The following is a 57,671-nucleotide window of genomic DNA, read 5'->3' as shown; positions in this document are numbered from 1 at the left end:
CATTGATCGGTTGGGTTTCTATCTCGATCTGAGATTCAAATTTTTGAATGAAGTGGCAGTGCCAGTGCAGACGAGATCGAAACGCTCTAAGAGATTTCTCCCACTGACTTCTGACGCAAGAGGGTTTGGATTGTTGGTAAACCTCAGCCAGGCTGATATTTCCCCACGCAAGGTAGGGGGACAGTCGACTGCAGTGCTTGCGAGAGGCGGAGGGTTTCGAGATCGCTTTGGAATAGAGCTGACCACGCTCCTTGAAAAAGCTCTCTATTACAGATGCTGCTGCAGTTGGGCCGCCGTATTGCACCAGGGAGTCAGCCTCTAACCAATCAGGTTGAGGTTTGAAGTAGGTTAGTGGGTTTGAGTTACCAAGCCTAGCAGGGATCAGTTGGCTTAGGTCCGGTTGATGCAGTGGACCTTTGATCCGTGCATCCCAATTATCCAGCCAGTTATCGCGACTGCGAGCGCCTCTAATAACGGCTCCGTAGGGTGACTCATTCCACTGAATGCCCTGCTTCATGCATAACCTCTTTACCCGTTTATCACGGGCAAAGGTTTTGGCCATGCCGATCTCTTCGTGGCTATAGATTGAGTGAACATTCGTGATCGAGAGTATTTTAGAGAGCACCTCGGTTGGCTCACCGTTGAGCATGACTATTTCAGAATTAAATGCCGCAAGCTGATGATTGATATCGTTGATGCTCTGATAGATAAACCGCCAGTGACGTTCACTGTAGTGGCTATCTTCCATGAGCTCAGGTTCGAAAATGTAGATAAGCAGTAGAGGTAAGCCTGATTCAATCGCCTCTTTTAGAGGTCGGTGATCGGTCAGGCGAAGATCGCGTTTGAACCAGACAATATTGATGGGGGTTGGCATGTGTACCTCTGTTGATGCAGAGGTATAGGTTGAGGGGAATGAATCGGATCACTGCCGGCTGATAAAGCCGATGACAGGTTGAAGCCAGTCACTTTATAGTTTGTTCGGTGACTGGCATTAGCCTGTCAGCCGCTCTAAATGGGGGATTTGATCTTTAATATCTTGCCCAACCCCATGTTCACCCAATAAACCGCCCAGAGTGCAAAGACAGTATCGGATAGGAAGTGCCCACCTTGGACAATCCGTGTGATACCAACAATCACGCCAATTCCTAAACCAATGTAGAACCAGCGCTTAGATTGCATTAACCAGCCCAAGCCGATAAAGAAGAATCCCATCGACGCGTGACCGCTGACAAACGAGCAGTTGCTGTCACAGGCGCCTGAATATTCAAAGGCACGAGTAAAGTCTGCTTGCCCGCCAAACTCGGTGATTTGTGACGGGCGAGCACGGCCGATCGAGTTGTTTTTCAACAGGGCGTTAACCAATATGCCCGGGCCTAAAATCAAAGAGAGTGACAAAAAGGTATAGATCCTTTTTTGAAAAGGGTCACTTTTATCAGTGGTCGTCATCCAGAAATAGATCGCAAGAATAATAAGAATCGGCAAGATTGCAAAATGAAGATAAGCAAATAGCCAGTAGATTGAGCCAAAGAAGAGAGATGATTTTGAGAAAAACGTACCATCATAAAAAAGTGAAGAGACCCAAAGATCTAAATTTGGCAGTGTAGTAAATAGGATCACTGATAAGATGGTTAGTAAGAGGTCACTCCTAATTGTCATCTTTAAAACCTCTGACTAGTGTGACATAGACCTGTCGCTCAAGCCCCTTCATGACAGTCACTTTTTTGTAATCTAAATGTACTGCTTGATTGAAATAACGCTCCAGTGATTTTGCATCCATTCGCTCACTTAAAAATAAAAAGCTCGCTTCCGGTTCATTTGAGACAGGGTAGAGGAGTTCGTAGTGACTCTTAATGTGATTGTCTAAATCTAACGCTCTTGCATTTAAATTTTTTGGATCACGGTAGAAACCAAAATAGGCGGCAACTTTGCGAGATTCACTAGCAACAATTAATTCAGGGTACTGAGCTAATGATGGGGCAATCTCTTCAGAGAGTTCATACCAACCCTGGATTCTGGAGTAAGGATTGTTTTTCGGGGTTGGTTCGAACCCTAGACCCTTTTGAATTGATGTGTAGTGATAAAAGCCAATCATTAATAATAGATTGATGCTCACAGCCAAGGTGAGTATTTTGTGGCTGTTTCTGAGTGATAAAAGAATCGCTACCAGTAATACACCGGTTATGTAAGCCGGTGCACCCCAGTTAATATTGGCTCGTGCTGAGAGTGCTTGAAAACTGATAACCAAAAAGATGGGTATGAATATTGCCCATAGAAGCTTTGTACCTTTCACTCTTTTTAGCATGAAAGTTGATGCGAAAAGCGCTAGTGCACTCACGGGGCCAACTACGGCAAGTTGAGTAGCCAAAAATTCGATTAAACGAACAATGCTGAAACTGGATTCAGATTGTTGAGAGATCTCAGCCGTGTGCTGAAAACTGATGAAGTCGTGTTGATAGTTCCACCACAGGTTCGGTAGTAGCAATAGAATAGCAATGCCACAGGCGACCCAAAATCTGGGGTTAGCTAGGAGTTCGCGACCCTCTTTTGAAATCGCAGCGTAGACTAGAAAGCCTGCCGGAAAGAGTATGAAGGTGTATTTAGAGAGCAACCCCAGTCCACCTACGATACCAGCAGCCATCCATACTACCCATTGATTGGACTGCTGTGCCTTCAAAAAGAGCAAAAGAGCTAATGTCCAGAAAAAGAGCAGAGGTGCGTCAGTGGTAATGAACAACGAATTGAAACTAACCAGCGGCATGGTAAGAAACAGTAAGCCGGCATAAAGTCCTGCTCTAGTCGAGTGCAGACGTTGACCAATCGAGAACAGGATAAGCGAAGTGATTGAGTAGAGAAGCGGGGAGGCCAGTTTGATTGCCCACTCGCTGCTACCGAATAGATCCGTGGTGAGTCGAATCAGCCATGCCACCATTGGTGGCTTAGAGTAATAGCCCCAGTCTAGGCTCTGCGACCAGCCATAGTAGTAGGCTTCATCAAAAAAGAGGTGAATCGGTGCTGACTGCGTAATCCATTCACGGTAAGCAAATAGAATCGCAGCCGCAAATAACAGAAATTGAAAACTGCGATCTCTAAACAGCGTTAGCATTACTCGTGATCAGCTCTTTTCCAGCACTCATCATCAGCAATGGGAGCTGATGGACGAACAACAAAACTGGCGCTTCGATTATCTTGGAAAAAGATACGACTCAACATCTCTGCGATAACGCCAGTGGTTACAAACTGCAAAGCCATCAAGATCAAAAAGATGGCGATCATCAACATTGGACGGCTGCCGATGTCTTCGCCTAAGAAAAATTTCACGGCAAATAGCCAGCTCAGCATAGCACCGCCGATGGCACCGGATGCCAGACCAATCGACCCAAAGAAGTGTCCAGGACGTGCTTTGTAACGAAGAAAGAAGAAAACGGAGATGATGTCGATAATCACTCGAAAGGTTCGGCTAATGCCATATTTAGACTCACCGAATTCACGAGCGTGATGTGTTACAGGTGTTTCACCGATCCGTCTTGGTGAGGTGACACCAGCAACCCAGACGGGGATAAAGCGATGCATTTCACCGAACAGACGCACCTGTTTAAGCACGGACGCGCGATACACTTTAAGACTGCAGCCGTAATCGTGAAGTTTTACCCCGGTGATTTTTGCAATCAAACGGTTGGCAATTTTTGACGGCAGTTTGCGTTTGATGGCGGCATCTTGACGATTGACTCGCCAGCCTTGGAGTAGGTCGAGGTCACGTTCAATGAGCTCATCGACCATTCTAGGGATGTCTTTAGGATCGTTTTGTAGATCCCCATCCATCGTCACGATCAGTTCACCACGTGCTGCATCAATACCCGCTTGCATGGCAGCTGTCTGACCAAAGTTACGTTGCAGCTCAATGACTCTAACCTGATTACCAAACTGTTCTGCGGCGGCCTTTAAGCGGTCTACCGTCTGATCGGGTGATCCATCGTCCACACAGACAAGTTCCCAGTTACCTTGGTAATCAGAAAGACCATCATGAACCCGCTCGACAAGCAGTTGTGCGACATCTTCCTCTTTATACATAGGAACTACAACGGAGAGGGTGGGTCTGTTTGACATGGTGATCTCGTGTCTGGATTTGAGTGGTGAATCATACCTTATGGCTGACTCTTAACAAAGTTTGTCGTCTCTTTTTAAAAGCTAGTTTTCCTGCTAGGGCTGGGCAGAAGTAGCGCAATAGGGACAGATAGCAGTGACGCGCCCAAAAGGTAGATGTGCACATTAATGGCCGCTTTTACTGCCTCTATGGTTTCAAATCCCATCGGGTATAAAGCAGCTAACATTGCAGCCTCATAAGTGCCAGAACCTGCTAGTCCATGAATCGGCAAAACGCCTGAAATGTCGGCCAATATGACAGCCAGTGCACCATTGAAAAAGTCGATATTAAGGAAGCTCATTAGGATTAGAATAAGTGCTACCAACTTCACAATCCATATCAGTAAAGTCATAAGGTAGGTTTTGCCTAACAGCCTGTAGTCTTTTGGCCATAGGTGTTCAACTTTATTGAGTAAGTTCCTAATTTTTTCTGGAAATAGACGGATTAGTGACTCTCCTCCAACTCTCATTAACAGTGGTAACAAGATAAGGGCTGTACAAGCTATGCCTCCCAGCAGGGGTGTTACTGAGAAGAGGGTAAACGAAGCAAGAAGTAGTAAAACATGAAGGTCCATCAAGCGAATCACCAGCAACCCCGCCGATGTGGTCAGCATGGATTCTGAAAATTCACGTTTCATCAGCAGTGGGAAGGCGGCTTCGCCGAGTCGCATCGGTAAAAAGTTATTCAGCGCGTTATGTAAAAAGCTGATCTTTATGTAGCTAACGCGGGAGTGTGATTCAGAGGCAAAGTAGTTAAAGACACGCTCAGCTCTTAGGAGGTATGAGATAAAGGTGAGCAGGGTTAAAAAGAGTAGATTGGTTATAGAGAGAGTCTGCCAATCTTCGAGAATGGATCTCCACCCGATTGTTAACTCAACTCCAATCGCTAGGGCTAAAAATAGAGTGGTCGCGATAAACCAACGAAGCGTTTTACTCATAAAACCATACACACTTAAAGTTAGCCTTCAGTGTGCCATTAAACCACTCTAATGTCTGTCTTTAGTCGGACAAAGCCGCTTTGGCGCATTTGCTCATGCGCGTATCGGACTCGTTGTGAAGAGTGCACCAGGCTTGGTATTGGCTGAGGAATACTTGGCCAGTCAGTTCGTTTAGGAAATGACTCTTCTTAAGCTGATCCATCACCGGGCCTTTTACCTCTGACAGGTGGAAGCAGACTCCAAAGTCTTTAAGACGCTGATTAATCGCTTCAAGAGACTCTAGGGCTGATGCATCGATCAGGTTGACGGCTGGGCACATCAGAACAAAGTGCTGGACCCCTTTCTGTTGGGCAATCAGATCGTAGACACGATCTTCTAAATAACGTGCGTTAACGAAGTAGAGGCTCATATCGATACGCAGTGTGATGATCTTCTCATCGTACTCCACTTCAAAACGATCGACGTTACGGAAGTGCTCTGTACCGGGAATTCGGCCGACAATCGCATCGTGTGGCTTACTCGTGCGCTGCAGAAACAGTGCGATCGATAAGGTCACACCGGCGATGATGCCTGCTTCTACACCGACTAACAGCGTCAGCAGTATGGTTGCCAGCATTGCCATGAAGTCAGGCTTCGAGTAGCTCCAAGTGCGTTTTAGGGCGCCGAGGTCGACCAATGACAGAACGGCAACAATAATGGTTGCGGCCAGTGTCGCTTTGGGTAAGAAGAATAGAAGCGGTGTTAGGAAGAGGGTAGCGACTGCAATACCCACTGCTGTGAATGCGCCCGCTGCCGGTGTCTCTGCGCCGGCATCAAAGTTGACAACGGAGCGAGAGAATCCACCTGTCACTGGGAAGCCGCCAGATACCGCTGAACCTACGTTGGATGCGCCTAGGCCAATCAACTCTTGGCTGGGATCAATTCTTTGACGACGCTTTGCTGCCAGTGTTTGTGCAACAGAGACTGACTCAACAAAACCGACAATACTGATCAGCATGGCTGAAATGAGCAGTTGTTGCCAAAGTTCTGCATCAAAATGTGGCAGTGCAAACTCGGGTAGTCCTGTTGGAACGATACCAACGACTTTGACCCCCTCAAGCTCTAGGCGGTAGTAGTAGGTCGCAAAGGCTGTGGCGGCTACAGCCAAAACAGGTCCCGCTTTGGCAATGACATCAGCCAGTTTTGAGTTCATCCCGGTTTTAAGCAGAAGTGGCTTTAAGCTCTTACGGGTCCAGAACAAGAAGGCTGTCGCAGAGACGCCGATAATCAGAGTCGGGATGTTGGTGTCTTCTAGGTGAATGATGATTGAAGAGAGAATGTCATATAGGTTGTGGCCAGACGCGTTGATGCCAAGAATGTGTTTTAGCTGACTGGCGGCGATGATCAGTCCAGAGGCGGTAATAAAGCCGGATATCACCGGGTGGCTGAGCAGATTGGCCATCGCGCCCAATTTGAAAAAGCCCATCAGTATTAGCAGGGTGCCCGAAATGAGCGCCAAAGCACCGGCAGCAGCAATATAATCGGTGGTGTTGGCAAGTCCGAGGCTACCTAAAGCGGTTGCGGTCATCAGTGAAACAACAGCAACAGGGCCAACGGCTAGAGTACGACTGGTTCCGAAAATAGCGTAAGCGATCAGCGGCAATATACTTGCATATAGACCCACCTCTGGCGGTAATCCAGCAAGCAGAGCATAGGCCAGTGATTGAGGAATCAACATGATCGTTACAATCACTGCCGCGATAAGATCGTTGGTCAGCGTCAGCTTATTGTACGATTTTGCCCAGTCTAAAATCGGAAAATAGTTCTTCAAAGTATTAATCCTGAAAAGCAGAAAACGCTGCTTTATTACTGACGTGCCTCGATTCGCGCTCTAATTCCGTTAAGGTCATACCCAGCATTAGCGGCCTTATCGATAATCGCTTGGGCTTCCTGTCTTGACCCTTCTGCCATTCCCCATAGCATGGTGCAGCGAGTGCCGGTGCGACAAAAAGCGAAGATTGGGGTTTGCGCAGAAGCTAAGAATTGATCAAATGCCTCAACATCTTGGTCGCTGATGTTGCCAGAGATAACGGGCTGAGAGACGTAGGTTAACCCTAGCTTCTGACACTCCGCTTCAATCAGTGCTAAATCAGGTTGATCCTCACTCTCGCCGTTTGGTCGGTTGCAAATGACGGTTTTAAAGCCTGCATCAGCAATGGACTTAATATCTTCAATCGCTACTTGAGGTGACACGCTGATTGAATCGGTGAGTTTTCTTACATCCATGAAATGTTTCCTTAATCAGAAAAGGTCTACCGGAATTTTTAGGTAGCGCTGCCCGTTATCTTCAGCCGGTGGCAGGTGACCAGCACGCATATTGACTTGAACCGACGGCAGAATCAGGCGAGGCATATCAAGTGTTGCATCACGTGATTCACGCATTTGAATAAAGTCAGCCTGATCATGCTCTACGCTGACGTGAATATTGTGCTGGCGCTCTTCACCGATGGTGGTTTCAAATTGGTACTCATCACGACCAGGTGCCTTGTAGTCATGACACATAAAGACACGGGTCTCATCCGGTAGGGTGAATAGCTTCTGAATTGATTGATAGAGTGTTGTTGCATCGCCCCCAGGAAAATCGCAACGCGCGGTTCCGTAGTCAGGCATGAATAAGGTGTCACCCACAAACAGAGCGTCACCGATTAAATAGCTCATACAAGCAGGGGTGTGTCCGGGTGTGTGGATCGCTTTTGCAGCGATTGAGCCGATATTAAATGACTCATCATCTTTGAATAGATGATCAAACTGGCTGCCATCACGTTCGAATTCTGTACCGGCATTAAACGCTTTGCCGAAAACATCTTGTACTACAGTGATGTGATCACCAATGGCTAAGGTGCCGCCCAGTTGATCCTTTAAATAGGGTGCTGCAGATAGGTGATCGGCATGAACGTGAGTTTCAAGAATCCATTTGGTCTGCAGTCCCTCTTCTTTTATGTAGGTGATGATTTGATCGGCTGATACTCGATCAGTTTTACCTGACGCGTAATCGAAATCGAGAACGGAATCGATAATTGCACACTCTTTCGTTTCAGAGTCTGAAACAACGTGGCTGAAGGTAAAGGTGGGTTCATCAAAGAAGGTTTTAACGATAGGCTGCATTGGATGCTCCATCTAGCTTTTAAGGTGCAATTAACGGTCTGTCTAGACTTTAGTTATATGCTTATAGCTTAAGGTAAGTATCCTACTCTTAATTTGCGAATTGTCAATTACGACGGGGGATGTAAAGGGGATTTATTCGAAGGTGTAGAGTCTAAGAATTAAAATGAATTCAACAGCTCTAAAACAAGTGATTGATCGGTTGCTGACATCTTGTCGACCTTGAATGATTCGGTAATCTCAGTGATCAATTGAGCTAGATTCAGTTTTGCATCTTGGCTATGAAGTAGATCGATATGCCCCCTGATATAGGAGATCGCAAACAGCTGATCAGGGTTGTCCAGTGAGACGGTTTCAAGCTCTAACAGTTGATCCGATAGGGTCTTTAAATCAATCATAAAATTCCACGGATTTTAAGTTAAGAAGGTGCTCTTTGCCGTCTGCATCGATTCGGATTAAACGTATGGTGAGGTAGTCGAGCTCTTTTGCCATCCAGATAAGAGTCGTATGCTGTTGGCCGGCCCTAACCAGTTGCAATTTTTCACATAGAAAAGTTCCTGCAGGGGTTCTCAGTAACTCCTCGCCAAGCCGATTAAACTGATAGCTCTTGATCTGCCCACCATCAGCGATTCTATAGTCAAGTTGTTGCCGCCCTGACTTTAAATCTTCTCTGAGTTGAAGCTGGTAACTGAGCCTATCTTGAACTGCACTCTCCCAAGGTTGATTCCAGGGGTCCCCATTGACCAGTGTTGTAATTCGGCCTCCAGCCTCATCAAAGTCAACTGAGATAGAGCGTGAGCGACCAAACAGACTGCGCTCGTAGTTGTATAAGAGCGGTGACCACTCACCATGACTGAATTTGAGCTCGCTGGTTTCGCTCTGCTTGGCCATAAACGCTGAGGCTCTGTTGGTAAATCGCCAGGTTCCTGTGGAGGTTTTAACGAGCTCTCGTGTCGCAGTCACTGGAACATCAATTAAAAGATCGATGTTGGCACTGTAAGAGGCTTTAAAAGGGGTAGGTTGAGCAAAGGATGGGCCGATAAGAAGTATCGATAACAGTGCTACCCAACTTCTCATCTTCCCATTAATCCTCATTTACACTCGGTAAAGGTAGCCTGTTTCACCCAAAGGTGATCCGTCTAGGAAGACTCGGTTGTTCTCTAGAGTGATGCGTTCAGAGGCAAACCAAGAGACTGCAAGTGGGTAGATTTGATGCTCTAGCTGATGCACTTTTTGGATCAATGAATCAACAGTGTCGCCTTGCTCGATGTCGGTAGCAGCCTGAATGATGGCAGCTCCGCCGTCCAGCTCTTCTGAGACAAAGTGCACAGTACAGCCATGCTCTGTATCGCCAGCCTCCAATGCTCTCTGATGGGTGTTGGTGCCTTTATATTTAGGCAGAAGAGAGGGGTGGATGTTGAGAAGTCGACCGCTGAAGTGCTGAACAAATTCGTCGGTCAAGATCCGCATGAAGCCAGCTAATACCACGAGGTCCGCTTGCCATGCATCGATCTGCTCCATCAGTGCACTATCAAACGCAAGGCGTGAATCGAAATGGGTATGATCAACCACAGCTGTCTCTATACCGGCTTTTTTAGCGCGCTCTAAACCATAGGCACTCTCTCTGTTTGAGAGAACGCCAACAACTCGGCAATGCTGGTCGTTGGCAGTAGCATCTATGATGGCTTGTAGATTCGATCCCGACCCTGAGATTAGAACTACAATTTTCTTCATCGTTAGTGGCTCATACCTGCCAGCTCAACTTGCTCGTCGCCCGCGGCAGCTTTTGCGATTGAGCCGATCAGCCAAGCCTCTTCGCCAGCGGCTGATAGGATCTCAATGGCATTATCAGCTTCGCTGCCAGGAACACAGATCACCATGCCAACGCCACAGTTTAGGGTGCGGTACATCTCTGTTTGATCAACGTTGCCGCCGGCTTGAATCCAACGGAATACTTCTGGAATCTCCCAGCTATTGGTATCGATCACCGCTTTTGCGCTCTCAGGAAGTACGCGTGGGATGTTCTCTAGAAGGCCGCCGCCGGTGATGTGAGACAGCGCATTAACCTGTACCTTCGAGATTAGCTCAAGAACCGATTTAACGTAGATGCGTGTAGGTTCCATCAGTGCATCTGCGAGCGTACCCTTGCCCATTGGTTGGTTTAGGTCAGCGTTAGACACTTCAAGAATCTTACGAATCAGTGAGTAACCGTTTGAGTGAGGGCCCGATGAGCCCAGTGCGATTAGAGCATCACCGGCTTGTACTTTAGAACCGTCAATGATCTCTGATTTTTCGACAACGCCAGTACAGAAGCCGGCTAGATCGTAATCGTCGCCTTCGTACATACCTGGCATTTCGGCTGTTTCACCACCGACCAGTGCGGCACCGGCCAGTTCACACCCTTTACCAATACCGGATACAACGTCTGCCGCCATATCGACATTCAGTTTGCCTGTAGCGTAGTAGTCAAGGAAGAATAGTGGCTCTGCACCAGCAACGACTAGGTCATTAACACACATAGCCACCAAGTCGATACCGATGGTGTCATGACGGCCAAGATCCATGGCCAACTTCAGTTTAGTACCGACACCGTCGGTGCCGGAGACCAGTACTGGCTGGCGGTAACCCTCCGGGATTTCACACAGAGCACCAAAGCCACCCAAACCACCCATCACTTCTGGACGGGCTGTGCGTTTAGCAACACCTTTTATTTTCTCGACAAGGGCGTTACCTGCATCGATATCGACTCCAGCATCTTTGTAGCTGATTGAAGGGGTATTGGTATTGCTAGACATCTGTGTTTAACCTCAGGGGTGAAAGCGAATTTAATAGGTTGTGAATTCTATCAGTTTGCGCACCGCTGAGCTATTGTGTGTTACAGTTCTTAGCAAATTTAGCGATGATTTTTTCTTAGGTTTTTTGATGTCTCGCCATTTAATGAAAATCAAGGTTCTAGCTCTAGCTTCAGCTCTACTGACTTGCTCAGTGAGTGCGGTGGCTAAAGATCTACTATTGTGGCCAGTTGATGGGCGCGAATCGCCGGTCAAAGCTGAGCAAGAGAGTGCTCGTTGGGTGCAATTCTTGGTCGAAAAAGGTCGATCTGAATCCATCTCAGTCGCACTGCCCAGTGAATTTGGCGTCGGGCCACTGTTCTACCCTCAACTGGTTAAGGGACAATCCATTGATGAAACACTTCAGCGCAGTGCAGCTGGCACCGGTAATGGTGCGGCAGTGCTCGTGCAATTGAACGAGGGTGGTATCAATTGGCGTTTTATTAAAGAGGGCGTAGGTCAAAATCTTCGCACTTCCGTGACCAGTGATGGGCTTGCCTTGGGTGTGAGTTGGCTAAAAATGCAACTGGACTTAGAGGAGGGTCCGGCCATTGATGAGCGCTCCACCGCTGATGAAATAGTCGAGCAGCCAAATGTTAACACCGCAAAAGTTGAATCGATTAAACCGGAAAGGGTTGAAGCTCCAACGGCTCAGGTAGATCAGGTTGCGGCTCCCGTTATCTCTGCTGTTGAATCCGCTGCACCCGTTTTACCCACACAGAGTTCTGAGATTGTTACCAGTAACTATCAACACAGTGGTCATGAGATCAGCGTGACAGGACTGGATGATCTCTCCTCACTGTTACGAGTGACAGGTAAACTACGTGAGACAGACGGTGTTAAATTTTTGTATGTGTCACAGATGAACGACGTTGAAACTCGTTTAGTGGTGGGTTCTGATCTCGGGCTTGCCGAACTGAGTGCTCTATTGGTTGAACAATCTTGGTTAGAGGAGACGGGTATTGATGCTTACCAGTACAAACCCTTTCAGCTGGAAGAGCCAGCAACCCTTGAAGCCTTATTAGAGCCTTTGTCTACTGATAGTGATGCTACTCTTGTGCCTGAGGCAGAAATCACTCCATCAATTGAAGAAGTGATCGAATAATGCAGCAGCGTTGGTTTATTCTCTCAGTTCTAATTGTTATCACAATCCTTCTATATCTATTGGCTCCGGTGTTAAGTCCCTTTGTTGCTGGTGCTCTATTAGCTTACATTTCAGACCCTATTGCTGATCGATTAGAGGCAAAAGGCATAGGCCGAACCCCGGCTGTCATTATTGTATTTACCTCCTTAGCATTGGTTCTGGTAGGCGCATTACTGCTGCTGATTCCGCAGTTGTCACATCAAATTCAGATTGTGGCACAACGTGTGCCAGTGGTTATTGAACTGGTAAACAACGAGTTGATCCCTCTGATTGAAGCTAACCTAGGCATTTCTATTGCTAAACCGGATCTGGCTCAAATTACAGCCGTGTTGGCTCAACACTGGCAGAGTACCGGTTCAATCGCGACCGCTCTAATTTCCTCTATTACACAATCTGGATTGGCTATCGCAGCTTGGTTAGCCAATCTGGTTTTGATTCCAGTCGTCACTTTCTATCTGTTGAGAGATTGGGACACGATGGTCGCAAACATCGCCGAGTTGTTGCCCAGAAACTTGGAGCCTAAAGTCTCAATTTGGGCAAAAGAGTGTGATTTTGTCCTCGGTGCTTTCATGAAAGGGCAGTTAGTGGTCATGCTGGTGTTGGGTGTTATCTATGCGATCGGCTTGGCACTTCTCGGGGTAGATCTTGCTCTGCTGTTAGGATTGATTGCAGGGTTGGCGAGTATCGTTCCTTACCTTGGCGTGATCATTGGCATTCTCTCCTCTTCGGTTGCGGCCTATGTTCAGTTCCAAGATCCGACCATTCTTCTGGGTGTGGCGGCGGTCTTTATTGTCGGCCAACTACTGGAAGGTATGGTCCTGACTCCGAAACTCGTTGGTGATCAGATCGGTCTTCATCCGGTTGCGGTCATTTTTGCGATTATGGCAGGTGGTCAGCTGTTTGGTTTCATTGGTGTATTATTGGCGTTGCCAGTAGCGGCGGTCATTCGCGTGTTACTGTCACACCTTCACAGTGGCTATAAACAGAGTTCGCTATACCATCACGCAGTTGATCAGGATGAACAATCAGTCTGATGTTTCACTCATCGCAGAATACTCCTCAGCAACTCCCTTTAGGTGTTCAGCTTCGCAGTGACGCTAAGCTATCTCGTTTTGTGCAGTCTCAACAGAGCGCATTAATACCGGCGTTAAAGGGTTTGATTAATAGACAAGAGGGTCAGTCTCAAGAGTCCTTTGTCTATTTATACGGTCGCGAAAATACCGGCAAGAGTTATCTTCTTCAGGCGCTTTGTAACGAGGCAGATCTCCTCGGTATTTCTGCGATCTATCTACCACTGAGTCAAACTGATGAATTGTCAGTAGAGATGCTTGAGGGGTTAGAGCATTTTCAGCTGGTCTGTTTGGATGATGTGGACTCTGTGATTGGTGATTCAGCTTGGCAAGAGGCGCTGTTTCATCTATTTAATCGCATTCGAGGCATTGGTCATTCACTGCTGATCAGTGGTGTGGATTCGCCCGCAAATAGTCAAATAGAGCTTCAAGACCTTCGCTCACGTTTGGCTTGGGGGCTGACGTTTAAGCTGGAGGCTCTCTCGGATGAGCAGAAGCGGGAAGCAATTCAACAGGAAGCTGCCGCTAGAGGCTTAGTGTTAGCTGATGAGGTTGCACAGTATCTACTGAATCATGGTGAGCGAGATCTTTCCAAGCAGTATGAATACCTAGATCAGTTGGATCGTGCCTCTTTGCAGGCGCAACGAAAACTGACCATCCCCTTTGCTAAACAGGTGTTGGGTTGGCTGTGACGCTGCAATGCCTTTTTGATCACCCCGATTTTATGGCCATCTACAAGCCGATAGGTGTTGGGATGCACTCTGAGTCTGGGGAGATAGGACTTCAGGTTATTGCTGAACAACAGTTTGGGTTAAAACTTTGGATGGTGCACCGGTTAGATAAGGTGACATCGGGCGTGCTTCTGTTCGCTAAACATGCCGAAGCAGCCGCGCAGCTATCAAACCTGTTCAGTGAACAGTCGATTCAAAAAACTTATCTCGCCCTAAGCCAATCCAAGCCGAAACGAAAGCAGGGTCGCATCAAAGGTGATATGGCAGCGGCGCGGAATGGAAGTTATAAGCTGCTCAAAACTCAGTCTAACCCTGCTATTACTGACTTCTTTTCACTCTCTATTGAGCCGGGTTTACGTCTCTTCGTCTGTCGACCTAAAACCGGTAAGACGCACCAGATTCGAGTCGCCCTGAAAAGTGAAGGTGCGGCAATACTCGGTGACCAGCGATATGGCCAGCCCTCTGATCGTACCTACCTGCATGCTTGGCGTATCGCATTTCAGTACCAAAAAGAGGCTTTTCAGATAGAGGCAGCCCCTCTAGAAGGTGAGTGGTTCAACAAAAACACTTTTATCGACAAGCTGAAGCAACTTGAAAATGGCAACTATTGGCCAGAACATTGGCTTAAGAACCAGAATTAATGAGACAAAAGTTATGAGTGATGATCGAGTCATTAGAGATTTTACACTGCGCAGCAAAGAGGATCGTGAAGAGCTGCTACTGCATACCTGGTGCGACCATTGTCAGAAAGTGGATCTGGGTATGAGTGATCCTGTTGAGTACGAACTGCACGGTATTATCTTTCTGGAAGGGAAATGCCAGATGTGTGGAGAGGTTGTTCTGACTGAGATTACAGACGATGAATTCTGATTACCTTGATCGATTCGCAGGTATTGGGCGCCTCTATGGCACTGATTCACTCGAAAAGTTTCACAAGGCTCATGTTGCCGTTGTCGGTTTAGGTGGCGTTGGCTCCTGGGTGGTAGAGGCGCTTGCCCGGAGTGGTATCGGTGAGCTTAGCCTCATTGATCTAGATGAAATTTGTGTCTCAAACACGAATCGCCAGATGCATGCGGTTAGCTCAAATTTAGGTGCCTCCAAAGTTCAGGTGATGGCGGATCGTGCGCGCGAGATTAATCCCGATTTAATTATTCACGAGCATGAGTGTTTTGCGACGCAAGATAATCTTACTGACCTATTGGTTGAGCCGATTGATTATGTCGTCGATGCCATTGATAGTGCCGGTGTTAAAGCGGCAATGATTGCGTACTGCCGTCGCCGCAAGATTCCGATCGTTACCACCGGCGGGGCTGGTGGGTTGATTGATCCGCTTAAAATTGAAGTTGCTGATCTAAGTAAAACTCAGCACGATGCGCTGGCCGCTAAGGTTCGTTCAATATTGAAACGTCATTTCGGGTTCAGTCGAAGCGGTAAACGATTTGGTGTCGAGTGTGTCTTCTCGCAGGAGCAGGCTAGGTATCCACAGTTGGATGGATCTGTCTGTGCGACAAAAAACTTTGGTGAGAGTGATGTGCGTTTAGACTGTTCTGGCGGCTTAGGGGCAGTTACTTCAGTCACGGCTGCGTTCGCAAATGTTGCGGTAAGCCGAGTGTTGATCAAAATGAGTGAGCGTGTCGCCCGAGAGAGAAAACAGGCCGATCAGAGCTGAGCCTGACCGGCCAAAGAGCAATATGCTTTGGAGGCTTAAGCAGCCTGAGTTAGACGTGCTAGCGCTGATTCGCGAGTCGTGCGAAGTTCGCTAACAAAAACACGGCTTAGACGTTTGCTTGTAGTGTCAACCAACTCAGCCAGTGCTTGGCTGCGAAGTGCTTGAGCTTCTTTGATTGCTGCTTCTAGATCTACAGTTGCGTATGTGTAAGGCATGTTCATTTCCTCTAAATCGTTTCGCTGTTCAATTTGTGATCATACTAAAGGTGTATAAGGCTCTCGACAAACGATCCTTTTTTGATTTATTGTTGAGTTAAATTCACTTACAGGAATCTCCTATGCGACGCTTACCACCACTCAACGCTCTTCGCGTGTTCGATGCTGCTGCCCGCCATGGTAGCTTCAACCGCGCCAGTGAAGAGCTTTGTGTCACGCCATCGGCGGTTAGCCATCAGTTGAAGTCACTTGAAGAGTTTTTAGGTGTTGAGCTTTTTAAACGTGAGAAGCGAACCATTTCGTTGACGGCTGCAGGGGAACGTTATTTACCCTCTGTACAGATAGCCTTAGACGAACTGGAGCAGGCGACACGCAGGTTGGTTGCAGCGCCTAATACCAACGTGGTGAAGGTGAGCATCGCGCCGGCCTTTTTGACACGTTGGTTGGTACCACGCATCACGCGTTTTCAAGAGCGCTTTCCTGAAGTAGAGCTTCGAGTTGAATCTTCGATTGAGTACATCGATTTTGATAACTCTGAGACTGATATGGCGGTCTATTATGGTACTGGCCATTGGAAAGGAATCGAGTCGCATATGATGCGTAATATCTTTCTGACACCCGTCATGAGTCCCAAGCTCCTTGAGGGTAAAGAGCCGCTTAACACGCCCAAAGACATGCTAAACCACACCTTGATTAATGTATCAGGTCGCAGTCATGAGTGGACAAAGCTGCTACAAGAGCAGGGGATCTCCATCACCGAGATTAACAAAACCATCTCCTTCTCCAGCACCTCCTTGGCGGTATCGGCGGCATCAGAAGGGATCGGTATAGCACTGGCAGATACCGCTCTGTTGGGCCGAGAGCTAGAGAGCGGTCGTTTAATCGCGCCCTTTGATATCAGTTTGGATAGCCATAACGCTTTCTATCTTGTCTACCGCAAGAATCATGGACTTACGCCTGCAATGATGGCGTTCCGTGACTGGATTCTGGAAGAGATGCAAGCGGATATCGATGCCGCTAACGTTGGAAGCTAACTTTAATGCAGCGTGTTAAGCCTCTCCTAACGGCACTGCTGATCATTTTGCCCTTGGGTGTCAGCGTCTATCTATTGCAGTCGGTGTTGAGTGGCTTCCTAGAGCGGGATCCCATAACAACGGATTGCGACGTTAATTTCGAGACCTGTGCTATTGAACTCCCGTCCGATAGCGAGGAGAGCAGGGTGTTGAGCCTCAGCATGAATCCCAAACCGGCTAAATCGCTGGTACCTCTGACATTCAGCTTTACAGTCGATGGGCAACAACCCGAGAGTGCTTGGCTCGATCTGCAAGGGACTACGGAGTATATGGGCATCAATCAGACTCCCATTAAATTTAATGGTGAGAGTTGGTCGGGAGTCACCGAACTCTCAGTCTGCACGACCGGGTTAATGGTCTGGAAGGCTCGCTTGATCATTACCGAACAGGATGGCGAGAGTTATCCCGTCGATTTCTTTTTTGAGGCAGAGTGATTTTCTGTTGGAGCCATATCGAAGATGTGGCGATCTTTTCGGTGACAGGCCTTCAGCCTGTCATCCGCTAGTAGGCTTTACTACCTTTCTGGAAGACGTTGAGAGAGTGGATGTCAGGCTAAAGCCAGACACCGGTGCTAATAGCAAAGTTATAACTAGTACCAATCGCGGCCTTTTCAAGACCCCTCCAACAAAATGCCAAATTCGAATCTCGTGCCGATTTGTCCACGTCCGATCGAGAGTGAGTACGATGGTTTTTCACGGTTAAGAGTTCAATCGGCTGAGGCCCGGATGGCCGAAGTCTGCAACGGAGGCAGGAGCCGACTTTGCAGTGTACTATTGGACTTCAGTGAAAAATCATTGAACGGAGCGTGCCGCAGGCCGAGTGAGCGTGGTCAGTTTTTGGGTACTTTTTGCTGACCAAAAAGTGCCAATGGCCAGCCTTTAGGCTGGGTATTCGCTTTAAACATTTATGCCATAAAAAAGCCCCGCACTGCGGGGCTAAAAAAGGAATCTTCAATCGATGAAAAATGAAGAAAACGAACACAAGGGATTTGTTCGTTACCTAATCCATTAGGCATGTATTAAATATAAGTCTTATTTGTGCGGTGCACAATATGTAAAAGCTGATTTTTAAGTCAACTTATTTATAAGACTCAATCCTGTATGCTGCGGTGCGGAATAAGGCTACTCTTCAATGATTAGATTGCTCTTTCTGAATGGGTGTGCGGCATAGGTGCCCATGACGCGAACCTCTTTAGCAAAGAAGTGAAGCTCTTGTAGGGCTAGCTGCATGGCAGGCTCCTGAGGGTGCGATGCCACATCTAGATGGAAGCTAGTGACCTGCATCGTATCCGAAGCCATGTAACTTTCCAGCTTAAGAATGTTCAGGCCATTAGTGGCAAAACCACCCAATGCTTTATACAGCGAGGCTGGGATATTTCGAGCGGTGAACAGGATCGAGGTCATGAACTCTTTGTCAGCATCGTATTCCGGCACCTTACTGTCACGTGCCAGAATTAAGAAGCGCGTGGTATTACCTTCGACGTCTCTAAACCCCTCTTTGACGATATCTAAACCATAGAGTTCTGCAGCAAGTGAAGAGGCGATAGCGCCTAGCTCTGGATCTGGATTCTCTGAAAGATCCGACGCAGAGCCTGCCGTGTCAAGTGCCGCGATAGGTTCAAGTCCTAGTGCTCGAATGTTGCCATCACACTGTGCCAGCGCCTGGGGGTGTGACCAAACACGTTTTAGCTGCTCAACTTTAGTGCCCGGAATAGCGAGTAGGCAGTGATTAACCGGCTCAAAGTGTTCAGCAATGATGTGCAGTTGAGTCTTAGGCATTAAGCGGTAGATCTCTTCGACACGACCGGCAGTGCTGTTCTCAAGTGGGATCATCGCTAAACGCGCTTCACCACGTTCAACCATAAACATTGCATCAGCAAAGCTCTCACATGCGTGTGCCTCCAATTCTGGGTGGACACGGGTACAAGAGAGGTGAGAGTAGGCACCAGGAACACCCTGATAAGCGATTTTTGCGGGTAGGTCTGTCATATCAACTGCTTAATGAGAGAATTAAAGCGATATTATTGCACATCTCTTTACTCGGCCAATAGCCTTCAGAGGACTGAGGGAAGTTTTAAAGATAAAAAAACCTGCCGAGCGTGAGCAGGGCAGGCTTTTATTCAAGTCAGATTTTAGAGTGCATATATGACTGCAAGCAGACCGGTTACCGACATCGTAATCGTGTAAGGCAGTGCCATCCACACCATCGTACCGTACGAGAGGCGAATCAACGGAGCAATCGCAGAGGTTAGCAGGAATAGGAACGCTGCTTGACCGTTAGGAGTCGCTACCGATGGGATATTAGTACCGGTATTTACAGCAACTGCTAGGTGGTCAAACTGTTCACGAGTGATATCACCTGCGTTCAATGCCGCTAGAATCTCATTAATGTAGACCGTCGCAACAAATACGTTATCCGAGATTGCCGATAGCACACCGTTTGCAATGAAGAAGACAGACGGCTGTTGACTTGGCTCTAGTGAAAGTGCCATGTGAATGATCGGCTGGAACAGGTGCTGATCGTGAATCACTGATACCACTGTAAAGAAGACAACCAGCAGCGCGGTGAAAGGGAGTGCCTCTTCGAAGGCTTTACCGATCTGGTGCTCTTCTGTGATGCCGTTAAAGGCGGTCAATAGAATGATTACGGTCAAACCGATCATGCCCACTGGGGCCAAGTGGAAGGCTAGACCAATGACTAGGAATACTGCCACTGCAGCCTGAACGATTAGGCTAACGCGTTGTTTCTTGGTCATCTTAGCCGATTGATCTTTATCGTAATCAACCAGAATTTGGCGAACGTTCTCAGGCAATTTAGCGCCGTAACCGAAGGTGCCGGTCTTCTCTAGTACTACAACGGTTAGAAGGCCAACCGCCAGTACAGGCATAGTGATCGGTGCCATGCGTACGAAGAACTCAATAAAGGTCCACTCAGCTTTCTGGGCAATCAACAGGTTTTGTGGCTCACCGACTAGCGTACAGACGCCGCCTAGTGCTGTACCCACAGCACCGTGCATCAAGAGACTTCTTAAGAAACCACGGAAGTTTTCTAGGTCTTGGCGACGCTCTTCATGAACGTCATGGTCAGACGTATGGTCGTGTGCCGAGTCGTTATTTTTGCCCGAAGCGACCTTGTGGTAGACCGAGTAGAAACCGACACCAACACTGATCAATACAGCAGTCACCGTCAACGCGTCTAGGAAGGCCGATAGGAAGGCTGCAGAGATAGAGAAAAGTAGAGAGATCGTTGTCTTAGAGCGAACTTTAACCAGTATCTTAGTGAAGACCCATAGAAGAAGGTCCTTCATGAAGTAGATACCAGCAACCATGAACATCAACAGAAGGATGACTTCTAAGTTGGCGTTGATCTCGTGGTATACGTTATGTGGATCGGTTAAGCCGATCACGACCGCTTCAATCGCAATCAAACCACCCGGCTGAAGTGGGTAACATTTAAGCGCCATCGCCAGTGTGAAAATGAATTCGAAAATTAGCAACCAGCCTGTTACGACAGGGCCAGCTGTTAAAAGTAGGATAGGGTTGGCTACAAGGAAGAAAAGGATTGCTTGCTTGTACCAAATTGGCGAGTTGCCCAAAAAGTTTCGGGTAATTGCCGACATGGTTGATTGATTCATGTAGGGTCCTTACAGTTATTTTAATTTGCCCAAAAGCAAAAAAGCGCAAAGATTATAAGGTTATTCCTTTAGTTTGGAAACTGCGGTTTTAATACTTTAGTTTTATATAACTATTACAAATAAGCATTGCCGTTTTTAGGGAGTCTTCTTGAAATACTTAATTGCCCATCAAAATCGTCTGATCTTGGCTGACCCAGAACTAGGGGTTGTGTTGGATCGTATTGATCTCTCCCTATCCTTTGACAGCGAGTATGAGATCGAACGTTACCCTGTGTTACCGGGCTATGAGTTGGTCAGAATGTCTGAGGTACCTGGCAGTGCCAAAGTGGTGGATCTTCGAGCTGAACTTGAACGGTCTGATCCATTCCAGTATCAGTTGCTCTCCAGAGCTCAGCAGTTATTGAATTGGCGAGTGAATCATCAGTTTTGTGGTCGCTGTGGTGGGGGTATGGCGTTCGGTTTGACGGAGATGGTCCTGAAATGTACTGACTGTGGGCATCACGCTTACCCGAGACTCTCTCCCTGTATCATCACTCTCGTTGAGGATGGCGATCGAATCTTGTTGGCCCATAACGCTAAGTTTACACCCAATCGATTCAGTACTTTAGCTGGATTTATTGATGCCGGTGAGACGGCTGAGCAGGCGGTAGCACGAGAGGTCAAAGAGGAGGTAGGTGTTGAAATCAGCGACATTCGTTACTTCAAAAGCCAGCAGTGGCCATTTCCTGACTCGCTGATGTTGGCGTTTTTTGCGCAGTATGCCGGTGGCGACATTAAACCTGATGGTCGTGAGATATTAGAAGGGCGTTGGTTTACCAAGGAAGAGCTGCACACTGTGGTGCTGCCACCCAAATTCGCTATCTCAAGAGCGTTGATCGACGACTGGGTTGCACGACAAGGCTGATTTGCAGCTATAGCTGGGTATCAGTGCCTAAAAAGTTTGCCTAGCTTGGTGGCGAGCATGACATCACCCTCGGCGCGCAGAAGACCTTTCATGAAAGCACTCATGCCATCGATCTCACCCTGTATAACACCAATGAATGTCGCTTCATCCATGATCAGTGTGATGTTTGGATCGGAGTGCTCACCCCAGTTGGCGTCTAGCTTTGAATCCTCGATCGTTAGGTAGAATGAATCTGCATCATTCAACGAGAACTGAAACGTCTTATTTAGACCTTTGGCGTTGTCAGAATTGAATCGATCTTGCAGCTTGTTGAAAACCTGCGTGAGGGTGACATTTGAAGACATAAAAACCTAGCGCTCATTAGAAGTGGCTATGTTAACCTACCCCTCTCTGTTAATCGACTTTCTTACGAGGTAATCAGTGGTCGAATTTTTTTCTGAATACGGTCTTTTCTTGGCTAAAACGGTCACTTGGGTGGTTGCGATTGGGCTCGTGCTTGCGATGATTGCAGCGGCGGCTCAAAAACGTCGTAAGCCTAACGACGGAGAGATTGAAGTCGAGTCGCTGAATGATCACTTCACCGAGCTAAAAGAGACGTTAGAAGACCACATATTGGATGAGCATCGCCTCAAACAGATGCATAAAGCGCAAAAGAAGCAGGATAAAGAGGAGGCTAAGGCCCGTAAAAAGGCGGCCAAGTCCGATGCTCAAGCAGAAGAGGATCGAAAACGAATCTATGTCATCGATTTTGATGGCGACATCCAAGCCTCTGAAGTCGACAAGATGCGCCAAGAGATCACAGCGGTTCTAACGTTGGCAAGAGAGGTCGACGAAGTGGTTGTTCGTCTAGAGAGCCCTGGCGGTCTAGTGCATGGCTATGGCTTGGCTGCATCACAACTCGAGCGCATTCGTCGTAAGCAGATTCCACTGACGGTGTGTGTCGATAAAGTGGCTGCCAGCGGTGGTTATATGATGGCTTGTATCGCCAATAAGATTATCGCAGCTCCCTTTGCACTGATCGGTTCCATTGGTGTGGTTGCACAGATCCCCAATTTTCATCGCCTTCTTAAGAAGAATGACATCGATTACGAAGTCTTAACGGCCGGTGATTACAAGCGAACTCTAACGATGTTTGGTGAGAACACTGATAAAGGTCGTGAAAAGTTTGTTGAGGAGCTAGAGGATACGCACGCTCTTTTCAAAGAGTTTGTCGCTGACTACCGCTCGGATTTAGACATTGAGAAAGTGGCGACGGGTGAAGTCTGGTTTGGTCGTCGCGCCATTGCCAATGGTCTTATTGATCAGATAGAGACCAGTGATGACTATCTGGTTAATGCCGCCGATGACGCTGATATCTACAAAGTGAGCTATCAGGTGAAGCAGAGCCTACAAGAGCGCCTCGAACACTTTGGTATCTCTGCTGTCACTGGCGTTGCTGGTAAAGCGTGGTCGAGCCTGACACAGAGCCGTTTCTGGGCGCGCTGATGAGTCGTATTGAGATCTCCATTGCTGATCAAACCTTAAGGTTACTGACCGATTCGGGTGAGCAGAGTTGGAGCGTCTCAACGGCTTTAAACGGGCCGGGGAATATTAAAGGGTCAGGCTGTACACCGCTTGGGCAGCACAAAGTAAAGCTTAAAATTGGCGAATCTGCACCGACCAACAGTGTCTTTGTTGGTCGTCGATCAACCGGTGAAATCTATTCAGAAACGCTAGCCAAGCAGTACCCAGAACGAGATTGGATTTTGACACGAATCATCTGGCTACAGGGTATGGAGTACGGCTTCAATCGTGGTGGTCAGGTCGATACACTAAGTCGTTTCATATACATCCATGGCACACCTGACAGTGAGCCGATGGGGGTGCCTAAATCACACGGCTGCATCCGAATGAGAAACCAGAATCTGATTGAGCTGTTTGATCAGGTCAACAACAACATGATCGTAAATATTACGGCTTAATTGGAGAGAGTAATGAGCAGTGGCGCCCTAATGCTGGATATTGCTGGGACTGAGTTAACGCCCGCTGAGGTTGAGACTCTCAAGTCTCCCCAAGTGGGAGGGTTGATTCTCTTTGCTCGTAACTACCAAAACCCTGCACAACTTCGACAGCTCATGACGTCGATCCGTCAGGTCCGTCCTGACCTGTTAGTGGCGGTCGACCAAGAGGGTGGTCGTGTGCAGCGATTTAAAGAGGGCTTCACCCGACTGCCACCAATGCGAGTATTCAGTGAAGCTTGGCAAGAGAACCCTAGCAAAGCGGTCGCTTGGGCTCATGAGTTTGGCTGGTTGATGGCGACAGAGTTGCGCGACTATGACATCGATATCTCATTCGCCCCTGTGTTAGATCTCGATTACGGCCACTCAGAGGTGATCGGCGACCGTTCGTTTGGCAGCGATAGCGAACAGGTTGAAGCACTGGCGGGAGCCTTCATGTCAGGCATGCATGAAGCGGGCATGGCGACCACGGGTAAGCACTTTCCAGGGCATGGCTGGGTGGAGGTGGATTCACATTTGGGTCTTCCAGAAGATCAGCGCAGTTTTGCTGAGATAGATGCTCAAGACCTACAGCCCTTTGCCAAGTTGATTAAACGCGGCTTGGATGCGGTCATGCCGGCCCATATTAAATACACCAGTGTCTGCTCACAGCCCGCAGGCTTCTCAGAGTTTTGGTTGCAACGCCAACTGCGTGAGCGATTAAGTTTTGATGGCGTGATCTTCAGTGATGATCTCTCTATGGAGGGGGCAGCAGAGACTGGCAGTTATTCTGATAGAGCCGACGCCGCGCTGGCAGCTGGCTGTGACATGGTGCTTGTCTGCAACGCACCCGAGCGTGCGCAAGAAGTGTTGCAGCACCTAACCAACCTTGGGCACACTGGTTCTGATCGAATTGTAAGAATGCGTGCTAGACCTAAGCGCCCGAGTGATTCTGAACGATTGGCTCGCGTAAGAACGATGGCGAAAGAGTTGGTCTAACTGATTGTTTATTGGAGTTTTTAAGTGACTGAATTGTTGAGTTGGGTGCTTAACCCACTGTTAAATGCTATTCCTGCCTTGAATCAATATCAGTGGTTGCTACAAGGCGCTGTGATTCTGTTGATGACACTGATCGTCTCTCTAGTCAGCAATACTTTGTTGAATCGACTGATTCCCTTTATCAACAATCTCTCGTCCGTTTGGAATCAGGTATTCATTGATACCGTGCGTGCCCCTTTAAGTCTTCTAGTCTGGGTGGTGGGTATTACGCTCTCACTCGATATTGCCGCTCGAGCACTGGACGAGATAGACCTGGTTCTGACGCAATCTTTGCGCTCACTAGCGTATATTCTGTTAGCGGCATGGACGTTGATCCGTCTAATTAAGCGGGTTGAGCAGCAGTTAGTGGATGGCGTTTCTGGTCGTCCTGGTGTTGATCGAACCACCGCTGATGCGGTCGCAAAACTACTGCGATTAACCGTCCTTCTGTTTGCGGGTTTGGTGCTGCTTCAACATTTGGGCGTCAGTGTCTCAGGCATACTAGCGTTCGGTGGTGTTGGTGGTTTGGCTGTCGGTTTTGCCGCAAAGGACCTACTGGCTAACTTCTTCGGTGGGTTGATGATCTACATGGATCGCCCCTTCAAAGTGGGGGATTGGATTCGCTCCCCCGACAAAGAGATTGAGGGTACAGTTGAAGAGATCGGCTGGCGCTTAACCCGAATTCGCACCTTTGATAAACGACCGCTCTACGTCCCTAACTCAACCTTCGCCAGTATTGCCGTTGAGAATCCATCGCGTATGACCAACCGTCGTATCTATGAAACCATTGGTGTTCGTTATGACGATGCGGCTGTGGTTGAGCAGATTGTTGCAGATATTAAATCGATGTTGCAGAGCCATGCTGACATCGATCAGAGCCAAACTCTGATCGTAAACCTGAACCACTTTGGTGCCTCATCAATCGATATCATGGTCTACACCTTTACCAAAACGGTTAACTGGGTGGAGTTCCACTCGGTTAAGCAGGATGTACTGGTTAAGATTATCAATCTGGTTGAAGCGCGTGGCGCAGAGATCGCTTTCCCAACCTCTACGATTCATATTGCCCCGAATGAGGCGCCGTCGAACTAGTTTACGGTGTTTGCTGTCTCTGTTGAGGTCACCAGATCGGTGACCTCCATCTCAACCGCTTCGACCGGTCTAAAGAGTACCAGCATTCCCAGAACGGGGTGATCGATGTAGTGCAGATCCTTCGATCGCATGCGACGTGACTCCTCAAAACGGATCGTTTCAGCGGGCTCGTCGGTCAAGCTTAAACCGTTAGGGTAGTAGTTGATCGATGGGTAGATATGCAGATAACGCTGACGCTCAATGCGTAATGTACCTTCGAAGTTTCCAAATGCATCCAATAACAGAGTGGTGCGGTTAGCGCCAGGTTTAAACTGATCCAGCCAGCTATTGTGGTAGAGCAGCTCATACCCTTTTTGCGCCAATCGATTGGCTTGTTCAGTCAATGCAAAGGTGGTTATTGGCAACTCTTCATTCAGGGCTAAGGGTTCGCCATCATTGACGAGAGGAAGCTCAGCGTTGGTGAATTCTATACTTTCTAAGTCGGCAGGCCAGGTTTCGCTCTCTTTGTCGGCTTCAGCCTGTTTGAAAATAACCACTTCAACAGTGTAGAGACTCTCTTCACTGATCAGTTCAGGGGCAACCGCTAGCTTGACCGCCTCATCGTCAGCCACGGCTTGGCCGATACCAGCCAATAGCAAAAGGGTCGTTGCAATCACTCTCACTTTAATATGCTCCTGAAGGTTCAAATCAATCACTTGCCGGTGTCAGTGTATCAAGCAGCGCTTCAACTGTCTGGAATCGAGTTTCACTGTTTTCCATCGGTACACTGAACTTAAACGCGGTAGCCCCATCGAGTTTATAGACCTTTGGCTGTGTCTGCACCAGTTTTACAAGGGTGTAAGGATCGACACAGGTCTCCTCAGCAAACTCCAAGCGTCCTGACCCAGCGCCAGCATCCAACTTGATAATATCGAGTTTTTCAGCCCGCAACTTGATTGAAGTCTGTCGAATTAGGTTCTGAAGAGGCGTTGGTAGCAGACCAAAGCGATCAATCATCTCCACCTGAAGCTCACGCAACTCTTCGTCATTGGCTGCATTGGCAATGCGTTTATAGAGCGTCAATCGGTTATGCACATCCGGCAGATAGTCATCGGGAATCAGTGCCGGTAGGTGCAAGTTTACTTCACAGCCGTGATGAAGAGGCTGATCAAAGTTGGGTGTTTTACCCTCTTTAATCGACTCTACTGCTTGCTCTAGCATCTCCATGTAGAGGGAGAAACCAATTGTCTGCATTTGACCCGACTGCTCTTCACCTAACAGCTCACCGGCACCCCGTATCTCAAGGTCGTGGGTTGCTAGGGTAAAGCCTGCCCCTAGAGTGCTCGCTTCGACAATCGCCTCCAGACGTTTGGTGGCATCTGAAGTCATCGCCTTGTGGTGCGGTGTAAGCAGGTAAGCGTAAGCCTGATGATGCGAACGACCGACTCGTCCACGCAACTGGTGCAATTGAGCCAGACCAAATTTATCAGCGCGATCGATGATGATCGTATTGGCGTTAGGAACGTCGATACCGGTTTCGATGATGGTGGTGGAGACCAATACGTTGAATCGCTTGTGATAGAAGTCACTCATCACCTGTTCCAGTTCACGCTCACGCATCTGGCCATGGCCGATACCAATACGGGCCTCTGGAATCAGCTCACCCAACTCTTTAGCGGTCTGTTCAATGGTTTTCACTTCATTGTGCAGATAGTAGACCTGACCACCGCGAAGCAACTCACGCAGAATGGCCTCTTTAATCAGCGCTGGATCTGATTGACGCACAAAGGTTTTAACCGATAGACGCTTAGCCGGTGCCGTCGCGATGATCGATAGATCACGCATGCCCGACATCGCCATGTTCAGCGTACGAGGGATAGGGGTCGCGGTCAGCGTGAGAATATCAACCTCAGAGCGAAGCGACTTGAGTTTCTCTTTCTGCTGAACCCCAAAACGGTGCTCCTCATCGATAATCAACAGCCCTAGGTTGCTGAATTTCAGATCGCCCTGTATCAGTTTATGTGTACCAATCAAAATATCGACCTGACCGGCCTCTACCTTGGCTGCGATCTGATCCTGTTGTTTGCCTGTTTTGAAGCGAGAGATCAGATCAACCTCCATAGGCCAGTCGGCGAAACGATCACGGAAATTCTCAAAGTGCTGCTGGGCGAGTAGGGTAGTTGGTACCAATACAGCGACCTGTTTGCCAGCTTGTGCCGCAATGAAGGCTGCCCGCATAGCCACTTCAGTTTTACCAAAGCCAACATCACCGCAGACTAGACGATCCATCGGTTGCACGGCTTGCATGTCTCGGCGCACCGCTTCAATGGCCATCGCTTGATCTGGCGTCTCTTCGAATGGGAATGCACGTGAGAATTGATCGTACATAGCATCATCAATGCTGTATTGATACCCCTGGCGAGCGGCACGACGTGCATAGATATCTAACAGCTCGGCAGCTGCATCACGTACCTTCTCGGCCGCTTTACGGCGCGCTTTGGACCACTGCTCTGTGCCAAGACGGTGCAGCGGTGCAGACTCTTCACTGGAACCGGTGTATCGGCTAATCAGATGCAGAGAGGAGACCGGAACATAGAGTTTGGCATCATTCGCGTACTGCAGGGTCAGAAACTCGGTGGCTGATCCATCCAAATCGATCGTCTGCAGACCGAGATAGCGACCTACGCCGTGATCAATGTGGACCACAGGATTCCCGACGCTCAGTTCAGACAGTGATTTAACGGCTTGGTCGGCATCGCTCTGTTCACGCTGGCGACGACGACGTTGGAAGACCTGATTGCCAAACAGCTGTGCCTCCGAGATCACCTCAAATTGATCACTGATGGCAAGACCCTGTTCAAGCGGTGCAACGCTTATTGCGAGTGACTCATTGCTGTTTTGAAAAGCGTGCCAGCTGTCGAGTTGCACAGGCTTGATCGACATCGCTTGCAGTTGCGTTAATAGAGATTCACGACGGCCCGCTGATTCAGCAAGAATGAGAACCGGAGTAGTGGCTTTGTCTAGGTGATTGGCCAGTGGGCGCAGAGGCTCTGCCGCAGTGGGAGAGGTGCTTAAACTGGGAGGTTCAGTCGCACCGATATTCTCACGCCCCGGTTTAACCTCTTCAGGCTCAGCACTTAGTCGGATTCCCGGCCAACGTTTTAGGTCACTTGCCAAGTTATCCGGTGTTAAAAAGAGCTCATCTGGCGTCAAGATTGGGCGAGTGATATCGCCTTGGCGTTCGTTATGTCGACTTACCACACCGCTATGGAATTGTGATGCGGCCTCCAGTATCCCTTTCTGCTGAATCACAAGGGTTGATTCAGGAAGGTAATCGAACAGGGTAGAGCACTGCTCAAAGAAGAGCGGCAGATAATACTCGATCCCCGCCGGCGCTAAACCGCTCGAGATGTCTTGGTAGATGGGGCAGTTGCCATAATCGACATCAAATCGTTGACGCCAGCGCTGTTTAAAGCCATCAATCGCGTTGGAGTGGAAAGGGTATTCACGCGCCGGCAAAATGCGAATGCGCTCGATCTGTTCAATGGAGCGTTGTGTCTCCGGATCGAATGTCCTTAGAGTATCGATCTCATCATCAAATAGGTCGATACGAAGAGGCGCGCTAGTGCCAGTAGGGTAGAGATCAATAATGGCGCCACGTACAGCAAATTCACCGTGCTCATAAACGGTGTCGACTAGGTTATACCCTGCATCGATCAGTTGTTCACGCATCCTGTCGGCGTCTAATTGCTGACCTTTCTCAAGCCAGAAGACATTGCCACTGACAAATTCTTTAGGGGCGACACGCTGCATCGCCGTCGAAGCAGGCACGACAATGACACCTGACTTTAAACCTTGAAGTCGGTACAGCGTCTCTAAGCGAGTGGAGGTAATATCCTGGTGTGGAGAGAAGCTATCGTAAGCTAGGGTTTCCCAGTCTGGAAAGAGCATCACAGGCAGAGAGTCACCGGCAAAAAAGCGTATCTCACGACGAATACGGCTAGCGCTCTCACTGTCGTTGCAGAGCATCAGTATAGGTCCCTGATGCTTGTCGCGTATCTGATCGATTAGCCAACCGGTGGCGGCCCCTTTTACATCACCAATACGGCGCAAATCACCGGCTTTAGTTGGGGCAATAAACTGATCTAGACCTGACAATCTTGGACTCCAGTGAAAATAGCATGAGAAAGATTCTATTGTAGCGATCAATCAGTGATTAGGGCAGGTAAGTAGAGAAAAAATCACAGTTTTTATCTGTTTCGCAGGTGCGGTATCGGCCATAATAGACGTCTACTCCACATGGACTTGGAATCGCATGAATCACTTCGAGCTGTTTGCTCAAATATTTGCTGTTACGGCCCCCATTTTCTCCCTGGTCATCATCGGATTGCTGCTAAAACGATTTAACCTGTTGAGTGATGGTTTCATCAGTGGCGCCTCGATGTTGGTCTACAAAGCAACCCTGCCTACTCTGTTAGGTTTAGCTACCTACCGAGCGGACGTGGTTGGACTGCTTGATTCCGTTCTGTTTGGCTACTACATCCTGGCGAACTTCGCAGTCGTCATACTCATGGGATTTATCGCCTATCGTTGGATTCGACCGGATCAGCGTGCTGTTTTTATTCAGGCTGGTTTCAGAGGTAATCACGGCATTATCGCACTGGCGCTGGTATTGAGCCTTTATGGCAATGAGGGGCTGCAAGTGGCCGGATTAATGGCTGGTTTAGCGGGAATCCTAAACAACGGTCTTTCGGTCGTGCTCTTTTCGGTCTTCAGTACACGCTATCGTCCTACACCATTGGTGGTTGCGAAAGAGGTGGTGCTGAACCCGATGATTATTGGGGTGTTAATCGGTGCGTTGCTGTCACTCTTGCATCTGCGATTGCCACTCTGGGTAGAGGAGTCGGCTCAACTCTTCGGGTCTATGTCACTGCCACTAGCACTGCTCTGCATTGGCGCAACGCTGTCGTTAAAAGCCTTTCGTCTGTCAGGTTGGTTGGCCGTCAATGCTACGCTGGTCAAGTTGATTTGGGTACCACTGCTGTTCACGGCCATTGGCGCCTACTTGGGTATCAGTGGAATGGAGTTAGGGACTCTGTTTCTGTTCCTAGCATCTCCTACCGCGGCTGCCAGTTATGTGATGGCCAAAATTGCAGGTGATGACGATGAACTTGCCGCCAACATCATCGTTCTGACGACCTTTGTGTCGATGATCACGATAACTTTCGGGCTCTACCTACTGCAGTTGTTGGCATTAATTTAGTAGACTAGAAACCTCTTTAATCACCACCTAAAGGAATTTTTCACATGAGCGTATGGACGCCCAATAGCTGGCGCGATCTGCCGGTTAAACAGTTACCGACTTACCCAGACCTAACGGCACTGCAATCGATTGAGGCTGAGCTGAAACAACAGCCACCTCTGGTTTTTGCAGGAGAGATCCGATCTTTAAAAGCTGATCTAGCACGTGTCAGTCGTGGTGAAGCGTTTCTGTTACAGGGTGGTGACTGTGCAGAGAGCTTTAACGAGTTCAGTGCTGATAAGATCAAAGATACCTTTAAATTGCTAATGCAGATGGCCGTTGTGTTGGCTTTCGCGGGTAGTTGTCCTGTAGTAAAAGTAGGGCGAATTGCTGGCCAATTCGCTAAACCTCGCTCTAGCGATACTGAGACGATTGATGGTGTCGAGCTACCTTCATACCGTGGTGACAACGTCAACTCGGCCGAGTTCACGGCAGAAGCGCGTATTCCAGATCCTGAGCGTATGTTGAAGGCTTATCATCAATCCTCAGCAACGTTAAACCTACTGCGCGCCTTCTCACGTGGTGGCTTTGCCGATCTGCATCAGGTTCATAAATGGAACCAAGGCTTCGTGTCTCAGTCGCCTGCGCATGAAAAGTATGAAGCGCTAGCCGCACAGATCGATCAAGCGTTGTCGTTCATGGCGGCCTGTGGATTGAATTCAGACAATACGCCGCAGCTCTCTGAGACAACGCTCTACACCTCACACGAAGCACTGTTGCTGCCTTATGAAGAGGCGTTGACGCGCCAAGACAGTTTGACCAACGGTTGGTATGACTGTTCAGCGCACATGCTCTGGATTGGTGATCGGACTCGTCAGCCTGATCATGCGCACGTTGAGTTCTTGCGTGGTGTTCAAAACCCGGTCGGTGTAAAAGTGGGCCCAACCACTCAAGTGGATGATTTAAAACGTCTATTAGAGATTCTAAACCCAGAGAACGAAGCGGGTCGTATCAATCTGATTGCCCGCATGGGTGCCGATAAGATCGGCGATCACCTTCCACAGCTAGTGCGTGCTGTGAATGATCTGGGCGTGAATGTTGTCTGGAGCAACGACCCGATGCACGGCAATACGGTAAAAGCTAGCAGCGGTTACAAAACCCGCTCGGTCGATGCGATTCTCTCTGAGATGAAAGCCTTCTTCGAGATTCACAAGGCAGAGGGTAGCTACGCCGGTGGTGTTCATTTTGAGATGACTGGTAACCATGTAACTGAGTGTGTCGGTGGTGCCTACCAAATCACAGAATCTGCCCTGGCAGAGCGCTACATCACCCAGTGTGACCCACGCCTTAATGCTGACCAGTCACTTGAGTTGGCGTTTATGATTGCGGATACACTTAAAGCAGCGCGTAAGTAATCTAAGTTGGAGCGGTCTTAAAAAGGCCGCGATATTTGGTGACAGGCCTTCAGCCTGTCATCCGCTGGTAAGATTTACTAATAATCTGGAAAACGCTGAGAAAGTGGATGTCAGGCTAAAGCCAGACACCGGTGCCAATAGCTAAGCTTAACTTAATACCCATCGCGGCCTTTTCAAGACCGCTCCAACAGTGCCAGATTCGAATCTGGCACCCCGTTCCCCGTCCGACTGAGAACGAGCACGGTGCTCTTTTTCGTTAAGACGTTGAAAGGATCGAGCCCCGGATGGGCGAGAGTTTCAGCGCCTGCACGGAGCAGGCTCTGAAATGTGCCTTTTGATGTTAGAAAAAGAGTATCGCGCGCAGTGTGCCGAAGGCCGAAGGAGCGGGGTGTGTTTTCTTGCTTCTTCTTTGCTCACACAAAGAAGAAGGCTAGCCGACGCTAGTCGGATAGAAATGCGGTTGACAGGCTGAAGGCCAGTCACCGAAAAGATCGCCCCAAGCTTACTCTAACCGCCCAAACTGCTCAGCTAGGAAGCTCTCTGCACGCTCAAGCATAAAGTATCGGAACGCCTCTGCAGCAGGGGAGAGTACCTTCGATTGTGTATGCACAAGGTTCCAGGCTCTAACAATGGGTGCGCCATCGACATTGAGTATCCCCAGTTTTTGGTGCTCCAGTTCTAAACCGACTGTGTGCTGTGACACAAATCCTATCCCCAGATCGGCCATTACGGCCTGTTTGATCATTTCGTTGGAATCCAGTTCAAACTTATAATGCGGTTCAATACTTCTCCCCTCGAAAAAGCGTTCCATCGCTGCTCGTGTGCCTGAGCCCTCTTCACGAACAATAAACGGGATATCTCGCAGCTCCTCGGGTGTTAACCGCTCATCCAGGCTTCTTAAAAATAACGGGTTTGTGGGCGCGGCCACAAAAACGTGTGGGTGAGCCGCAAAGGGTTCATTTCGGGTCCGCATCTCTTTGGGTGGTCGACCCATAATAGCGAGATCAACTTCATTGTTTTGCAAAGATTTGAGCAGCTGTTCACGATTACCAATCGATAGCTTTATGTCGACACTCTTATGTTCTTCAATGAATTCAGAAATAAGGTGCATCATGAAGTATTTTGCGGTTCTAACAATCCCTATCGTAATTGTTCCAGCTTCTGCGTGAATTAATCTTGCTGCAGCATCTTCAGCGTCTTTAACGGTCGCTAGGATTCTTCTAGCGTAGACCAGCATATATTCACCTGCTGTGGTTAGCGTGACTTTTTTGCCAGCACGATCAAACAACGGCATGCCTACGTTACTTTCAAGCTCTTTAATTTGCATGGTAATCGCCGGGGGAGTTAGGTGAAGAGATTCCGCGGCTCTAATGAAACTCAGCTGTTTTGCGACTTCATTAAAGACTCTGAGCTGACGAAAGGTGGTATTACGCACTGGCTCCTCCGATTAATGCTTTGAGTTATTTATTGTGGTTTATTCAAAATAGTTAAGTTTAACCTTAATGTAAACAGTATCTATTTAATTCCTGATTGAATATTAATGTTAAGTAATCACTTATCATTTTGATAAGAAAGTTTGTGTTGTTCTTAACATTACTTTCCCATAACGTCTCTCCTATGCGATTGCTAAGTTGATTTCAGCCTGGCACTCAAACAGCACAACAATAATCAAGGTTTAATCCAACAGGAGAAATTGACCATGGCAAAAAGCTATCAAGCAGGTGTAAAGGAGTACCGTGAGACGTATTGGATGCCCGATTACACACCAAAAGATACGGACTTTCTGGCGTGTTTTAAGGTAATTGCACAAGATGGAGTGCCACGTGAAGAGGCGGCAGCAGCAGTTGCGGCAGAGTCTTCTACCGGTACTTGGACGACCGTGTGGACAGATCTGCTCACTGATCTTGAGTACTATAAAGGCCGCGCTTACGCTATCGAGGATGTTCCTGGTAATGACGAGGCGTTCTACGCATTCATTGCCTACCCAATTGACCTGTTCGAAGAGGGCTCTGTTGTCAATGTATTGACCTCTCTTGTTGGTAACGTATTTGGCTTTAAGGCAGTGCGTTCTTTGCGATTGGAAGATGTTCGTATTCCAGTCGCCTATGTAATGACCTGTGGTGGACCACCGCACGGCATTCAGGTAGAGCGCGACATTATGAACAAATACGGTCGTCCAATGTTGGGGTGCACCATCAAGCCTAAGCTGGGTTTGTCAGCCAAAAACTACGGACGAGCAGTTTATGAGTGTCTTCGCGGTGGTCTCGATTTTACCAAGGATGATGAGAACGTTAACTCTCAACCGTTCATGCGCTGGAGACAACGATTTGATTTTGTCATGGAAGCCATTGAAAAAGCCGAAGCTGAAACGGGTGAGCGTAAAGGTCACTACCTGAACGTGACAGCGCCAACTCCGGAAGAGATGTATAAGCGTGCCGAATACGCAAAAGAGATCGGCGCCCCGATCATTATGCACGATTATCTGACCGGTGGTTTTACCGCTAACACAGGTCTAGCAAATTGGTGTCGTGAAAATGGCATGTTGTTGCACATTCACCGTGCCATGCACGCTGTTCTAGACCGCAACCCTAATCACGGTATCCATTTCCGAGTGCTGACTAAGATGCTTCGTCTTTCCGGTGGTGACCATCTTCACTCTGGCACGGTGGTTGGTAAGTTGGAAGGTGACCGTGAGGCGACCTTGGGCTGGATCGATCTAATGCGTGACTCTTTTACAAAAGAGGATCGCAGTCGCGGCATTATGTTTGATCAAGACTGGGGATCTATGCCGGGTGTTATTCCGGTTGCCTCGGGCGGTATCCATGTTTGGCACATGCCTGCATTGGTTAACATTTTTGGTGATGACTCAGTTCTACAGTTTGGTGGTGGTACTTTGGGTCACCCGTGGGGTAATGCCGCAGGTGCAGCTGCGAACCGTGTGGCTCTTGAAGCCTGTGTTGAAGCGCGAAATCACGGTGCTGAACTTGAGAAAGATGGTAAACAAATCCTTCTCTCTGCAGCCGAGCACAGCCCTGAGCTAAAAGTTGCTATGGAAACCTGGAAAGAGATCAAGTTTGAATTCGATACGGTCGATAAGCTAGACGTCTCTCATAAATAAAGTAACAGGAGGGTTCCTTAGAAACCCTCCTTAATAAATTGAGCTCTTATTAGAGTTGAGGAATAGATGATGAGTGAAATGCAAGATTACGCATCAAGCCTGAGTGATGTGAATAGCCGTAAATTCGAGACATTCTCTTACCTGCCTGAGATGAATGCTGAACAAATTCGAAAGCAAGTTGAGTACATCGTGTCTAAGGGATGGAACCCGGCGATAGAGCATACAGAGCCAGAGAATGCGTTCGATCACTACTGGTACATGTGGAAGTTGCCACTGTTCGGTGAGACAGACGTTGATCGAGTTCTGAATGAGGCTGAAGCTTGCCACCAAGCCCACCCTAATAACCACGTTAGGTTGGTCGGTTATGACAACTATGCTCAGTCAAAAGGTGCTGAGATGGTGGTTTACCGAGGCAACCCAGTATAACGCTATAGATACCCCCTCTAATGAGGGGGTTTTGCTCTCAATGAATACAAAAGGTAAGAGTATGAGTGCAGTGAATACGGATCAATACATTATCAAGGACGAACCCTTTTATAAGGCGGTAGGCAATGAGGTCGATATGTATCAAGCCGCCTATGCAAGACGTATGCCGGTGATGCTCAAAGGGCCAACGGGATGCGGCAAATCAAGATTTGTGGAGTATATGGCCTGGAAACTGAAGCGTCCTCTGATTACGGTTGCCTGTAACGAAGATATGACGGCCTCAGATCTGGTTGGACGTTTTTTGCTCGATAAGGACGGTACCCATTGGCAGGATGGTCCATTAGCGACAGCTGCCAGAATAGGGGCAATTTGTTACTTGGATGAGGTCGTTGAAGCAAGACAAGATACCACTGTTGTGATTCACCCCTTAACTGACCATCGCAGAACACTGCCTTTGGATAAAAAAGGGGAACTGATCGAGGCGCACCCTGATTTTCAATTGGTTATCTCTTATAACCCCGGTTATCAAAGCCTGATGAAAGATCTTAAACAATCCACTAAACAGCGATTTGGTGCGATGAACTTTGACTATCCGAAAGATTCTGATGAAGCTGAAATTGTAGATAAAGAGACAGGTGTGGGTCTTGATATCGCCAATAAATTGGTTCAAATAGCCCACCGTGCGAGGAATTTGAAAGGGCACGGCCTTGATGAAGGAATATCAACTCGTTTGCTTGTCTATGCTGGGCAGATGATCGCTGAAGGTGTAGATCCGTTGTCTGCGTGCAAAATGACGCTAGTGACACCATTGACCGATGATCCAGATATGCGAGAAACCCTAGATGCTGCAGTCAACACATTTTTTGTGAGCTAACAGGGGCAGCACCGATGAGTATCGACATGGACCAGTATCGTCAATCTCTTGAGAGCATCGCTCCAGAAATGAACGATGTTTTAGAGAGTCACTTTCATGAAGCCGCACGAGTGATGTCATCGCCTGCCTTACAAGACTATCTTGAGGGTGCACAGAGTTTGGCGAATCTAGGTCGTGGTAAAGAGCTCGTGATCGCGTTTATTGAATGCATGCCACAGGTCGTGAAAGAGTGTGGTGAGGATGTCATGAGTGACTGTATTCATGCAGCCATGAAACTCTCTTCGATGACCTCTGGTGAAGTCATTACTCTGTTGTTGCAATCCCTGCCGATTGCTGCAAATCGTCTTGGTGATCCTGAATTGCTGAGAGGGTACCTTACTCTCATCCATCAATTGTCTGCTAAGGCAGCTCGCGGCCTTAGGCCGATGCTGAATCATATGGATGAGCTGCTATCAAAGCTGACGCTTTCAGGACTTCGACGTTGGGCTAACTTTGGGGCGGATGCTTATCGAAGAGATTTTGTTAATCTAGTCAGTTATTTCGAGCTCAAGACCGCTGATAGTCAAAAAATGCTGCAACAAGAGCGCAAGGGTACGCTGTTTATTGATGCGCAACGCAAATTAAATTTTTACTTAAGGGCTTTATGGGGAAGAGATTTTTTTCTTCGTCCCACCTCTGCAGATTACGAAGACTTTAAACCTTACATTGAACATCATGTTATGCATTTGCCAGATGCGGTTGATGATTTCAACCAGGTGGATGGCGTCTCGTTATATCGTGCTCAAGTGGCACACGCTGCTGCTCATATGAGTTATACGACTGACCGAATGGATGCTAGCGGCCTTAGTCAGGCGCAGATGTTCTTTATCGCATTGATCGAAGATGCCAGGGTTGAGTATTGTGCGATGCAAGACTTTCCTGGACTGCGTTCCACTTGGCAAGCGTTACTGTCAATTGAGCCGGAGGGCCGTGAGGAACACCCAACCTTACAGCGGTTGGGTCAGTTTGCATTGATGCTGATGGATGAAACAGTAAGATCAGACGATCCAGAGTTGAATGAATTATCGGCCAAGTTTCATCATGAAATTTCTGCTAAAAAAGACTCTTCTGAAATCAGCTTTCAGTTAGGACTGGCGCTTTTTGCTCTATTTGATGACCGTAAAGAGGTGCCCAGTCTACGTATTCTGCAGTCCATGCGCACACCTTATCGTGATGATAATCGTTTTGTTTGGGAGTTTGAGCCTTTCAATCTAGCTGAGCATGGTCTGGAGTATATTCCCGCCTCGCAACGACAGGTAAGAAAGTATGTCAGTGCCGTCGAAATGGCGAATGAGGTGGACTGTGAGCTAGCGGGCGATGATGCCCAAGAAGTTTGGGTATGCGCGACAGAGTTCATGCCTTATGAGGATGCAGGTGAAGCGACCGAGTCTTTTAATGACCGCTGGGGTAAAGAGCCTATTTCAGATCCATACCACTATCAGGAGTGGGATTATCAGGTGCAGTTATACCGACCCGATTGGGCAACGGTGTACGAAAAAAGAGCTCAAAAAGGGGATCCAGAAACGATTGATCGGATCTTTCAAGAACATAAGCCGATAGTGCAGAAAATTAAACAGGTTGTTGATCTTCTCTCACCGGATGGCGTTCAAAGAGAGCGAAATATGGAAGATGGTGATGAGATTGATCTGAATGCGGCCATCGATGCGATGATTGCCATCAGAATGGGTGAACAACCCAACCCCAGAATCACAATGCGTAATGTTGTCAAAAATCGCGATCTTGCAGTGACTGTATTGTTGGACCTATCTGAGTCGACGAATGAGACCATGGAGGGATCTGATAAAAGTGTGCTTGAGTTGACGCGTGAAGCAGCGACGCTGGTTTCAAGCGCGATCAATGGCATCGGTGATCCTTTTTCGATACATGGATTCGCTTCTGATGGTCGACACGATGTTCAATACTTTAAATTTAAAGATTTTAATCAGAGCTTTAATGACGAAGCAAAAAGTCGTCTTGCAGGAATGACGGGAGGGCTGTCAACTCGTATGGGAGCAGCCATGCGACATGCTGGAAGTCTTTTGATGAAACAACCTGAACGCCGCAAGCTGCTCCTGTTGGTCACAGATGGGGAACCAGCTGATATCGATGAGCGTGATCCCCAACACCTTAGGCACGATACCAAGAAAGCTGTCGAAGAGCTGTACAGCCAAGGTGTTTTAACCTATTGCTTAACCTTAGACCCCAATGCTGATAGTTATGTTAAACGAATTTTTGGGGCCAATAACTATACGGTGGTCGATAACGTTGATCGTCTGCCAGAAAAGCTACCCAGCTTATTTGCCAGCCTGACCTGTTAGGAGTCGTTATGCAAAAATCAAAAACATACGTCGGCATTCACAATGACCTTTACGGAGGGATGACCGATACCGGAAAAATCATCAGGGATGCTTGGGCTTTTGGTTTGATTCCGGAAACGGAAAGTTGTGAGGGTTGGTTAGTGCAGGGGCTGGAGACACTCTGGCGTCAGGTCAATGATGAGTGGGAGAATTATGGATTTTCTGTCAGTCAGTTGCCAGATGAGATCCGAGTGCGTTACCTACATATTCAAGAACAAGCCATTGTTCATGCAAAATCAAAGGGGTGGGACGCGGATAGAGATTTGATGGCAGATTAACTTTTATTTAGTAAGCCTCGATGTAAAAGCATCGGGGCTTTTTTACGTCGGTTGTTAGTTAAGTGATTTCTTAATCCTAATATAACCTCATTTTAATTGCGCTTACTTAGCACACTGAATACTCTTAGTTAATAGAAAATAAACATAAGAATATAACTGAAGGTATTAAATGGCACTTAAAGCGTTAATTTTTGATGTCGACGGTACATTGGCAGACACCGAAATGGCGCATATGGCTGCTTTCAACTATGCCTTTGAAACAGCGGGCCTCACTTGGTTATGGGATTTAGAGACCTATACAGAGCTGCTTGAAGTCTCGGGCGGCAAAGAGCGAATTCGTCACTACTGGAACCAACGGCCTGATCGAGGTGTTCAAGTCAGCGAAGAGCGCATCGACTCAATCATTCCAGAGCTGCATGCCACTAAAACTGCTCGTTATGAAGAGATGGTTGCTTGCGGAGAGGTTGCGATGCGCCCTGGTGTTTTAGAGCTAATTAAAGCCGCGAAGTCTGCTGGTTTAAAGCTAGCCATCGCCACAACGACCAGTCCAGCCAATATAGAAGCACTGCTCTCTCACGCCATGGGCGATGACTGGCAGGAGACGTTCACCGTTGTCGAAAACGCAGAAACTGCTCCGAATAAAAAACCGGACCCCAGTGTCTACCTTCAAGCATTGGAGCGTCTTGGTGTCTCATCGGCAGAAGCTATCGCCATTGAAGATACCAACAATGGGTTAAGAGCCGCTAAAGGCGCCGAATTGGCTACTGTAATAACCCCTAATGAGTTTTCCAAGCACCATGATTTCACAGGGGCTGACTTAATTGTTCCTTCATTAAGCGATGTGAGTTTAGAGCAGTTGGCTCAACTGATCGCTTAAGGATACCGATTTTTAAAAATAATAAGAGGCAACTGATATGCCATTTAGAACCAATAGAACGACCTTAACTCAATACCTCATTGAGGAGCGTCGTCGTTACCCAAGCGCCAGCGGTGATTTTAACGCCTTGATTTTGGATGTTGCGATGGCCTGTAAGCAGATCGCGAAAGCTGTCGCTTATGGCGAGTTAGCGGGCCTGCATGGTGAGCACAATGAAGATGCTGGTGGCAGTATCAATGTCCAGGGTGAGGCTCAGAAGAAACTGGATGTGCTCAGTAATGACATCTTCATCAAAACGACCGAGTGGGGCGGACATCTTCTCGGCATGGCCTCGGAAGAGATGGATGAGGCGCTGGATATCCCAGAGGGGAATCCGAAAGGTCGCTATCTGATTGTATTTGATCCACTCGATGGCTCATCGAACATTGATGTGAACGTCTCGGTGGGCAGTATTTTCTCGATTCTTCGTGCACCGGATGATGCAACAGCGCCTATTCAAGAAGAGGTATTTCTTCAGCCCGGATCACAACAGGTAGCGGCGGGATACGCGCTTTATGGTCCCTCGACCATGCTGATTCTTACGGTGGGTAACGGTGTAGTTGGTTTTACTCTGGATCCCGCTTTAGGTGAGTTTATGTTGACTCACCCCAGCATCACCATTCCTGAGGAGACTCAAGAGTTCGCGATCAATACCTCTAATAGCCGTTTCTGGGAAGCGCCCGTTAAACGTTACGTAGATGAGTGTCTTGCGGGATCGACGGGTCCGCGCGGTAAAGACTTCAACATGCGTTGGATCGCTTCGATGGTAGCGGAGGCGCACCGTATCCTAATGCGTGGTGGTGTCTTCATGTATCCACGTGACACCAAAGATCCAAGCAAAGCCGGTAAGTTACGACTGCTCTATGAGGCAAATCCTGTCGGTATGATTATCGAGCAGGCCGGTGGTCGTGCCAGTACAGGCAGCTACCCAATGCTGGATGTGAAACCGACTGAGCTTCACCAACGCATAGGTTTGGTGTTTGGTTCTAAAAACGAGGTCGAGCGCATTGAGCGTTACCACAACGAACCGATCGAAGAGAAAGGCGAAGATATGCCGCTCTTTGCTGAACGCAGTCTATTCCGCGATTAAGTTACTGGACCTGGAGAAACATTATGTCAGAACGTCACCCAATTATTGCGATTACCGGCTCATCAGGTGCAGGTACTTCAACCGTTACTCGCACATTCTCAAACATCTTTCGTCGTGAAAATGTTAAAGCCGCGATTGTCGAAGGCGATAGCTTCCACCGTTACGATCGTACCGAAATGAAAAAGCAGTTGGCGCAAGCCGATGCAGCGGGCAATAAACATCTCAGCCACTTTGGTCCAGAGAACAACCTGTTTGATGAGCTCGAAGGCCTGTTTAAAAGCTACTCTGAGACGGGTACCGGTAAAAAACGCTTCTACCTGCACAACCAAGATGAGGCTGAGCCTTACGGACAAGAGCCAGGCACCTTCACACCTTGGGAAGAGATCGATAAAGATACCGATATCCTTTTCTATGAAGGCCTGCACGGCGCGGTGAAAACTGAGCAGAACGATATAGCCCAATACCCAGATCTACGTATCGGTGTGGTTCCCGTCATCAACCTTGAGTGGACGCAGAAGCTTTGGCGCGATAAGAACCAGCGTGGTTACAGTGCTGAAGCGGTAACGGATACGATTCTGCGCCGCATGCCTGATTACATTCACTACATCTGCCCTCAATTTGAACATACGCATGTGAATTTCCAACGCGTACCGATGGTCGACACCTCTAACCCTTTCATCGCTCGGGACATCCCTTCTGCCGATGAGAGCATGGTGATTATCCGCTTTGCTAACCCTAAGGGGATCGACTTCCAGTATCTCTTGAACATGATTGGCAATAGCTTCATGTCACGTGCCAATACCATTGTTGTCCCTGGGGGCAAGATGGAGCTGGCAATGCAGTTGATCTTCACACCCTTTGTATGGCGCATGATGGAACGTCGTAATCGCGCCTTGGGTCGTGGTTAAGGCCGTCGCTAATTAGGAGCAACAGATGAACAGAACAGCACCGAATGCCGCTATGGCAAATGAGATGGCCAATGCGATTCGCTTTCTAGCGATCGATGCCGTCGAAGCCGCAAAATCGGGACACCCAGGTGCACCGATGGGTATGGCAGAAATTGCAGAGGTTCTTTGGAACCGTCACTTGAAACACAGTCCAGCCAATCCACACTGGCCAGATCGCGACCGTTTTGTTCTCTCTAATGGTCACGGTTCAATGTTGATCTATGCACTGCTGCATTTAACGGGATACGATCTTCCAATCGATGAACTTAAACAGTTCCGTCAACTGCACTCTAAGACACCAGGACACCCTGAAGTGGGCATTACAGCGGGTGTGGAGACTACGACGGGTCCATTAGGTCAGGGTATCTCGAATGCTGTCGGTTTGGCACTTGCAGAGAAGATGTTGGCAGCTGAATTTAATGAATCAGGCCACACCATCGTGGACCATTTCACCTACTGTTTCTTGGGTGATGGCTGCATGATGGAGGGTATAAGCCACGAAGTCTGCTCCCTGGCTGGGACTCTGAGAACGTCTAAACTCATCGCGATCTACGACGATAACGGTATCTCGATTGATGGCCACGTCGAAGGGTGGTTTGCTGATGATACGCCGGCACGTTTTGAAGCTTATGGCTGGAATGTGATTCGTGATGTAAACGGTCACGATGCGTCAGCTGTCGATGCTGCAATTCGAGCAGCCAAAGCTCAAGCGGTATTAGCTGATGGTAAACCGACGTTGATCTGTACTAAAACCGAAATCGGTAAAGGGTCGCCCAATAAGGTCGGTACACACGACGTTCATGGTGCCGCACTGGGTGCCGACGAGGTCGCTGCGACACGCGCTGCACTGAATTGGAATCATGCGCCATTTGAGATTCCTAGCGACGTGAGGAGCGCTTGGGACTGCACTGATTCAGGCAGAGCCGCTGAAGCTGAATGGGATCACCGATTCGCTGAGTATGCTAAGGCATTCCCTGAAAAAGCGGCGGAATTCAGACGTCGTATGACCGGTGAGTTGAGCGACGAGTATCAATCTAATATTGCCGATGTCATGGCTCAGATTGCTGCAGCAGAAGGGGACGTAGCGACTCGTAAAGCGAGTCAAAATGCGCTAGATGCTATCGCACCTCTTGTTCCAGAGTTTTTTGGCGGCAGTGCTGATTTGACCGGTTCGAACCTGACAAACTTCAAAACAGCGACCTATGCGGGTCGAGATACCTGGGGTAACCACCTCTCCTACGGGGTTCGTGAGTTTGGTATGGCTGCGATTATGAACGGTATGGCACTGCATGGTGGCTACCTACCCTATGGCGGTACCTTCCTCACGTTTAGTGATTACTCTCGTAATGCGATTCGAATGGCTGCACTGATGAAACAGCGTGTGGTTCATGTCTTTACTCATGACTCGATTGGTCTGGGTGAAGATGGCCCAACACACCAGAGTATCGAGCACGTTCCAAGCTTACGCATTATTCCTGGACTTGATGTCTGGCGTCCTTGTGATGCCCTTGAAACGGCCACGGCATGGGCGTACTCGGTTGAGCGACAGGATGGTCCCTCTGCTCTAGCGCTATCACGACAGGGGATGCCTAAATTACTTAAAGAGGCCTCTGATGCAGACAAAGTTCGCAAAGGCGGATACATCCTCTCTGATATGGCCAGTCCACAAGCGGTGATCATGGCAACCGGTTCTGAAGTGCAGTTAGCGTTGCAAGCTCAAGAGACATTAGCCGCTGAGGGTATCTCAACTCGCGTTGTCTCAATGCCTTGTACCAATCTGTTTGATCGCCAATCTGAAGATTACCAAGAGCAGACGATTCCATCGGACCTTCCTGCGGTTGCAGTGGAAGCAGCGCATACCGATTTCTGGCGCAAATATGTGGGCAGAAAAGGTGGTGTTGTAGGCATCGACAGCTTTGGTGATTCAGCACCGGCTCCTGTTCTCTATGAGTACTTCGGCATTACTGCTAACGCAGTTGCTGATGCTGTTCGCCAGCGAGTTTAGGGGTATCAGAAATGTATAAAGCGATGTTATTTGATCTTGACGGTACCTTAGTCGAGACGGCGCCGGAGATCTATGATGCCACCAATGCCACTTTAGAAGAGTGTGGTTATGCAAGGGTGACTCAAGAACAGGTCAACTCGTGGATAGGGCACGGCACACGTGCGCTGTTGATTAAAGCCCTGGCTTACATCCACAACCAATCCATTGAAGAGATTGAGTCTGGACCTATTTTGGCAGGCGCACTACCTGTCTTTGATAAGCACTATCAACGCTGCTGCGGTACCACCAGTTACCTCTATCCACATGTTTTAGAGGTGGTTAAAAAGCTTGGGTCTGAAGGGGTCAAGTTGGCAGTGGTTACCAATAAAGAGAGCCGATATACCGATCGTGTGTTAGCGGCTCACGGCTTAACGGAACTCTTCGATATTGTAGTCAGTGGCGACAGTTTTCCCGTTAAGAAGCCTGACCCAACGTCAATTTTAGACTGCCTTGAGCAGTGGCAAATCTCAGCAGAGGATGCACTGTTTGTGGGTGACTCCTCGATTGATGCTGCTACGGCGCGTAATGCAGGCATTGATGTTTGGCTGCTTCCTTACGGTTACAACATGGGTGAACCGATAGAATCGGCTAACCCCGATCGCGTCATTCAAGACTTTTCAGAGTTGGTGGCTTAACCCATCAATTCAATAACTTAATCGACTCTTCGGAGGTAAATAATGGCACTAGTATCCCTACGTCAGGTACTTGATCACGCTGCAGAGAATAGCTACGGCGTTCCTGCGTTTAACGTAAACAACCTTGAGCAGGTACAAGCGATCATGCAAGCAGCGCAGGCCACAGACAGTCCTGTCATTCTGCAGACATCAGCTGGCGCTCGTACCTACGCCGGTGAAGCTTATCTTCGCCATCTGATTTTGGCGGCTATCGAGACTCACCCAGATCTTCCGGTTGTCCTGCACCAGGATCACGGTGCATCACCTGCAGTCTGTATGCAGTCGATCCGTTCTGGTTTCTCCAGTGTCATGATGGATGGTTCTTTGATGAGCGATGGTAAAACGCCATCCACCTACGAATACAACGTCGATGTCACTCGACAAGTCTGTGAAATGGCGCATGTTGTTGGTGTATCGGTGGAAGGTGAGCTAGGCTGTCTTGGTTCGCTAGAGACGGGCGAAGCCGGTGAAGAGGATGGTCAGGGTGCTGAGGGTATTTTGAGCCATGATCAAATGCTGACCGACCCTGATGAAGCTAAAGACTTTGTTGAGAAAACTGGCGTCGATGCCCTAGCAATTGCGATTGGTACCAGCCACGGTGCGTACAAATTTACACGCCCACCGACGGGCGATATTCTCGCAATTGATCGTGTCGCGGCGATTCATAAAGCAATCCCGAACACCCATCTGGTGATGCACGGTAGTTCCAGCGTGCCACAGGAGTGGTTAGCGATCATTCGTGAGTTTGGTGGCGAGTTGAAACCGACCTACGGTGTCCCTGTAGAGGAGATCGTTAAAGGGATTCAAAACGGTGTTCGTAAGGTCAACATTGATACCGACATTCGCTTGGCAATGACCGGTGCTATGCGCCGTATGATGGCCGAGAAGAAGAGCGAGTTTGACCCACGTAAATTCCTAGCCGCAGCCCGCGATGCAGCCTCAGGTATCGTCAAAGATCGTTTCGAAGCCTTCGGCTGTGCCGGACAGGGCAGTAAGATCAAACCGATCTCAATGGATGACATGGCGGGTCGATACTAATCGACCCAAGATCCATTCAAAACGTTGGAGCGGTCTTGAAAAGGCCGCGATATCTCCTAAGATCAAAAGCATTTCTATCCGACTGGCGTCGGCTAGCCTTCTTCTTTGTGTGAGCGGTATTGACGGTGACTGCCCTTCAGCCTGTCATCCGCCGTGAGAATTTAATGCCTATCTGGAAAACACCGAAAAAGCAGATGACAGGCTGAAGCCAGTCACTGTTGCTTTCAGATAAACTCTAATGAATACCAATCGCGGCCTTTACAAGACCGCTCCAACAATCACTCAACGCCAAACGCAACCATCTCAGCCTCTGCACAGAGCGTTTCATTGGCGGATAAGGTCAACTTAACTCGCACTTTACGCCCCTCGATGGATAGCAGCTCGCCATGCAGCTGCAACTCTACGCCCATTGGAGTGGGGGTAAGGTATTTGATGTTCAACTGCCCCGTAACGTGGCGTTGAATCTTTGCATCTTTTTCGAGTGTTTCATGCTTCTGCAGGTAGCTTAAAGCGGCCGCTGATGCAGTGCCATGACAGTCGAGTAGGGAGGCGACAGCTCCGCCGTAGAGGTGTCCAGGAACACCACCACTGTACTGAGGCTCTGGCGTGAAGCGAGCTAGAGTTGTGTCACCTGTTACATAACTTTTCAGGTGCCATCCATCCGCGTTTGATCGACCACAGCCGAAACAGTGGCTATGGCTCTCTGGATAGAGATCTTGAATGGCTTGGTTCATTGAAACTCCTTCTCACATCTTTGAATAGAGAATAGCAATTATCTTATCTAGGTTGATACATACTGATGGATAAGTTGTGCTCTAATAAGCCATCCCCGATGTAAGAGAGTTGTTATGAAGCTTTTCCAATATGATCATTGTCCATTCTGTGTCCGTGCTGACATGGTCGCTAAATACAAACAGGTTAATTTTGAGTCGGTCTACCTGCTGAACGACGATGCCGACAGCTGTATTGAGCGTGTTGGCAAAAAAATGGTGCCGATTCTAGAGATTGATGGCCAATCTATGGGCGAGAGTCTTGATATCGCTCATAAGTTGGATGAGTTAGGCAGCGCTGATCAGGTAATAGTCGAAGGTGGTGATTCTGATCGTTTCACACAACCACTGATGTCAGTTAATCGCGCGATTTTCTCTCTGCTTTTTCCTCGCAATGTACAGATCGGTTTGCCTGAGTTTGAAACTCAATCGGCAATTGATTTTTATCGCGTGAACAAGGAAGCGATGATTGAGTGCAGTTTTGAGCAAGCTCTGGACAATACAGCTGAACACCAAGCCCTTGTAGAGCAGGTTTTAAATGATTTGCCTAAGCTGACGAAGCCTTCGGATAGAGGTGGGCAGCTTAGCTGGGATGACGTTATGATTTTTCCAATGTTGCGCAACTTAACCGTGATCAAAGATCTTCAGATGCCAACGCAGGTTGTAGATTACATCAATGAAGTAGCGCAACTGACCAATGTTGAGCTCTACACAGACCGAGCCATCTAAGGGAAGAAAAAAGAAAGAGAGGGGAAAGGGCTTCACCCTCTCAAAGGGGTGTTTACAACAGCTGGGTTCATAATAGTGTGCAAAGCTGACATTTAGCTGATGGCTAAAATTTTTTCACAAGGACGTTAGATGACACAGTTTGCGCGTTACTATCAGCGTTATTCAAAAGCTCGACTAAAAGCACTGATTATCCTCAGTCTAGCGATTCTGCAATTTCCATTAGCCGTGTCGGCATCTCTGGTCGCACTACCTGCCATTGCTCAAGATCTTCAAGTCAATGCGGTATTGATCAGTTGGATACCGGCCATCTTCCTTCTGGTGAGTTTGATCTCCCAACTGCCAGGCGGTCGTCTATCGGATCTCATTGGTCTTAAAAAGGCTTTCCTCATCAGTTGTGGTCTCTTTGCGTTGGGTGGCGCCATGGCGGCTTTTGCGCCCAATATTGAAATACTGCTAGCAGGGCGTGTAGTACAGGGGGCTGCCGGGGCAATCCTAGCCAGCGCGGGTATGGCCATGATCTCCCGCATCTACGCAGCAGGTGGGCGAGGGGCCGCTTTGGGTTGGATGACATCAGCCGTCTATCTCGGCATGACTGCAGGCCCGCTAATTGGTGGTTGGTTGGTCGATCTGTTTGGCTGGCGATCTGTGTTTATGTTGCCGGTACCGATATTGCTAGGGGTCATTTTATCGATTCGACTGTTTATCCCAGGCGAATGGAAAAGCAGTGAAAAGCATAAGATCGACTGGGTCGGTACAGCCATTTTCTCAGCCGCCATTGCAGCACTCTATTTTGGTAGTACACGACTGATTGAACTCAACGGTTGGTTGCTTGCACTATTGGGAGTAGGTCTGGGTTACCTCTTTATCAAATGGTCTGGTAAACAGGCATTTCCACTGGTGAGAATCGACTTGATGATGAAGAATAAAACCTTCATCAACTCTGCAACCGCGGCCATGTTTATGTACGCTAGCCAGTACGGAATCGTCCTGATTTTGTCACTTTATCTGCAATACAACCGCCAACTGTCGCCAACGGATACTGGGCAGCTGATGATGCTTCAAGCGTTAATGATGACGATCATCGCGCCTCTGGCAGGACGCGTCTCTGATCGAATAGGGCACCGTCTACTGGCGACCGGAGGAAGTTTGTCCATAGCCCTTGGGTTACTGGCGTTAGCGTTGATGAATCACGAGACACCACTTTGGGTGATCGGGCTCTGTATTATGGTGATCGGCACAGGTCATGGAATGTTCTCTACCCCAAACAACTCCGCGGCACTGGCAACACTCCCTGCAGAGAGAATGGGTATAGGCTCTGCAATCCTCAGCCTATCGAGACAGAGTGGCCAATTGATCGGCATGGCGGTGATTACCCTGTTACTAGGACTCTACTTCGCAGGCTCCGCTATAGGGGAGTCTGATCCACAGCTTCTCGAAAGTGTCACAACCAATGCCCTGACAGTATCATTGTTAACCGCACTGCTAGCGGCTTGGTTCTCGTGGAGAAAGGTTTAAATTGAAGCGGGTGACAGGCTAAAGCCAGTCACTGGAGCGCTGATCTTCCTACGAACTATGGTGACTGGCTTTCAGCCTGTCACCCGCTGTTGAAATCGATCGGGGTTTCAGCAGAGCTGAATTCCCTCCTACAATAGGACTTCGCGATAAGCCCGCAACGGAGTCCTACTGGAGCTAGCCCTAAGGTCGAAGCGAAATGTCAAAAACATCGCTTCGCGTATTCAGGTTGACTCGTTCTCAGTCGGACGGGGAACGGGGTGCCAGATTCAAATCTCGTGCCAGTAGTCCCCGTCCGACTGAGAACGAGTACGATGGTTTTTCACGTGTGCCTAGCCACGCTTTATGTTACTGTGCGCGCCTTAACATTTTGAGTGTCCTCATGTCTTTCGAATCTCTTGGCCTTTCGGCTACTCTTACCCGTGCAATAGCTGAAAAAGGCTATTCAGAAGCGACTCCTATTCAACGTGAAGGCATTCCTGCCGTGATGTCCGGTAAGGACGTTATGGCGGCTGCGCAAACGGGAACGGGTAAAACGGCTAGCTTTATTCTGCCCCTGCTCGAGAGATTGCAATCTGGCCCTAAGGTAAAGAGCAACAATGTTCGTTCATTAGTGCTGACACCGACTCGTGAACTGGCGGCTCAGATCCAAGATAATGCAGAGTTCTATGGCAAATATACCGACCTCAAAAGCAATGTGGTTTTTGGTGGGGTTAAGATCAACCCACAGATGCAAAAGCTTCGCTCGGGCACGGATATATTGATTGCGACACCGGGTCGTCTTTTGGACCTCTACTCGCAGAACGCGGTTCGTTTTGATCAGCTTGAAGTGTTGGTATTGGATGAAGCGGATCGCATGCTCGACATGGGCTTTATTCGAGATATTCGCAAGATCCTTAACCTGCTGCCTAAGCAGCGTCAAAATCTTATGTTCTCTGCAACCTTCTCCCCTGAGATCAAAGAACTAGCTCACGACATCGTCAACAACCCTGTTGAGGTCTCGGTTTCACCTGAAAATGCGACCGCTCACACCGTTGAGCAGTGGGTCATTGGGGTTGATAAGAAGAGCAAGACTGCGGCTCTCATCGATTTGATTAAGACTAACAACTGGTTTCAAGTGTTGGTCTTCAGTCGAACTAAGCATGGCGCAAACCGTCTGGTCGTTCAGCTGGACAAGGCGGGTATCACGGCAGCGGCTATCCATGGCAATAAGAGCCAGGGCGCTCGTACACGTGCTCTTCAGGCTTTTAAGCAGGGTGATATTCAGATCCTTGTAGCAACCGACATTGCGGCACGTGGTATCGATATCAAAGAGTTGCCTCACGTGATTAACTTTGACCTTCCCAACGTGGCAGAAGATTATGTACACCGCATCGGCCGCACCGGTCGTGCCGGCAGTGTGGGTCAGGCGGTATCGTTGGTCTCCATTGATGAGTTTGATCAGCTTCGAGCCATCGAGCGCTTGACGCAAAAGCTTCTGGAACGTCGCGACTTGAAGGGGTTTGCTCCAAACAATCCACTGCCAGAATCTAAGCTACAACCGCCGTTGAAGCCGAAAAAACCTAAAAAGCCAAAGCAGAAAGCGGAGGGTGCGTCAGCACAACCAGCTCCGCGTCAAAATCAGCCAAGGCGTAATAGACCGGCTGATGGTACACCTAAACGCAAACCTCGCCGTTTTGGAGGCAATCGCAAAAAGCCAGTTAACCGCGATCTGTAATCTGTTTTAATCGACAGGTTATCCGGTCATCCGCTTTGAGAAGTGTTTCGTATCTTCTTACATGAAAGAGACACTCTACTACGACGGAAAATGTTCGCTCTGTGTTGCCGAGATGGATAAGTTGGCAGTCATTAAGGGCGAACAGTTAGAACTCAAAGATATCCATGAGTTATCGGATCAACTGACCGATGAAGAGAGGGTTAGCATGCTCAAGGTTCTTCATCTGCAGCGTGGTAATCAGTGGATAACTGGAATCGATGCGAATATAGCCGCTTGGCAGCATACCCGCTGGGGCTGGATTTGGCGCATCCTTGGTTGGCCACTCATCAAGCCCATCGCCAATCTGGCTTATAAGCGCTGGGCACGTTGGCGATACGATCGACTCTATACTAAATAAAGATGCTTGATTAGACTGTCGACATTCTCACACTTTATAGGCCATCAGCGTGTTTATTGAACTTACCGATCTCTTTCTCCTGACTCTAGTCGCAGGTGTTATCTATGTTTGGTACAAAGGCCTAGCCGTTAGAGAGCGCGCACTGAATGCAGTTGAGAGTTACTGCAACAAGTTGGATCTGCAGTTGTTGGACCAAAACGTCTCACTGCGTGCACTTTGGCTAAAACGAGATGATAGAGGCCGCTTGGCACCTTGGCGTCGATATCAGTTTGAGTTCACCACGACCGGCGATCAACGCTACCGTGGCCAAGTTGTTTTGCTTGGCAATCGTCTAGAGAGCATTACCTCAGAGGCTCATAAGTTTGAGGATTAGCCATGTCTAAGCTCAATTTCGATAACAGCTATGCCCGTTTACCTTCTCACTGGTATCAGTCGGTCTCTGTCACTCCGTTAAAGAACACTCATCTAATCAGCTTCAATGCACCTCTGGCTCAAACATTAGGGCTAAATCCCTGTGAATGGGCGCCCAGTCAGTTGGTGGATACCTTCACCACTGAGCAGGGCCCTGAGGGTGCTGAACCCTTGGCCATGAAATACACAGGTCACCAGTTCGGTGTCTATAACCCAGATCTCGGTGATGGGCGTGGTATCTTGCTCGGCGAGCATCTAGACCCTGCTGGCAATCGATGGGATTTCCACCTTAAAGGGGCAGGTAAAACCGCCTATTCGCGCTTTGCTGATGGTAAAGCGGTACTTCGCTCCAGCATTCGTGAGTACCTTGTTAGTGAAGCGATGTTTGGTCTGGGTATTCCCACCACACGTGCGTTGGCTATTTTTGGCAGTGAGGAGTTTACCCTACGAAATGGGGCAGAGCCCTGTGCTCAAGTGCTTAGGGTGACACCTTGTCATATACGTTTTGGCCACTTTGAGTACTTCTACTATTCAGGTCAGCATGAGGACCTTAGACAGCTGGCCGATTACGTGATCGATCGTTACTACCCTGACGCGAAACAGGCTGAAAATCCCTACCTGTTCATGTATCAACAGGTTGTTGAACGCAGTGCCTACCTGGTTGCACAGTGGCAGAGTTACGGGTTTGTTCATGCCGTGATGAACACCGACAATATGTCGATCATAGGCGAGACCTTTGATTATGGTCCTTTTACCTTTATGGATCGATACGAGCCGGACCACATCGCAAATAAGAACGATGACAGAGGTCGATACGCGTTCAGTAATCAACCGAGCATCATGCAGTGGAATCTTGCGGCCTTAGCTCAGGCGTTAATCCCTCTGATTGATAAATCCGACTTGGAGGCTCAACTCGAGAGATTCTCAACGCTCTATTTTGACGCCTACTACACTAAGTTCTCTCAGCGATTGGCACTACCGAATCCAGGGGTTACTCATAAAGCGCTGATAGATGAGATGCTCGCGTTGTTAGAAAAACAGCAGGGTGATCTCAATCGTTTTATTCTAGCTTTAACGGATCTAGAGAAGGGCGACGCTTTGGGGGCTGAAGTAGATAGCCCCGAATCCTATTCAGAGTGGTTAAGCCGTTTTTATGCGGAACGTCATACAGAAGAGGAGACAATAAAATCACGTCTGGATTACGCAAAAACCTTAAACCCTGTCTATATTTTACGTAACTACATGTGTGAAGAGGCGATTCGCGACGCTCACGAAGGTGACTATCAACGCGTGAATCATCTGCTTGCCATGGTTCGTGAACCCACTAAGTACTATGTGCCACTGGCAGACTATGCAGATGCTCCACCGAAGTGGGCAGAGGGAATCTTCTTAACCTGCTCGTCATAGCAACCTAAAGCGCACAGTACTTTTAAAAACGATAGGAGAGTCTGGTGCGCAATTTACTGCTGGCCTTTGATGGTACTTGGCAAAAAACCGATTCGGATTTGAGTGATGGCGATCAAAACAGCCATGTTGTGCGCTTAGTTGAGGCTCTTCACAATTCAGACACAGATATTCCACAACAGGTTCATTATCTCCCCGGCGTTGGTACTTCAGCCTGGCAACAGATTAGAGGAGGCATCTTTGGTTGGGGGCTCTCTGACAAGATAGCCGAAGCCTATCTATGGTTGATGGAGCACTACCAAACCGGCGATCGGGTCTACCTGGTCGGCTACAGTCGTGGGGCGTTTGCAGCGAGAAGCCTGTCAGGTCTTATTGATCGATTGGGTCTGCTTAGATTGGAGCATCTAGAGCAATTCGATTCCTGCTACCAGCTCTACAGACGCGGCACCCGTCGTGAACAAAATCGATTCAAAGCCCAGATCGCCACCCCGATACAGATTGAGGCTATTGCCGTTTGGGATACTGTCGGGTCGTTGGGCATTCCATTAGGTAGCTTTAAACAGTTAAACCGCTATCTTTGGGGCTTTCATGACACACGCTTAGCTTCCAATGTGAAGCGGGGCTTTCAAGCACTGGCCATTGATGAGCATCGTGCTGATTTCATACCGACACTCTGGTCCCCCAAGCTTGAAGAGCATCAGAGTGTTGAGCAGCGGTGGTTTGCCGGATCGCATGGGGATGTTGGCGGAGGGACAGGCTCAACGCTCTCAACCCATTCGTATCAATGGATATGCGAGTCACTGATTCACTCGGGTCTGAAGCTGGATGCTGAGTCTGTGAAGACTCAAACCTCTAACTTTGAACTGCCTCACGACTCCTATGATCTGTTTTTGGGTGGGCTGTATGACTGGTTTAGCGATCGCCATTGGCGTCCAATAGGTACTTGTCAGAATCGCTTTGAGACGATCGATTCGAGTGTGTTTGAGTTAATGAACAACACCAGTTACCGTCCCAAAAATCGAGTAGGGCCCCATCTGACTTCCCCTATCTCTCACCAATTGTGTGAAATTGATCATCTATATCAGTTTCAGGCTTGTTTTCTCGACGGGGAAGAGGGGATACTGAACGCTTCTTAGATTTCAAGGAATGAGTGTGAAAGTTTGGGTTGATGCGGATGCGTGTCCTGTGGTGATTAGAGATATTCTCATCAAGGCAGCACTCAATCGAAAAGTAGAGATGGAGTTCGTTGCAAACCACTTCTATCAGCTACCTAATTCCCCCTATTTAAACTGGCGTCGAGTCCCTCAGGGTGCCGATCAGGCTGATCAAGAGATCGTTGATCGAGTGACCGCTGGTGATCTTGTCATCGCTACAGATCTGCCGTTGGCTAATGATCTGATCGATAAAGGGGCTCGCGTACTTACCCATCGTGGCGAGGCCTTAACGAAAGAGAACATCAAAGCGCGCCTCAATCTGCGTGACTTCTACGAAACCATGCGCGCTAGCGGTATTCAGTCTGGTGGCCAATCGGGTATGAGTCAGGCAGATCGTCGTGAGTTTGCCAACGCGTTGGATCGCGCCTTAACGGCAGCACAGCGTCAAGCGAAGCAAGGAGGCAATGCATGAATTCATTTTGGGATATGCTGATTTCACTCAATCTGGACCTGGTCGCGTTGATCTGGTTTTTGTTCTGTTTTAACGGCTATTTCATCTACGCTAAGCGAGCCAGTTATCGTGTTACCTGTCTGGCTAGCCTAATGCACCTCTATCGTAAGGAGTGGATGCGCGCGGCGCTGGATCGTGAGGTGAGGGTGGCTGATACCACAACGATCACCAATCTTGAGCGCGGTGTCACCTTCTTTGCCAGCACCACCATGCTGATTTTGGCCGGCCTTCTGACCCTGCTCTCTCGCTCTGATATGGCGATCGACCTTCTGTCTGAACTGCCGTTCACAGAGCCGATGACTCGACTGCAATGGGACCTGCGCATCATCGTGCTGATGGTGATGTTTGTATACGCCTTCTTTAAGTTCACCTGGTCTATTCGCCAGTATGGATTTGTCTCGGTCATGATTGGTGGCGGCCCCAACCCCAAAGAGAATGCCGATCCACGGACTCTCGATATGCACGCAGAACGCTCGGCTCGCATGGCCAGTATGGCGGCAAATAACTTTAATGCCGGCCTACGAACCTACTACTTTGCCATCGCAGTGCTAGGGTGGATGGTCAATACCTGGCTCTTTATGTTCTTGTGTGCAGTGGTTGTCTGGATTCTCTATCGTCGTGAATTCAGCTCTTCGACGCTAAGAACCTTAATGATGAGTACTGATATCAACGCCAAGGGTTGAAATTAGATCGGCATCCCCCATATCTGATGGAGTGTTAATCAGTAACTTGGGAATTCAGGTCTAAGCTATGACAACCGAAACGAAACAAGAAACTCTTGGCTTTCAAACCGAAGTGAAACAGCTGCTGCAGCTGATGATTCACTCTCTATACTCTAATAAAGAGATCTTCCTACGTGAATTGATCTCTAACGCTTCAGATGCGGCTGAAAAGCTACGCTTTGAAGCCTTGTCTAATGCCGACCTCTATGAAAACGATGGTGATCTTCGTATCCGTGTCTCTGCTGATGAAGAGAACAATACTATTACCATCGAAGATAACGGCATCGGTATGTCGCGAGATGAGGTCATTGAACACTTGGGTACCATCGCTAAGTCGGGTACCGCTAGTTTCCTTCAAAACTTGACCGGCGATGCTGCAAAAGATTCACAACTGATCGGTCAGTTTGGTGTTGGTTTTTACTCTGCATTCATTGTGGCTGATCAGGTTGATCTATATACCCGTCGTGCTGGTTTAGACGCGGCAGAGGGTGTTCACTGGTCCTCTAAAGGTGAGGGCGAGTTCGATATCGCAACCATCGATAAGCCAGAGCGTGGCACGCGTATCGTCATGACCCTGAAAGAGGATGCGAAAGAGTTTTCCAGCGATTGGCGTCTACGCTCTCTAGTCACCAAATACTCAGATCACATCGCGATGCCTGTGCAGATGGAGAAAAAAACCATGCCGGCAGAGGGTGATGAGGAGTCATCAAAGGATGCGCCTGAGATCGAGACGGTTAACAGCGCAACGGCGTTGTGGACTAAGAACAAGTCAGAGGTGACCGAGGAGGAGTACAAAAACTTCTACCAGCACGTCTCTCATGATTTCCAAGAGCCTATCAGTTGGGCCCACAACCGTGTTGAAGGTAACCTAGAGTACACCAGTCTTGTCTACCTACCGTCTAAAGCGCCTTACGACCTTTGGAACCGTGAAGCACCTAAAGGGCTTAAGCTCTACATTCAACGTGTCTTTATCATGGATCAAGCGGATCAGTTCTTGCCGCTCTACCTGCGCTTTATTAAAGGTGTTGTTGATTCGAAAAACTTATCACTGAACGTCTCTCGTGAGATTCTTCAGAAAGATCCAAACGTTGATAAGCTGAAGTCCGCTCTGACTAAGCGAAGCCTCGATATGATCGAGAAGTTCGCTAAGAAGGATGCCGAGAAGTACCTAGAGTTCTGGAAAGAGTTCGGTCAGGTCTTGAAAGAGGGCCCTGCGGAAGATCATGCGAATCGTGAGCGCATTCTTAAGTTGATGCGTTTTGCATCGACCGAGAACAGCAGCGGTGATCAGAATGTCAGCCTAGACAGCTACATCGAGCGTATGGGCGAAAATCAAGAGAAGATCTACTACCTAGTCGCTGATAGCTACAATGCGGCTAAAGCGAGCCCACATCTAGAGATCTTCCGTAAGAAGGGCATCGAAGTGCTGCTTCTGACTGATCGCATTGATGAGTGGATGATGAGCCACTTGATGGACTACTCAGGCAAGTCGTTCCAAGACGTCACCAAAGGCGAGTTGAAACTCGATGGTGAAGAGTCTGAAGAGAGCAAAAAAGCTCAAGAGGAGCAGAACGAGCAGTACGCATCACTGATAGAACGTCTAGGCGGTGTATTTACCGACCGTGTCGACTCTGTCCGTGTCTCACAGCGTCTAACCGACTCTCCAGCCTGTCTGGTGCTCGGTGATTACGATATGGGTCTACAGATGCGTCGTATCATGGAGGCGGCTGGCCAAGCAGTTCCAGAGACTAAACCCGTCTTTGAGTTCAACGCAGAGCACCCACTGATCGGTAAGCTTGATCAAGAGTCTGACGAAGATCGTTTTGCTGATCTGGCAATGATTCTATTGGATCAAGCTCAACTAGCGACCGGCGGTCAGCTAGAGGATCCAGCAGCTTACACAGCTCGTCTGAACAAACTGCTGTTAGAGTTGAGTGCTTAAACACTCCACTTGAAGCAAAAAGGCCTGACACTGTCAGGCCTTTTTTGTTCGCGGCCTTTTCAAGACCGCTCCAACAAAATTAGGCACAGTTGGAGCGGTCTTGAAAAGGCCGCGATTACTATTTCAGGTGACTGGCCTTCAGCCTGTCATCCGCTGTCAACTTTACTGTTTATCTGGAAAACGCTTAAAGAGTGGATGTCAGGCTAAAGCCAGACACCGGTGCTGAGAGTTGGGTCAGACCAAAGGTCATATATGGTCCGTCCCGCGTTATGCAAGATAAAAGTACCAATGGTTAAGGTGAGCTGCAGTCATATATCCGGCTTTTGATGAAGATCTCTTTCTTCTAGCCCCAATGGATTCTGCATACTT

At 48.5% G+C, this 57,671-nt stretch carries 56 protein-coding genes (1 of these 56 running past the window's edge); 36 read left to right on the top strand and 20 right to left on the bottom strand.

Going from position 1 to position 57,671, the window contains the following annotated elements; genetic code table 11:
* From XMA152_RS07065 to purM, 12 genes are all read right to left on the bottom strand, one after another.
* Positions 1-874, bottom strand: partial view of a deoxyribodipyrimidine photo-lyase gene (locus tag XMA152_RS07065; RefSeq protein WP_173483168.1) — the 5' portion only. It extends 584 nt beyond the left edge of the window; the window shows 874 of its 1,458 coding nt (coding positions 1-874); its start codon is at positions 872-874; the stop codon falls past the left edge of the window.
* Between the two features lie 134 nt (positions 875-1,008).
* Positions 1,009-1,656: a phosphatase PAP2 family protein gene (locus XMA152_RS07060; RefSeq protein ID WP_173483167.1), complete on the bottom strand. Its 648-nt coding sequence runs from the start codon at positions 1,654-1,656 to the stop codon at positions 1,009-1,011.
* Positions 1,646-3,103: a glycosyltransferase family 39 protein gene (locus XMA152_RS07055; protein WP_173483166.1), complete on the bottom strand. Its 1,458-nt coding sequence runs from the start codon at positions 3,101-3,103 to the stop codon at positions 1,646-1,648. The genes XMA152_RS07060 and XMA152_RS07055 overlap by 11 nt, the downstream gene beginning before the upstream one ends.
* Positions 3,103-4,104: a glycosyltransferase family 2 protein gene (locus XMA152_RS07050; RefSeq protein WP_173483165.1), complete on the bottom strand. Its 1,002-nt coding sequence runs from the start codon at positions 4,102-4,104 to the stop codon at positions 3,103-3,105. The genes XMA152_RS07055 and XMA152_RS07050 overlap by 1 nt, the downstream gene beginning before the upstream one ends.
* A 74-nt stretch (positions 4,105-4,178) precedes the next feature.
* A complete protein-coding gene (locus XMA152_RS07045; RefSeq protein WP_173483164.1) occupies positions 4,179-5,078 on the bottom strand; it encodes a lysylphosphatidylglycerol synthase domain-containing protein in 900 nt (299 codons plus the stop codon).
* 61 nt (positions 5,079-5,139) lie between these two features.
* Entirely contained in the window at positions 5,140-6,897 is a 1,758-nt protein-coding gene (locus XMA152_RS07040; RefSeq protein WP_173483272.1) for a sulfate permease, read from the bottom strand.
* 26 nt (positions 6,898-6,923) lie between these two features.
* Entirely contained in the window at positions 6,924-7,343 is a 420-nt protein-coding gene (locus tag XMA152_RS07035) for a TIGR01244 family sulfur transferase (RefSeq protein ID WP_173483163.1), read from the bottom strand.
* Between the two features lie 15 nt (positions 7,344-7,358).
* Positions 7,359-8,222: an MBL fold metallo-hydrolase gene (locus XMA152_RS07030; RefSeq protein ID WP_173483162.1), complete on the bottom strand. Its 864-nt coding sequence runs from the start codon at positions 8,220-8,222 to the stop codon at positions 7,359-7,361.
* A 158-nt stretch (positions 8,223-8,380) separates the two neighbouring features.
* Positions 8,381-8,617, bottom strand: a complete 237-nt coding sequence (locus tag XMA152_RS07025) for a YfcL family protein (protein WP_173481546.1) — start codon at positions 8,615-8,617, stop codon at positions 8,381-8,383.
* On the bottom strand, positions 8,610-9,296 hold the full coding sequence (locus tag XMA152_RS07020; protein WP_173483161.1) for a DUF3108 domain-containing protein: 687 nt from the start codon (positions 9,294-9,296) through the stop codon (positions 8,610-8,612). Before XMA152_RS07020 ends, XMA152_RS07025 begins: the two co-directional genes overlap by 8 nt.
* Positions 9,297-9,314: 18 nt before the next feature.
* Positions 9,315-9,953: a phosphoribosylglycinamide formyltransferase gene (gene purN / locus XMA152_RS07015; protein ID WP_173483160.1), complete on the bottom strand. Its 639-nt coding sequence runs from the start codon at positions 9,951-9,953 to the stop codon at positions 9,315-9,317.
* Between the two features lie 2 nt (positions 9,954-9,955).
* Positions 9,956-11,014 (bottom strand): phosphoribosylformylglycinamidine cyclo-ligase, encoded by a 1,059-nt coding sequence (gene purM, locus XMA152_RS07010; protein ID WP_173483159.1) that lies wholly within the window; start codon positions 11,012-11,014, stop codon positions 9,956-9,958.
* Positions 11,015-11,141: 127 nt separating this feature from the next.
* Between purM and XMA152_RS07005 the strand changes: the two genes are divergently transcribed.
* The 6 genes from XMA152_RS07005 to tcdA are packed head-to-tail and all read left to right on the top strand — an operon-like array spanning position 11,142 to position 15,664.
* Positions 11,142-12,155, top strand: a complete 1,014-nt coding sequence (locus tag XMA152_RS07005) for a hypothetical protein (protein ID WP_173483158.1) — start codon at positions 11,142-11,144, stop codon at positions 12,153-12,155.
* Positions 12,155-13,228 (top strand): AI-2E family transporter, encoded by a 1,074-nt coding sequence (locus tag XMA152_RS07000; protein WP_173483157.1) that lies wholly within the window; start codon positions 12,155-12,157, stop codon positions 13,226-13,228. Before XMA152_RS07005 ends, XMA152_RS07000 begins: the two co-directional genes overlap by 1 nt.
* On the top strand, positions 13,228-13,956 hold the full coding sequence (gene hda, locus XMA152_RS06995; RefSeq protein ID WP_173483156.1) for a DnaA regulatory inactivator Hda: 729 nt from the start codon (positions 13,228-13,230) through the stop codon (positions 13,954-13,956). The genes XMA152_RS07000 and hda overlap by 1 nt, the downstream gene beginning before the upstream one ends.
* Positions 13,953-14,636, top strand: a complete 684-nt coding sequence (locus XMA152_RS06990) for a TIGR01621 family pseudouridine synthase (protein WP_173483155.1) — start codon at positions 13,953-13,955, stop codon at positions 14,634-14,636. Before hda ends, XMA152_RS06990 begins: the two co-directional genes overlap by 4 nt.
* A 13-nt stretch (positions 14,637-14,649) precedes the next feature.
* The gene (locus tag XMA152_RS06985; RefSeq protein ID WP_173481538.1) at positions 14,650-14,865 is read left to right on the top strand and encodes a hypothetical protein; all 216 of its coding nucleotides are present in this window, start codon (positions 14,650-14,652) and stop codon (positions 14,863-14,865) included.
* Entirely contained in the window at positions 14,855-15,664 is an 810-nt protein-coding gene (gene tcdA / locus XMA152_RS06980; RefSeq protein ID WP_173483154.1) for a tRNA cyclic N6-threonylcarbamoyladenosine(37) synthase TcdA, read from the top strand. Before XMA152_RS06985 ends, tcdA begins: the two co-directional genes overlap by 11 nt.
* Positions 15,665-15,699: 35 nt before the next feature.
* Here the strand turns inward: tcdA and XMA152_RS06975 are convergent, their stop codons facing one another.
* The gene (locus XMA152_RS06975) at positions 15,700-15,879 is read right to left on the bottom strand and encodes an RSP_7527 family protein (protein ID WP_173481536.1); all 180 of its coding nucleotides are present in this window, start codon (positions 15,877-15,879) and stop codon (positions 15,700-15,702) included.
* A gap of 122 nt (positions 15,880-16,001) precedes the next feature.
* Between XMA152_RS06975 and gcvA the strand changes: the two genes are divergently transcribed.
* Together gcvA and XMA152_RS06965 are read left to right on the top strand one after the other, a co-directional pair.
* Positions 16,002-16,913 carry a transcriptional regulator GcvA gene (gcvA, locus tag XMA152_RS06970; protein ID WP_173483153.1) on the top strand — a complete coding sequence of 304 codons (912 nt, stop codon included), beginning with the start codon at positions 16,002-16,004 and terminating at the stop codon, positions 16,911-16,913.
* 5 nt (positions 16,914-16,918) lie between these two features.
* Positions 16,919-17,386 carry a hypothetical protein gene (locus tag XMA152_RS06965; RefSeq protein WP_173483152.1) on the top strand — a complete coding sequence of 156 codons (468 nt, stop codon included), beginning with the start codon at positions 16,919-16,921 and terminating at the stop codon, positions 17,384-17,386.
* Between the two features lie 687 nt (positions 17,387-18,073).
* Here XMA152_RS06965 and XMA152_RS06960 read toward each other — a convergent pair.
* Both XMA152_RS06960 and nhaB read right to left on the bottom strand, forming a co-directional pair.
* A complete protein-coding gene (locus tag XMA152_RS06960) occupies positions 18,074-18,940 on the bottom strand; it encodes a prephenate dehydratase (protein ID WP_173481533.1) in 867 nt (288 codons plus the stop codon).
* A 143-nt stretch (positions 18,941-19,083) separates the two neighbouring features.
* Complete coding sequence (gene nhaB, locus XMA152_RS06955; protein WP_173481532.1) at positions 19,084-20,586, bottom strand: sodium/proton antiporter NhaB; 1,503 nt, start codon at positions 20,584-20,586, stop codon at positions 19,084-19,086.
* A gap of 148 nt (positions 20,587-20,734) precedes the next feature.
* Between nhaB and nudC the strand changes: the two genes are divergently transcribed.
* Positions 20,735-21,490: an NAD(+) diphosphatase gene (gene nudC, locus XMA152_RS06950; RefSeq protein ID WP_173483151.1), complete on the top strand. Its 756-nt coding sequence runs from the start codon at positions 20,735-20,737 to the stop codon at positions 21,488-21,490.
* Between the two features lie 20 nt (positions 21,491-21,510).
* On the opposite strand, the gene XMA152_RS06945 is transcribed toward nudC, so the two are convergent.
* Positions 21,511-21,834, bottom strand: a complete 324-nt coding sequence (locus tag XMA152_RS06945) for an SCP2 sterol-binding domain-containing protein (protein ID WP_173483150.1) — start codon at positions 21,832-21,834, stop codon at positions 21,511-21,513.
* Between the two features lie 76 nt (positions 21,835-21,910).
* Here XMA152_RS06945 and sohB point away from each other — a divergent pair, with 76 nt between their 5' ends.
* Genes sohB through XMA152_RS06925 form a run of 4 tightly spaced genes read left to right on the top strand, consistent with a single transcriptional unit; the run spans position 21,911 to position 25,596 of the window.
* Positions 21,911-22,975, top strand: a complete 1,065-nt coding sequence (sohB, locus tag XMA152_RS06940; protein WP_173483149.1) for a protease SohB — start codon at positions 21,911-21,913, stop codon at positions 22,973-22,975.
* Positions 22,975-23,451 (top strand): L,D-transpeptidase, encoded by a 477-nt coding sequence (locus XMA152_RS06935; protein WP_173483148.1) that lies wholly within the window; start codon positions 22,975-22,977, stop codon positions 23,449-23,451. The genes sohB and XMA152_RS06935 overlap by 1 nt, the downstream gene beginning before the upstream one ends.
* A 12-nt stretch (positions 23,452-23,463) precedes the next feature.
* Positions 23,464-24,465, top strand: coding sequence for a beta-N-acetylhexosaminidase (gene nagZ / locus XMA152_RS06930; RefSeq protein ID WP_173481527.1), 1,002 nt, complete (start codon positions 23,464-23,466; stop codon positions 24,463-24,465).
* 24 nt (positions 24,466-24,489) lie between these two features.
* A complete protein-coding gene (locus tag XMA152_RS06925) occupies positions 24,490-25,596 on the top strand; it encodes a mechanosensitive ion channel family protein (RefSeq protein ID WP_371731441.1) in 1,107 nt (368 codons plus the stop codon).
* Here the strand turns inward: XMA152_RS06925 and XMA152_RS06920 are convergent.
* Both XMA152_RS06920 and mfd read right to left on the bottom strand, forming a co-directional pair.
* Positions 25,593-26,258, bottom strand: a complete 666-nt coding sequence (locus tag XMA152_RS06920; protein ID WP_173481526.1) for a CsiV family protein — start codon at positions 26,256-26,258, stop codon at positions 25,593-25,595. The two genes, XMA152_RS06925 and XMA152_RS06920, sit on opposite strands and share 4 nt — an antisense overlap.
* Before the next feature lie 25 nt (positions 26,259-26,283).
* Entirely contained in the window at positions 26,284-29,733 is a 3,450-nt protein-coding gene (mfd, locus tag XMA152_RS06915) for a transcription-repair coupling factor (protein ID WP_173483147.1), read from the bottom strand.
* A gap of 157 nt (positions 29,734-29,890) precedes the next feature.
* Here mfd and XMA152_RS06910 point away from each other — a divergent pair, with 157 nt between their 5' ends.
* Both XMA152_RS06910 and XMA152_RS06905 read left to right on the top strand, forming a co-directional pair.
* Entirely contained in the window at positions 29,891-30,838 is a 948-nt protein-coding gene (locus XMA152_RS06910; protein ID WP_173483146.1) for an AEC family transporter, read from the top strand.
* 44 nt (positions 30,839-30,882) lie between these two features.
* Positions 30,883-32,232, top strand: coding sequence for a class II 3-deoxy-7-phosphoheptulonate synthase (locus XMA152_RS06905; RefSeq protein ID WP_173483145.1), 1,350 nt, complete (start codon positions 30,883-30,885; stop codon positions 32,230-32,232).
* 502 nt (positions 32,233-32,734) lie between these two features.
* Here the strand turns inward: XMA152_RS06905 and XMA152_RS06900 are convergent.
* The gene (locus tag XMA152_RS06900) at positions 32,735-33,667 is read right to left on the bottom strand and encodes a LysR family transcriptional regulator (RefSeq protein ID WP_173481522.1); all 933 of its coding nucleotides are present in this window, start codon (positions 33,665-33,667) and stop codon (positions 32,735-32,737) included.
* Between the two features lie 264 nt (positions 33,668-33,931).
* Here XMA152_RS06900 and XMA152_RS06895 point away from each other — a divergent pair, with 264 nt between their 5' ends.
* From XMA152_RS06895 to fba, 11 genes are all read left to right on the top strand, one after another.
* Positions 33,932-35,350: a form I ribulose bisphosphate carboxylase large subunit gene (locus XMA152_RS06895; RefSeq protein WP_173481521.1), complete on the top strand. Its 1,419-nt coding sequence runs from the start codon at positions 33,932-33,934 to the stop codon at positions 35,348-35,350.
* A gap of 69 nt (positions 35,351-35,419) precedes the next feature.
* Positions 35,420-35,776: a ribulose bisphosphate carboxylase small subunit gene (locus XMA152_RS06890; protein WP_173481520.1), complete on the top strand. Its 357-nt coding sequence runs from the start codon at positions 35,420-35,422 to the stop codon at positions 35,774-35,776.
* Positions 35,777-35,837: 61 nt separating this feature from the next.
* Positions 35,838-36,650, top strand: coding sequence for a CbbQ/NirQ/NorQ/GpvN family protein (locus XMA152_RS06885; protein WP_173481519.1), 813 nt, complete (start codon positions 35,838-35,840; stop codon positions 36,648-36,650).
* Positions 36,651-36,664: 14 nt separating this feature from the next.
* Positions 36,665-39,007 (top strand): nitric oxide reductase activation protein NorD, encoded by a 2,343-nt coding sequence (locus tag XMA152_RS06880; RefSeq protein ID WP_173483144.1) that lies wholly within the window; start codon positions 36,665-36,667, stop codon positions 39,005-39,007.
* 8 nt (positions 39,008-39,015) lie between these two features.
* Complete coding sequence (locus XMA152_RS06875; RefSeq protein WP_173481517.1) at positions 39,016-39,324, top strand: hypothetical protein; 309 nt, start codon at positions 39,016-39,018, stop codon at positions 39,322-39,324.
* 169 nt (positions 39,325-39,493) lie between these two features.
* Positions 39,494-40,201, top strand: a complete 708-nt coding sequence (locus XMA152_RS06870) for an HAD-IA family hydrolase (protein ID WP_173483143.1) — start codon at positions 39,494-39,496, stop codon at positions 40,199-40,201.
* Between the two features lie 37 nt (positions 40,202-40,238).
* Positions 40,239-41,330, top strand: coding sequence for a class 1 fructose-bisphosphatase (locus tag XMA152_RS06865; protein ID WP_173483142.1), 1,092 nt, complete (start codon positions 40,239-40,241; stop codon positions 41,328-41,330).
* Between the two features lie 23 nt (positions 41,331-41,353).
* Positions 41,354-42,238, top strand: a complete 885-nt coding sequence (locus XMA152_RS06860) for a phosphoribulokinase (RefSeq protein WP_173483141.1) — start codon at positions 41,354-41,356, stop codon at positions 42,236-42,238.
* Between the two features lie 25 nt (positions 42,239-42,263).
* On the top strand, positions 42,264-44,282 hold the full coding sequence (tkt, locus tag XMA152_RS06855; RefSeq protein ID WP_173483140.1) for a transketolase: 2,019 nt from the start codon (positions 42,264-42,266) through the stop codon (positions 44,280-44,282).
* 11 nt (positions 44,283-44,293) lie between these two features.
* On the top strand, positions 44,294-44,956 hold the full coding sequence (locus XMA152_RS06850; RefSeq protein WP_173483139.1) for an HAD family hydrolase: 663 nt from the start codon (positions 44,294-44,296) through the stop codon (positions 44,954-44,956).
* A gap of 42 nt (positions 44,957-44,998) precedes the next feature.
* A complete protein-coding gene (gene fba, locus XMA152_RS06845; RefSeq protein ID WP_173481511.1) occupies positions 44,999-46,033 on the top strand; it encodes a class II fructose-bisphosphate aldolase in 1,035 nt (344 codons plus the stop codon).
* Positions 46,034-46,311: 278 nt separating this feature from the next.
* Here fba and XMA152_RS06840 read toward each other — a convergent pair whose 3' ends face one another.
* Positions 46,312-46,767 (bottom strand): PaaI family thioesterase, encoded by a 456-nt coding sequence (locus tag XMA152_RS06840; protein WP_173483138.1) that lies wholly within the window; start codon positions 46,765-46,767, stop codon positions 46,312-46,314.
* A gap of 114 nt (positions 46,768-46,881) precedes the next feature.
* Between XMA152_RS06840 and grxB the strand changes: the two genes are divergently transcribed.
* From grxB to htpG, 10 genes are all read left to right on the top strand, one after another.
* Positions 46,882-47,532: a glutaredoxin 2 gene (gene grxB, locus XMA152_RS06835; RefSeq protein WP_173483137.1), complete on the top strand. Its 651-nt coding sequence runs from the start codon at positions 46,882-46,884 to the stop codon at positions 47,530-47,532.
* Between the two features lie 129 nt (positions 47,533-47,661).
* A complete protein-coding gene (locus XMA152_RS06830) occupies positions 47,662-49,047 on the top strand; it encodes an MFS transporter (protein WP_173483136.1) in 1,386 nt (461 codons plus the stop codon).
* Positions 49,048-49,426: 379 nt separating this feature from the next.
* Entirely contained in the window at positions 49,427-50,761 is a 1,335-nt protein-coding gene (locus XMA152_RS06825) for a DEAD/DEAH box helicase (protein ID WP_173483135.1), read from the top strand.
* Between the two features lie 61 nt (positions 50,762-50,822).
* On the top strand, positions 50,823-51,158 hold the full coding sequence (locus XMA152_RS06820) for a thiol-disulfide oxidoreductase DCC family protein (protein ID WP_173483134.1): 336 nt from the start codon (positions 50,823-50,825) through the stop codon (positions 51,156-51,158).
* A 49-nt stretch (positions 51,159-51,207) separates the two neighbouring features.
* Entirely contained in the window at positions 51,208-51,531 is a 324-nt protein-coding gene (locus XMA152_RS06815; protein WP_173481505.1) for a DUF3301 domain-containing protein, read from the top strand.
* Between the two features lie 2 nt (positions 51,532-51,533).
* Entirely contained in the window at positions 51,534-52,976 is a 1,443-nt protein-coding gene (locus XMA152_RS06810) for a YdiU family protein (protein ID WP_173481504.1), read from the top strand.
* 44 nt (positions 52,977-53,020) lie between these two features.
* Positions 53,021-54,109, top strand: coding sequence for a DUF2235 domain-containing protein (locus XMA152_RS06805; protein WP_173483133.1), 1,089 nt, complete (start codon positions 53,021-53,023; stop codon positions 54,107-54,109).
* 10 nt (positions 54,110-54,119) lie between these two features.
* Complete coding sequence (locus XMA152_RS06800) at positions 54,120-54,599, top strand: YaiI/YqxD family protein (RefSeq protein ID WP_217362031.1); 480 nt, start codon at positions 54,120-54,122, stop codon at positions 54,597-54,599.
* On the top strand, positions 54,596-55,321 hold the full coding sequence (locus XMA152_RS06795; protein ID WP_173483132.1) for a DUF599 domain-containing protein: 726 nt from the start codon (positions 54,596-54,598) through the stop codon (positions 55,319-55,321). Before XMA152_RS06800 ends, XMA152_RS06795 begins: the two co-directional genes overlap by 4 nt.
* 67 nt (positions 55,322-55,388) lie before the next feature.
* A complete protein-coding gene (gene htpG / locus XMA152_RS06790) occupies positions 55,389-57,302 on the top strand; it encodes a molecular chaperone HtpG (protein WP_173483131.1) in 1,914 nt (637 codons plus the stop codon).
* The last annotated feature ends 369 nt before the right edge of the window (positions 57,303-57,671 follow it).

Origin of the sequence: Marinobacterium sp. xm-a-152, assembly GCF_013282965.1 — a bacterium.
Lineage (GTDB): Bacteria > Pseudomonadota > Gammaproteobacteria > Pseudomonadales > Balneatricaceae > Marinobacterium_E.
The sequence above is the reverse complement of the archived record's forward strand: the minus strand, read 5'-3'. Positions and strand labels throughout refer to the sequence as shown.

What these genes read in the sequence shown, in the direction of transcription:
- XMA152_RS07055 (WP_173483166.1), bottom strand. Translation starts at nt 3,103, where the DNA reads ATGCTAACGCTGTTTAGAGATCGCAGTTTTCAATTTCTGTTATTTGCG.
- XMA152_RS06840 (WP_173483138.1), bottom strand. Translation starts at nt 46,767, where the DNA reads ATGAACCAAGCCATTCAAGATCTCTATCCAGAGAGCCATAGCCACTGT.
- XMA152_RS06875 (WP_173481517.1), top strand. Translation starts at nt 39,016, where the DNA reads ATGCAAAAATCAAAAACATACGTCGGCATTCACAATGACCTTTACGGA.
- nagZ (WP_173481527.1), top strand. Translation starts at nt 23,464, where the DNA reads ATGAGCAGTGGCGCCCTAATGCTGGATATTGCTGGGACTGAGTTAACG.
- XMA152_RS07025 (WP_173481546.1), bottom strand. Translation starts at nt 8,617, where the DNA reads ATGATTGATTTAAAGACCCTATCGGATCAACTGTTAGAGCTTGAAACC.
- XMA152_RS07060 (WP_173483167.1), bottom strand. Translation starts at nt 1,656, where the DNA reads ATGACAATTAGGAGTGACCTCTTACTAACCATCTTATCAGTGATCCTA.
- XMA152_RS06850 (WP_173483139.1), top strand. Translation starts at nt 44,294, where the DNA reads ATGTATAAAGCGATGTTATTTGATCTTGACGGTACCTTAGTCGAGACG.
- XMA152_RS06860 (WP_173483141.1), top strand. Translation starts at nt 41,354, where the DNA reads ATGTCAGAACGTCACCCAATTATTGCGATTACCGGCTCATCAGGTGCA.
- tcdA (WP_173483154.1), top strand. Translation starts at nt 14,855, where the DNA reads ATGAATTCTGATTACCTTGATCGATTCGCAGGTATTGGGCGCCTCTAT.
- XMA152_RS06910 (WP_173483146.1), top strand. Translation starts at nt 29,891, where the DNA reads ATGAATCACTTCGAGCTGTTTGCTCAAATATTTGCTGTTACGGCCCCC.
- hda (WP_173483156.1), top strand. Translation starts at nt 13,228, where the DNA reads ATGTTTCACTCATCGCAGAATACTCCTCAGCAACTCCCTTTAGGTGTT.
- XMA152_RS06795 (WP_173483132.1), top strand. Translation starts at nt 54,596, where the DNA reads ATGAATTCATTTTGGGATATGCTGATTTCACTCAATCTGGACCTGGTC.
- purM (WP_173483159.1), bottom strand. Translation starts at nt 11,014, where the DNA reads ATGTCTAGCAATACCAATACCCCTTCAATCAGCTACAAAGATGCTGGA.
- XMA152_RS07030 (WP_173483162.1), bottom strand. Translation starts at nt 8,222, where the DNA reads ATGCAGCCTATCGTTAAAACCTTCTTTGATGAACCCACCTTTACCTTC.
- XMA152_RS06960 (WP_173481533.1), bottom strand. Translation starts at nt 18,940, where the DNA reads ATGACAGACCTACCCGCAAAAATCGCTTATCAGGGTGTTCCTGGTGCC.
- XMA152_RS06865 (WP_173483142.1), top strand. Translation starts at nt 40,239, where the DNA reads ATGCCATTTAGAACCAATAGAACGACCTTAACTCAATACCTCATTGAG.
- fba (WP_173481511.1), top strand. Translation starts at nt 44,999, where the DNA reads ATGGCACTAGTATCCCTACGTCAGGTACTTGATCACGCTGCAGAGAAT.
- XMA152_RS07000 (WP_173483157.1), top strand. Translation starts at nt 12,155, where the DNA reads ATGCAGCAGCGTTGGTTTATTCTCTCAGTTCTAATTGTTATCACAATC.
- XMA152_RS06945 (WP_173483150.1), bottom strand. Translation starts at nt 21,834, where the DNA reads ATGTCTTCAAATGTCACCCTCACGCAGGTTTTCAACAAGCTGCAAGAT.
- XMA152_RS07005 (WP_173483158.1), top strand. Translation starts at nt 11,142, where the DNA reads ATGTCTCGCCATTTAATGAAAATCAAGGTTCTAGCTCTAGCTTCAGCT.
- XMA152_RS06880 (WP_173483144.1), top strand. Translation starts at nt 36,665, where the DNA reads ATGAGTATCGACATGGACCAGTATCGTCAATCTCTTGAGAGCATCGCT.
- XMA152_RS07035 (WP_173483163.1), bottom strand. Translation starts at nt 7,343, where the DNA reads ATGGATGTAAGAAAACTCACCGATTCAATCAGCGTGTCACCTCAAGTA.
- XMA152_RS06885 (WP_173481519.1), top strand. Translation starts at nt 35,838, where the DNA reads ATGAGTGCAGTGAATACGGATCAATACATTATCAAGGACGAACCCTTT.
- tkt (WP_173483140.1), top strand. Translation starts at nt 42,264, where the DNA reads ATGAACAGAACAGCACCGAATGCCGCTATGGCAAATGAGATGGCCAAT.
- XMA152_RS06975 (WP_173481536.1), bottom strand. Translation starts at nt 15,879, where the DNA reads ATGCCTTACACATACGCAACTGTAGATCTAGAAGCAGCAATCAAAGAA.
- XMA152_RS07050 (WP_173483165.1), bottom strand. Translation starts at nt 4,104, where the DNA reads ATGTCAAACAGACCCACCCTCTCCGTTGTAGTTCCTATGTATAAAGAG.
- htpG (WP_173483131.1), top strand. Translation starts at nt 55,389, where the DNA reads ATGACAACCGAAACGAAACAAGAAACTCTTGGCTTTCAAACCGAAGTG.
- nhaB (WP_173481532.1), bottom strand. Translation starts at nt 20,586, where the DNA reads ATGAATCAATCAACCATGTCGGCAATTACCCGAAACTTTTTGGGCAAC.
- XMA152_RS06905 (WP_173483145.1), top strand. Translation starts at nt 30,883, where the DNA reads ATGAGCGTATGGACGCCCAATAGCTGGCGCGATCTGCCGGTTAAACAG.
- XMA152_RS06965 (WP_173483152.1), top strand. Translation starts at nt 16,919, where the DNA reads ATGCAGCGTGTTAAGCCTCTCCTAACGGCACTGCTGATCATTTTGCCC.
- XMA152_RS06810 (WP_173481504.1), top strand. Translation starts at nt 51,534, where the DNA reads ATGTCTAAGCTCAATTTCGATAACAGCTATGCCCGTTTACCTTCTCAC.
- XMA152_RS06895 (WP_173481521.1), top strand. Translation starts at nt 33,932, where the DNA reads ATGGCAAAAAGCTATCAAGCAGGTGTAAAGGAGTACCGTGAGACGTAT.
- XMA152_RS06825 (WP_173483135.1), top strand. Translation starts at nt 49,427, where the DNA reads ATGTCTTTCGAATCTCTTGGCCTTTCGGCTACTCTTACCCGTGCAATA.
- XMA152_RS06830 (WP_173483136.1), top strand. Translation starts at nt 47,662, where the DNA reads ATGACACAGTTTGCGCGTTACTATCAGCGTTATTCAAAAGCTCGACTA.
- XMA152_RS07045 (WP_173483164.1), bottom strand. Translation starts at nt 5,078, where the DNA reads ATGAGTAAAACGCTTCGTTGGTTTATCGCGACCACTCTATTTTTAGCC.
- XMA152_RS06820 (WP_173483134.1), top strand. Translation starts at nt 50,823, where the DNA reads ATGAAAGAGACACTCTACTACGACGGAAAATGTTCGCTCTGTGTTGCC.
- XMA152_RS06890 (WP_173481520.1), top strand. Translation starts at nt 35,420, where the DNA reads ATGAGTGAAATGCAAGATTACGCATCAAGCCTGAGTGATGTGAATAGC.
- XMA152_RS06800 (WP_217362031.1), top strand. Translation starts at nt 54,120, where the DNA reads ATGAGTGTGAAAGTTTGGGTTGATGCGGATGCGTGTCCTGTGGTGATT.
- gcvA (WP_173483153.1), top strand. Translation starts at nt 16,002, where the DNA reads ATGCGACGCTTACCACCACTCAACGCTCTTCGCGTGTTCGATGCTGCT.
- grxB (WP_173483137.1), top strand. Translation starts at nt 46,882, where the DNA reads ATGAAGCTTTTCCAATATGATCATTGTCCATTCTGTGTCCGTGCTGAC.
- XMA152_RS06870 (WP_173483143.1), top strand. Translation starts at nt 39,494, where the DNA reads ATGGCACTTAAAGCGTTAATTTTTGATGTCGACGGTACATTGGCAGAC.
- XMA152_RS06935 (WP_173483148.1), top strand. Translation starts at nt 22,975, where the DNA reads ATGAGTCGTATTGAGATCTCCATTGCTGATCAAACCTTAAGGTTACTG.
- XMA152_RS06985 (WP_173481538.1), top strand. Translation starts at nt 14,650, where the DNA reads ATGAGTGATGATCGAGTCATTAGAGATTTTACACTGCGCAGCAAAGAG.
- purN (WP_173483160.1), bottom strand. Translation starts at nt 9,953, where the DNA reads ATGAAGAAAATTGTAGTTCTAATCTCAGGGTCGGGATCGAATCTACAA.
- XMA152_RS07020 (WP_173483161.1), bottom strand. Translation starts at nt 9,296, where the DNA reads ATGAGAAGTTGGGTAGCACTGTTATCGATACTTCTTATCGGCCCATCC.